54 protein-coding genes (1 of these 54 running past the window's edge) are annotated in these 57,671 nt (G+C 41.0%); 24 read left to right on the top strand and 30 right to left on the bottom strand.

What is annotated here, in order from left to right; genetic code table 11:
- The 3 genes in view from AACM45_RS15505 to hemB are tightly spaced (at most 56 nt apart) and all read right to left on the bottom strand, a layout consistent with a single transcriptional unit that may run on beyond the window.
- Window positions 1-80 carry the 5' portion of a hemolysin family protein gene (locus AACM45_RS15505; RefSeq protein ID WP_339143862.1) on the bottom strand. The gene continues 1,042 nt to the left of window position 1, outside the view, so only the first 80 of its 1,122 coding nucleotides appear in the window; the start codon lies at window positions 78-80; the stop codon falls past the left edge of the window.
- 56 nt (window positions 81-136) lie between these two features.
- Window positions 137-1,393 carry a serine hydrolase domain-containing protein gene (locus tag AACM45_RS15500; protein WP_339143860.1) on the bottom strand — a complete coding sequence of 419 codons (1,257 nt, stop codon included), beginning with the start codon at window positions 1,391-1,393 and terminating at the stop codon, window positions 137-139.
- An 11-nt stretch (window positions 1,394-1,404) separates the two neighbouring features.
- Window positions 1,405-2,394, bottom strand: coding sequence for a porphobilinogen synthase (gene hemB / locus AACM45_RS15495; RefSeq protein ID WP_339143859.1), 990 nt, complete (start codon window positions 2,392-2,394; stop codon window positions 1,405-1,407).
- 3 nt (window positions 2,395-2,397) lie between these two features.
- Between hemB and AACM45_RS15490 the strand changes: the two genes are divergently transcribed.
- Window positions 2,398-5,145, top strand: a complete 2,748-nt coding sequence (locus AACM45_RS15490; protein ID WP_339143858.1) for a DEAD/DEAH box helicase family protein — start codon at window positions 2,398-2,400, stop codon at window positions 5,143-5,145.
- A gap of 13 nt (window positions 5,146-5,158) precedes the next feature.
- On the opposite strand, the gene AACM45_RS15485 is transcribed toward AACM45_RS15490, so the two are convergent.
- From AACM45_RS15485 to hemA, 8 genes are read right to left on the bottom strand one after another with little or no spacing between them, the layout of a single operon-like run.
- Window positions 5,159-5,947 carry a PhzF family phenazine biosynthesis protein gene (locus tag AACM45_RS15485; protein ID WP_339143857.1) on the bottom strand — a complete coding sequence of 263 codons (789 nt, stop codon included), beginning with the start codon at window positions 5,945-5,947 and terminating at the stop codon, window positions 5,159-5,161.
- Window positions 5,948-5,963: 16 nt separating this feature from the next.
- The gene (gene hemF / locus AACM45_RS15480; RefSeq protein WP_339143856.1) at window positions 5,964-6,866 is read right to left on the bottom strand and encodes an oxygen-dependent coproporphyrinogen oxidase; all 903 of its coding nucleotides are present in this window, start codon (window positions 6,864-6,866) and stop codon (window positions 5,964-5,966) included.
- 27 nt (window positions 6,867-6,893) lie between these two features.
- Window positions 6,894-7,379, bottom strand: coding sequence for a DUF6973 domain-containing protein (locus AACM45_RS15475; protein ID WP_339143854.1), 486 nt, complete (start codon window positions 7,377-7,379; stop codon window positions 6,894-6,896).
- An 11-nt stretch (window positions 7,380-7,390) separates the two neighbouring features.
- Window positions 7,391-7,927: a GNAT family N-acetyltransferase gene (locus AACM45_RS15470; protein WP_339143853.1), complete on the bottom strand. Its 537-nt coding sequence runs from the start codon at window positions 7,925-7,927 to the stop codon at window positions 7,391-7,393.
- A gap of 5 nt (window positions 7,928-7,932) precedes the next feature.
- Complete coding sequence (gene hemE, locus AACM45_RS15465; RefSeq protein WP_339143852.1) at window positions 7,933-8,958, bottom strand: uroporphyrinogen decarboxylase; 1,026 nt, start codon at window positions 8,956-8,958, stop codon at window positions 7,933-7,935.
- On the bottom strand, window positions 8,951-9,625 hold the full coding sequence (locus AACM45_RS15460; protein ID WP_339143851.1) for a uroporphyrinogen-III synthase: 675 nt from the start codon (window positions 9,623-9,625) through the stop codon (window positions 8,951-8,953). The genes hemE and AACM45_RS15460 overlap by 8 nt, the downstream gene beginning before the upstream one ends.
- Window positions 9,600-10,523, bottom strand: a complete 924-nt coding sequence (hemC, locus tag AACM45_RS15455; RefSeq protein ID WP_339143849.1) for a hydroxymethylbilane synthase — start codon at window positions 10,521-10,523, stop codon at window positions 9,600-9,602. The genes AACM45_RS15460 and hemC overlap by 26 nt, the downstream gene beginning before the upstream one ends.
- Entirely contained in the window at window positions 10,520-11,776 is a 1,257-nt protein-coding gene (gene hemA, locus AACM45_RS15450; RefSeq protein WP_339143848.1) for a glutamyl-tRNA reductase, read from the bottom strand. The genes hemC and hemA overlap by 4 nt, the downstream gene beginning before the upstream one ends.
- A gap of 205 nt (window positions 11,777-11,981) precedes the next feature.
- Between hemA and AACM45_RS15445 the strand changes: the two genes are divergently transcribed.
- From AACM45_RS15445 to AACM45_RS15430, 4 genes are all read left to right on the top strand, one after another.
- A complete protein-coding gene (locus tag AACM45_RS15445; RefSeq protein WP_339143847.1) occupies window positions 11,982-12,863 on the top strand; it encodes an AraC family transcriptional regulator in 882 nt (293 codons plus the stop codon).
- An 11-nt stretch (window positions 12,864-12,874) separates the two neighbouring features.
- On the top strand, window positions 12,875-13,648 hold the full coding sequence (locus AACM45_RS15440) for a ThuA domain-containing protein (RefSeq protein WP_339143846.1): 774 nt from the start codon (window positions 12,875-12,877) through the stop codon (window positions 13,646-13,648).
- A 12-nt stretch (window positions 13,649-13,660) separates the two neighbouring features.
- Window positions 13,661-15,046 (top strand): MGH1-like glycoside hydrolase domain-containing protein, encoded by a 1,386-nt coding sequence (locus AACM45_RS15435; protein ID WP_339143844.1) that lies wholly within the window; start codon window positions 13,661-13,663, stop codon window positions 15,044-15,046.
- Between the two features lie 96 nt (window positions 15,047-15,142).
- Window positions 15,143-16,000 carry a ThuA domain-containing protein gene (locus AACM45_RS15430; protein WP_339143842.1) on the top strand — a complete coding sequence of 286 codons (858 nt, stop codon included), beginning with the start codon at window positions 15,143-15,145 and terminating at the stop codon, window positions 15,998-16,000.
- 6 nt (window positions 16,001-16,006) lie between these two features.
- Here the strand turns inward: AACM45_RS15430 and AACM45_RS15425 are convergent, their stop codons facing one another.
- Window positions 16,007-16,843: an N-acetylmuramoyl-L-alanine amidase-like domain-containing protein gene (locus AACM45_RS15425; RefSeq protein ID WP_339143841.1), complete on the bottom strand. Its 837-nt coding sequence runs from the start codon at window positions 16,841-16,843 to the stop codon at window positions 16,007-16,009.
- Between the two features lie 111 nt (window positions 16,844-16,954).
- On the opposite strand from AACM45_RS15425, the gene hemH reads away from it, so the two are divergent.
- Together hemH and AACM45_RS15415 are read left to right on the top strand one after the other, a co-directional pair.
- The gene (hemH, locus tag AACM45_RS15420) at window positions 16,955-17,989 is read left to right on the top strand and encodes a ferrochelatase (RefSeq protein ID WP_339143840.1); all 1,035 of its coding nucleotides are present in this window, start codon (window positions 16,955-16,957) and stop codon (window positions 17,987-17,989) included.
- 128 nt (window positions 17,990-18,117) lie between these two features.
- Entirely contained in the window at window positions 18,118-19,491 is a 1,374-nt protein-coding gene (locus AACM45_RS15415) for an MATE family efflux transporter (RefSeq protein ID WP_339143839.1), read from the top strand.
- Here AACM45_RS15415 and AACM45_RS15410 read toward each other — a convergent pair.
- The 5 genes from AACM45_RS15410 to AACM45_RS15390 form a co-directional block, all read right to left on the bottom strand.
- Window positions 19,488-20,918, bottom strand: a complete 1,431-nt coding sequence (locus tag AACM45_RS15410; RefSeq protein ID WP_339143837.1) for a serine hydrolase domain-containing protein — start codon at window positions 20,916-20,918, stop codon at window positions 19,488-19,490. The two genes, AACM45_RS15415 and AACM45_RS15410, sit on opposite strands and share 4 nt — an antisense overlap.
- Before the next feature lie 26 nt (window positions 20,919-20,944).
- Window positions 20,945-21,367 carry a nuclear transport factor 2 family protein gene (locus AACM45_RS15405; RefSeq protein ID WP_339143835.1) on the bottom strand — a complete coding sequence of 141 codons (423 nt, stop codon included), beginning with the start codon at window positions 21,365-21,367 and terminating at the stop codon, window positions 20,945-20,947.
- A gap of 243 nt (window positions 21,368-21,610) precedes the next feature.
- Window positions 21,611-22,783, bottom strand: a complete 1,173-nt coding sequence (locus tag AACM45_RS15400; protein WP_339143834.1) for a PQQ-dependent sugar dehydrogenase — start codon at window positions 22,781-22,783, stop codon at window positions 21,611-21,613.
- A 73-nt stretch (window positions 22,784-22,856) separates the two neighbouring features.
- Window positions 22,857-23,879, bottom strand: a complete 1,023-nt coding sequence (locus AACM45_RS15395) for a helix-turn-helix domain-containing protein (RefSeq protein ID WP_339143832.1) — start codon at window positions 23,877-23,879, stop codon at window positions 22,857-22,859.
- 44 nt (window positions 23,880-23,923) lie between these two features.
- A complete protein-coding gene (locus AACM45_RS15390; protein ID WP_339143830.1) occupies window positions 23,924-27,067 on the bottom strand; it encodes a S41 family peptidase in 3,144 nt (1,047 codons plus the stop codon).
- A 164-nt stretch (window positions 27,068-27,231) separates the two neighbouring features.
- On the opposite strand from AACM45_RS15390, the gene AACM45_RS15385 reads away from it, so the two are divergent.
- Window positions 27,232-28,260, top strand: coding sequence for a lactonase family protein (locus tag AACM45_RS15385; RefSeq protein WP_339143829.1), 1,029 nt, complete (start codon window positions 27,232-27,234; stop codon window positions 28,258-28,260).
- A 168-nt stretch (window positions 28,261-28,428) separates the two neighbouring features.
- On the opposite strand, the gene AACM45_RS15380 is transcribed toward AACM45_RS15385, so the two are convergent.
- From AACM45_RS15380 to AACM45_RS15360, 5 genes are all read right to left on the bottom strand, one after another.
- Entirely contained in the window at window positions 28,429-28,815 is a 387-nt protein-coding gene (locus AACM45_RS15380; RefSeq protein ID WP_339143828.1) for a DUF2306 domain-containing protein, read from the bottom strand.
- 9 nt (window positions 28,816-28,824) lie between these two features.
- Window positions 28,825-29,913 (bottom strand): DNA helicase PriA, encoded by a 1,089-nt coding sequence (locus AACM45_RS15375; RefSeq protein WP_339143826.1) that lies wholly within the window; start codon window positions 29,911-29,913, stop codon window positions 28,825-28,827.
- An 84-nt stretch (window positions 29,914-29,997) separates the two neighbouring features.
- Window positions 29,998-31,131 (bottom strand): SPFH domain-containing protein, encoded by a 1,134-nt coding sequence (locus AACM45_RS15370; protein ID WP_339143824.1) that lies wholly within the window; start codon window positions 31,129-31,131, stop codon window positions 29,998-30,000.
- A gap of 146 nt (window positions 31,132-31,277) precedes the next feature.
- Window positions 31,278-31,853: a DUF427 domain-containing protein gene (locus AACM45_RS15365; protein ID WP_339143823.1), complete on the bottom strand. Its 576-nt coding sequence runs from the start codon at window positions 31,851-31,853 to the stop codon at window positions 31,278-31,280.
- 21 nt (window positions 31,854-31,874) lie between these two features.
- A complete protein-coding gene (locus tag AACM45_RS15360; protein WP_339143821.1) occupies window positions 31,875-32,252 on the bottom strand; it encodes a DoxX family protein in 378 nt (125 codons plus the stop codon).
- 38 nt (window positions 32,253-32,290) lie between these two features.
- On the opposite strand from AACM45_RS15360, the gene AACM45_RS15355 reads away from it, so the two are divergent.
- From AACM45_RS15355 to AACM45_RS15340, 4 genes are read left to right on the top strand one after another with little or no spacing between them, the layout of a single operon-like run.
- The gene (locus AACM45_RS15355; RefSeq protein ID WP_339143820.1) at window positions 32,291-32,662 is read left to right on the top strand and encodes a DoxX family protein; all 372 of its coding nucleotides are present in this window, start codon (window positions 32,291-32,293) and stop codon (window positions 32,660-32,662) included.
- A 36-nt stretch (window positions 32,663-32,698) separates the two neighbouring features.
- Window positions 32,699-32,872: a hypothetical protein gene (locus AACM45_RS15350; RefSeq protein ID WP_339143819.1), complete on the top strand. Its 174-nt coding sequence runs from the start codon at window positions 32,699-32,701 to the stop codon at window positions 32,870-32,872.
- Complete coding sequence (locus AACM45_RS15345) at window positions 32,865-33,233, top strand: DUF2237 family protein (RefSeq protein WP_339143818.1); 369 nt, start codon at window positions 32,865-32,867, stop codon at window positions 33,231-33,233. Before AACM45_RS15350 ends, AACM45_RS15345 begins: the two co-directional genes overlap by 8 nt.
- Window positions 33,226-33,879, top strand: a complete 654-nt coding sequence (locus tag AACM45_RS15340) for an HAD family hydrolase (RefSeq protein ID WP_339143817.1) — start codon at window positions 33,226-33,228, stop codon at window positions 33,877-33,879. The genes AACM45_RS15345 and AACM45_RS15340 overlap by 8 nt, the downstream gene beginning before the upstream one ends.
- Here the strand turns inward: AACM45_RS15340 and AACM45_RS15335 are convergent.
- The 3 genes from AACM45_RS15335 to AACM45_RS15325 are packed head-to-tail and all read right to left on the bottom strand — an operon-like array spanning window position 33,865 to window position 36,375.
- Window positions 33,865-35,103 carry an NAD(P)/FAD-dependent oxidoreductase gene (locus AACM45_RS15335; protein ID WP_339143816.1) on the bottom strand — a complete coding sequence of 413 codons (1,239 nt, stop codon included), beginning with the start codon at window positions 35,101-35,103 and terminating at the stop codon, window positions 33,865-33,867. The genes AACM45_RS15340 and AACM45_RS15335 overlap by 15 nt on opposite strands.
- 50 nt (window positions 35,104-35,153) lie before the next feature.
- A complete protein-coding gene (locus tag AACM45_RS15330; RefSeq protein WP_339143815.1) occupies window positions 35,154-35,615 on the bottom strand; it encodes a RidA family protein in 462 nt (153 codons plus the stop codon).
- Window positions 35,616-35,670: 55 nt separating this feature from the next.
- Window positions 35,671-36,375, bottom strand: a complete 705-nt coding sequence (locus AACM45_RS15325; RefSeq protein WP_339143814.1) for a carboxypeptidase-like regulatory domain-containing protein — start codon at window positions 36,373-36,375, stop codon at window positions 35,671-35,673.
- Window positions 36,376-36,534: 159 nt separating this feature from the next.
- Between AACM45_RS15325 and AACM45_RS15320 the strand changes: the two genes are divergently transcribed.
- Window positions 36,535-37,098: a TlpA family protein disulfide reductase gene (locus AACM45_RS15320; protein WP_339143813.1), complete on the top strand. Its 564-nt coding sequence runs from the start codon at window positions 36,535-36,537 to the stop codon at window positions 37,096-37,098.
- Between the two features lie 7 nt (window positions 37,099-37,105).
- Here the strand turns inward: AACM45_RS15320 and AACM45_RS15315 are convergent, their stop codons facing one another.
- Window positions 37,106-38,287 carry a DmpA family aminopeptidase gene (locus AACM45_RS15315; protein ID WP_339143812.1) on the bottom strand — a complete coding sequence of 394 codons (1,182 nt, stop codon included), beginning with the start codon at window positions 38,285-38,287 and terminating at the stop codon, window positions 37,106-37,108.
- A gap of 16 nt (window positions 38,288-38,303) precedes the next feature.
- Window positions 38,304-39,257 (bottom strand): tetratricopeptide repeat protein, encoded by a 954-nt coding sequence (locus AACM45_RS15310; RefSeq protein WP_339143810.1) that lies wholly within the window; start codon window positions 39,255-39,257, stop codon window positions 38,304-38,306.
- Window positions 39,258-39,456: 199 nt separating this feature from the next.
- On the opposite strand from AACM45_RS15310, the gene AACM45_RS15305 reads away from it, so the two are divergent.
- The 11 genes from AACM45_RS15305 to AACM45_RS15255 all read left to right on the top strand — a co-directional run bounded on the left by AACM45_RS15305 (window position 39,457) and on the right by AACM45_RS15255 (window position 55,839).
- A complete protein-coding gene (locus AACM45_RS15305; protein WP_339143809.1) occupies window positions 39,457-42,588 on the top strand; it encodes a WD40/YVTN/BNR-like repeat-containing protein in 3,132 nt (1,043 codons plus the stop codon).
- Between the two features lie 115 nt (window positions 42,589-42,703).
- Window positions 42,704-44,479 carry a MutS-related protein gene (locus tag AACM45_RS15300; RefSeq protein ID WP_339143808.1) on the top strand — a complete coding sequence of 592 codons (1,776 nt, stop codon included), beginning with the start codon at window positions 42,704-42,706 and terminating at the stop codon, window positions 44,477-44,479.
- A gap of 20 nt (window positions 44,480-44,499) precedes the next feature.
- Complete coding sequence (locus AACM45_RS15295) at window positions 44,500-47,622, top strand: VPS10 domain-containing protein (protein WP_339143806.1); 3,123 nt, start codon at window positions 44,500-44,502, stop codon at window positions 47,620-47,622.
- A 53-nt stretch (window positions 47,623-47,675) separates the two neighbouring features.
- Window positions 47,676-48,224 carry a CopD family protein gene (locus AACM45_RS15290; protein ID WP_339143804.1) on the top strand — a complete coding sequence of 183 codons (549 nt, stop codon included), beginning with the start codon at window positions 47,676-47,678 and terminating at the stop codon, window positions 48,222-48,224.
- A 170-nt stretch (window positions 48,225-48,394) separates the two neighbouring features.
- Entirely contained in the window at window positions 48,395-49,801 is a 1,407-nt protein-coding gene (locus AACM45_RS15285) for a sensor histidine kinase (protein WP_339144193.1), read from the top strand.
- A gap of 133 nt (window positions 49,802-49,934) precedes the next feature.
- A complete protein-coding gene (locus tag AACM45_RS15280) occupies window positions 49,935-50,717 on the top strand; it encodes an enoyl-CoA hydratase/isomerase family protein (RefSeq protein WP_339143802.1) in 783 nt (260 codons plus the stop codon).
- A gap of 23 nt (window positions 50,718-50,740) precedes the next feature.
- A complete protein-coding gene (locus tag AACM45_RS15275; protein WP_339143800.1) occupies window positions 50,741-52,291 on the top strand; it encodes a hypothetical protein in 1,551 nt (516 codons plus the stop codon).
- 9 nt (window positions 52,292-52,300) lie between these two features.
- Window positions 52,301-52,738, top strand: a complete 438-nt coding sequence (locus AACM45_RS15270; protein WP_339143798.1) for an META domain-containing protein — start codon at window positions 52,301-52,303, stop codon at window positions 52,736-52,738.
- Between the two features lie 275 nt (window positions 52,739-53,013).
- Window positions 53,014-54,087: a PA0069 family radical SAM protein gene (locus AACM45_RS15265; RefSeq protein ID WP_339143796.1), complete on the top strand. Its 1,074-nt coding sequence runs from the start codon at window positions 53,014-53,016 to the stop codon at window positions 54,085-54,087.
- A 102-nt stretch (window positions 54,088-54,189) separates the two neighbouring features.
- Entirely contained in the window at window positions 54,190-54,543 is a 354-nt protein-coding gene (locus tag AACM45_RS15260; protein WP_339143794.1) for a YciI family protein, read from the top strand.
- Between the two features lie 54 nt (window positions 54,544-54,597).
- Window positions 54,598-55,839, top strand: coding sequence for an RNA polymerase sigma factor (locus AACM45_RS15255; RefSeq protein WP_339143792.1), 1,242 nt, complete (start codon window positions 54,598-54,600; stop codon window positions 55,837-55,839).
- 70 nt (window positions 55,840-55,909) lie between these two features.
- Here AACM45_RS15255 and AACM45_RS15250 read toward each other — a convergent pair whose 3' ends face one another.
- The 3 genes from AACM45_RS15250 to AACM45_RS15240 all read right to left on the bottom strand — a co-directional run bounded on the left by AACM45_RS15250 (window position 55,910) and on the right by AACM45_RS15240 (window position 57,625).
- Complete coding sequence (locus tag AACM45_RS15250) at window positions 55,910-56,113, bottom strand: hypothetical protein (RefSeq protein WP_339143790.1); 204 nt, start codon at window positions 56,111-56,113, stop codon at window positions 55,910-55,912.
- Between the two features lie 85 nt (window positions 56,114-56,198).
- A complete protein-coding gene (locus AACM45_RS15245; protein ID WP_339143788.1) occupies window positions 56,199-56,780 on the bottom strand; it encodes a hypothetical protein in 582 nt (193 codons plus the stop codon).
- A 212-nt stretch (window positions 56,781-56,992) separates the two neighbouring features.
- Complete coding sequence (locus tag AACM45_RS15240) at window positions 56,993-57,625, bottom strand: dioxygenase family protein (protein WP_339143787.1); 633 nt, start codon at window positions 57,623-57,625, stop codon at window positions 56,993-56,995.
- Window positions 57,626-57,671: the final 46 nt, after the last annotated feature.

Below are 57,671 nucleotides of genomic sequence, written 5' to 3'. Positions count from 1 at the left end.
CTGAGCAATACCGCTTCGAGTATGGAACACAAAAAAGAGAAAAAAATTGAAATGATCGCGTAAAATATAAGGAGGCCCATAATTGGTTGCTAGGTGGTACTAAGGTAAGCAATAGCAGCAAAACTAGTAAAAGATTTTATTTCAAAGCGGTGTAAAAGATATCTTGAAGTTCTTGTCGTATACGCAGGTCGTATAGGTTACGATGACTTCTATCTGGGTATACCCTATTGGACAGAAATATGAATACCAATTGGTTTTCTGGGTCGGCCCAGACAAAAGTGCCCGTAAAACCGGCATGTCCAAAGCTTTTGGTACTCGCTTGTGGTGAAGGGTATGCTTTAGGCATCGTTAGGGTATCATTACCCAATAACGGTTTATCAAAGCCAAGCCCCCTACGATTGTCATTTTCTGGATATTGTATTTTGGTAAATTCTCGAACCGTAGCTTCTGACAAGAGGCGTTTCCCATCTAAAACACCAAAATTTTGGTACAATAATAGCATTTTGACCAAATCGTCAGCATTACCGAAAAGCCCAGCATTACCCGAAACACCCCCTAGTAAGGCGGCATTTTCATCATGTACAAAGCCCTTCACCAATGCTTTACGCCAAAACGTATCTTTCTCCGTAGGAACTATGGAATTGGGATAATTCTTTTTTGCTGGATTGAACTTTAGCGTCGTACACCCCAAGGGCTTGTAAAAATTGGTTTCAAGATACTGCTCATACGGCTGTCCCGTCAACTGTTCAATAAGTTTTGGAAAAATGAGAAAGGTCAGTCCCGAATAGTTGTACACCTTATCTTGTGATACGTTGGACCTATTGATAATCCGGTACATTTTGCGTTCGAACCTGGTATTGACATATTGGCCATTAAAAGCCTGTCTTGAAAATGTAGTGGTCTTCTCAGATTGTATAAATCGATTTTTTGGAACACCCTTTTTTGTAGCCTTGTTCAAGAAAACAATATAGGGCACCAACCCGGCTTGGTGCGCCAAAATTTCCCGTAGGGTAAGGTTTTTTTTGTCCTTTCGTCTCTTCCACGGCTTCCAATACCTACTAAAAGGGACATCCAGATTCAATTTCCCCTCATCCACCAATTTCATTAAGGGCGGTAACGGACCCAGAATTTTGGTGACCGAAGCCAGATCATAACTATCGGTAAGACCTACCGCTTGAATGCTATCATAAGTGTGAAATCCGTAAGTTTTATGAAAGACCACCTCATTTTTATGGGCTACAAGAATTTGGCCGCCGGGGAACGCTTGCTGTTGAATGGCATAGGTCATAAGCGAATCAACCTTGGTCGCAACCAATGCACCTAAAGGGTTTTCTTGTGCCTTGACAGCCAATAAAAAACCAAATAGTATAAAATATAAAGACTTGATTTTCAAATCATTGAAATTTATCCCATGAGTTTGACCGCATCTTTAGCAAAGTAACTCGCAATAATAGTGGCACCTGCTCGCTTGATTGCAATCAATTGTTCCATCATTACAGAATCATGGTCCAACCATCCTTTTTCAGCCGCTGCTTTTACCATGGCATACTCTCCGGAAACCTGATAAACGGCAACAGGCACGTCTACTTCGTTGCGTATTTCGCGAACAATATCCAAATAACATAAACCAGGTTTTACCATAACGATATCCGCACCTTCGTCAACGTCCATTTGGGTCTCTCGAATGGCCTCAAATCGGTTGGCCGAATCCATTTGATAGGTTTTTTTGTCTTTCGGCACATTTTTGATATCCACAGGAGCGGAATCCAAGGCATCCCTAAAAGGCCCATAAAAAGCACTGGCATATTTGGCGCTATAACTCATAATACCGGTATTGCTATAACCCTCATCTTCCAATGCCTCACGAATGGTTACGATACGCCCGTCCATCATATCACTTGGGGCGACAAAATCAGCACCCGCCTGGGCGTGTGAAACACTCATTTCGGCCAAGACCTCAGAGGTCTCATCATTTAAAATCTGACCATCTGCTACAATACCATCATGCCCGTATGATGAAAAAGGATCTAGGGCAACATCGGTCATGACCAACATATCAGGGCAGGCATTTTTTACGGTCTTGATGGCACGTTGCATTAATCCTTGGTCATTCAGGGCTTCGGTACCTTTGTTGTCTTTTAGATTATCGTCAACTTTCACAAAAAGCAGCACGGCACAAAGGCCTAAATCCCATAATTCTTTCACTTCTTGTTCAAGATGATCCAAGCTCAACCTGAAATAATTTGGCATTGATGCAATTTCTTCTTTAACTCCCTTTCCCCCAACTACGAATAAGGGGACTAAAAAATCGCTTGGGGTAACTATCGTTTCGCGCACCAAGTGCCTGATGGCCTCATTCTGCCTTAATCTTCTGTTACGGATCAATGGGTACATATCATGGTATATTACACTACAAATATAAAGTATGGCCCTGCAAATGCCCCTAATTTGATTATTATTCTTTTAATTTGGAATAGCACTAATAAACCAACGGACTTCTCTTTGAACAACTTGACGAAACAACTGAAATTTAGATTTGACTGGCGCGATTACCAGCAAAATTTTCTAACCGGCTTCAAAGAGCATATAACCGACAACCATTTACATGTTGTGGCCCCGCCAGGCTCGGGAAAGACCATCTTAGGTCTCGAAATGATGATACGTATTGGTAGACCAAGCTTAGTGCTGGCACCGACTCTTACCATTCGCAACCAATGGAAAAGTAGGATGAAATCCTTCTTTGATAATGAAGGAAAGTATCACAACTTTTCTATGGACATCAAGAATCCGAAAGAGCTTACATTTTCAACATACCAATCGTTATTTTCGCTGCATAAGTCTTTTGGTATCAACGACAATGAAGCCTTGCTTGATTTTATTGTAAAAAATAATGTTGAAACTTTGGTGCTGGATGAGGCACATCATCTAAAAAACGGCTGGTGGAAATCGCTCTTTGCCTTAAAGGCTATACCGAATTTGACGATTATTGCCCTTACGGCTACGCCCCCATATGATAGTTCTGCAAATGAGCTGGAACGGTATTTTAGTTTATGTGGCCCTATAGATGATGAAATAGCGGTACCTGACCTTATCAAAAATGGAGATTTGTGTCCGCATCAAGACTATGTATATTTTTCTAAGCCTGAACAGGCCGAAATAAAATATATTGTCGCTTATCGGGAGCAAATTATCGCTTTTACCCATAGGCTACTCAGCAATCAAGGTTTTATTGATTTTCTAAAAAACTTACCGATCTACAAAAATGCCAATGACTCATTGGAATTGGTTTATGAAAACACCTCCTTCTTCTCATCGATTTTAATTTTTCTAAAGGCCGCCGGGCAAACCATTGAAAAGGAAAAATTGAAAATACTCGGGTTTAAAGATGGGGAAGCTAACTTTCCAAGTTTTACCTATGAATGGGCCGAAACCTTGCTGCAATACCTCTTAATCGATGAAAGGGAGTATTTTTCGAAAAGTGAGGAATTACTCCTTCCTATCGAGAAAGAACTTCGACGGATAGGGGTATGGGAAAAGCGTAAAATCGATTTTATAGGTGACCGAAGTTTATATAGAAACTTGGCAAGTAGCCCCAGTAAGTTTGAGGGTATACAGGCAATTTTGACGGCCACTTTTGAACATTTAAATAGTAGGACAAAGGCAGTAGTACTTACTGATTTTATTCGAAAAGAATACCTTTCTTTCTCTGGCAAAGACACCAAAAAATTAAGAAAAATAGGCGTTGTGTCCATTTTTCAATATGTTTTGGCACATACTGATCTAGGGCAATATACCGCAGTATTGACGGGAACTTTGATCATATTGCACAAAACGGTTATTGAAGATCTCAAAAGGATATTGGACGTGGAGTCACTCGGAACGGCCAGCGTTGTCTCAAGCAAGTCACATTTTCACATTACAGTGGGTAGTACTGTAAAAAACAAGATGGTGGCTGCCATTACAAAACTGTTTGAACAAGGAAAAATAAAAATACTAATCGGTACAAAATCATTATTGGGTGAGGGATGGGATGCACCGAGTATCAATTCACTGATTCTTGCGTCTTACGTTGGCTCGTTTGTTTCATCAAACCAAATGCGGGGAAGAGCCATAAGAATCGACCCTAATGATTCCAATAAAATTGGGAACATATGGCATTTGGTCTGTATCGATCCCACCGTAAAAGATGGAGGGAAAGATCTAACTGTTCTTAAGCAACGTTTTCTGGCTTTTACCGGGGTGTCCCTCAAAGGAATACCGGTAATCGAGAATGGTCTGTGCCGTCTGAATTTGCCTGAGGAATGGGATGATGAAGCAGATTTGAATACCATCAATACTGAAATGATTCATTTGGCCACCAAAGATACCTCGGTCAAAACGCGTTGGGAGACTGCAATTCAAAATGGCAACGTTCTGGTTCAAGAACTTCGAATGCCCTATAATCGGGACAAGAATTTTACGGAAACAAATCGATTGAATGCCCTTAACGTTGCCAAATACCTCTTTTTTCAAGTGGCGGTTGGCTTATCACTTTTTCTGCCTGAGGTTATTCTAAAAAACCTGGATATCTTATTGGGTAAAGGTTGGCTGACATTTGTTTACATTTTGCTGGCTGGAATTTTGCTAGGATTTGCCCCGGCTACGTTCAAGGCGTTAAAGGTATATTTCCGCTTTGGAAATCAGTTTAAGCGCACCAAAAGGATAGCCCATGCACTGTATCAATATCTAAAAGAGGCAAAACTACTGACGAGCACCACCAACGAAATGGCCGTTTTGGCCTATCAAGAAAAAAATGGTCGATTTTCAATTCATTTAAATGGCGCAAATCAGCATGATGGCAATCTATTCGTAAAGCTATTGGAAGAAATCATAGCCCCTATAGAAAACCCGAGGTACCTGCTTAGGGTACGCAGTGGACTCAAGCAATTTTTAGGATATAAAACCTATTATGCCGTTCCCCTTGTATTGGGAAGGAAAAAGGAAAGCGCCCAGGCCTTCTTAAAATCATGGAAATCCCATATCGGCGGTACCAAGTTGGTGTATACCCGTACCCTTGAAGGAAGAAGATTGCTATTAAAAGCCCGTTTTTCTCATGTTCGCTATCAATTCGAAGAACGGCCCGAAAAGGCGACCAGCTGGAAGTAGGAAGTAAATCAAGTTATATGTTTATCTCCCCAATCAAATAAGGCACTGCATAACCTGAAATTTTAACACGTTCCCCCAAATATTCACATTGTAAGTCGCCGCCACGTTTCGAAAGTTGTTTGGCCGATAAAACTGTTTTACCCAAGATTTTTGACCAATATGGGGTCATAGTGGTGTGCGCAGAACCCGTTACCGGGTCTTCAGGTATACCACATTGCGGTGCAAAAAACCGCGAAACAAAATCTACCGTAGTTCCAGGGGCGGACACTATGACCCCACGACAATCCAATTGATCCAACAAATGAAAATTCGGATTGATTTTTTCGATTTCTTCTTGAGAATTATAGATTAAAAGGTAATCCGTCTTGCCTTTAATGGTCTTTTGAGGTGTTAAACCTATAGCTCCAATAATTTCTGTATTGTTTTGTAATACAATAAGTTCATCTGATGGAAAATCCATGGTCATCAATCCCTCTGAATCTTTTTCAACAGTCAACGCTCCACTTCTAGGCGAATAAAACCGAATGGTTTTTTCAGTATGATTGCGATGGTTAAAGAGCACATAGGCGGAGGCCAACGTGGCATGACCACAAAGGTCAACCTCAGTTTCAGGCGTAAACCAACGTAACTCGAAAGTGTCGTTTTTTTGAACGATAAATGCGGTTTCGGCTAGATTGTTCTCTTGGGCAATCCGTTGCATTAGGTCGGTGGCCAGCCAATCATTTAGAATACAAACTGCAGCGGGATTGCCACCAAAGACCTTCGTTATAAACGCATCAATTTGGTATAAGGGGAGTTTCATAGTATAAAGCTAAAAATTATACCCATGCGACAGGGTGTTTTAAAACTTGAATGAGCTTTTCTTCTTCGCTCCCTTTTTCTGGATGATGGTCATAACGCCATTGTACATGGGGGGGCAAGCTCATCAAGATGCTTTCGATACGTCCGTTGGTTTTTAGACCGAACAACGTGCCCTTGTCATGTACTAGATTGAATTCTACATAGCGGCCACGCCTTATTTCTTGCCAATCGCGATGTTCTTGCTGATAAGGAATATCCTTGCGTTTAGTAACTATGGGTACATAGCCTCTTAGAAAACTATCGCCGATATCGGTAACAAAGTTGAACCAAGCTTCCATATCCATTTCACTATTTGTTTTGCAGTAGTCAAAAAATAGTCCACCGATACCACGGGCCTCATTACGGTGGGCATTCCAGAAATACGAATCACACTTTTCCTTGTAGGTTTTATAAAAATCATGATGATGTTTGTTACAGGCTTCTTGACAAACCCTATGAAAATGACTGGCGTCTTCTTCAAACAAATAATAGGGTGTAAGGTCTTGACCGCCACCAAACCATTGGTCCACAATAGTTCCGTCTTTATCATACATTTCAAAGTACCGCCAATTGGCATGTACCGTGGGTGCAAATGGGTTTTTTGGATGAAGTACCAAACTTAATCCGCAGGCAAAAAAATCAGCATCAGCAACACCAAAGTAATTTTGCATGCTTTTGGGCAGTTCTCCATGTACGGCAGAAATATTGACGCCCCCTTTTTCGAAAACTGCACCGTTTTCAATGACCCTAGTTCTACCACCGCCACCCTCTGGCCGTTTCCAAATATCTTCTTGAAATGTTGCAATACCATCCACTTCTTCAAGTTTTTTCGTAATTGTGTCTTGAAGGTTTTGAATGTAGCTGTAAAATTTATCTTTCATAGACGAGGTGTTATCCATTTGAGCTCTTTAGACAAGGTGTACTAGGTTGTTTGGGTTTTGTGCCAAAGCTTCTTTTGAACTGATCAACACCGAATCTTTGGTCATTTCAAGTAAGAGGGTGGTGATTTTTTCAACAGGTTGCTTCGAATTTTCTTTAAATACGGTTCTTCCAATTCTGTTGTTGTGTAAATCCATGAGTTTGGCCAATTCCCTATTTTTAAAGGCATTTTCATGCCAATCTGTAATCGCTTTGGTCCACAATAGAACCCTCTTTTCGTTTTTAGACCATTTGGTACATAGCTTAGCAATTAAGTAGTTCCAGTAGGCATGTCGAAAAGCATTTGCCGCTGTATTTTGATAATGTGCCTTCCCAAAATATTGGGTTGACACCTTTAAACACGCTTTTGTCGCAACAATAGTCGGATAGGGCAATAGTGGATATCTCAAACACAAGCGCAAAAGGCTCCAGAATGTTGGAAAATCGATGCGTTTTAATGTTCGAAGGATATTCATTTGCAATGATATTAGGAAGCATAACGTTCATAAAGTTCCATATCGACCCAATCACCATTAGATACTCGATGTTCTCTTTCGAGGGTCTTTTTAAATACAAAACTATTTTTCTCTGCAACTTTGATACTTGCGATATTGTCTTTGTGGACAATAATTTGCAAGGTGTCTAGCCCCGCGTCCGTAAATGCCCAATCACTCAATTTGGAAATTATCTTTGTGGTCAGACCCTGCCTTTCATAACGGTAGCTTACGCAATATGCAAATTCTGCTTGTTGTGGCATTTTTTGTAGTTCTTTTAGGTAGACCAGGGCAATAATAGTGCGATTGGTATTTTCTTTTACGATAAAAAGATATTCCTCATTGTTTTGAAATTCCTTTACTTTTTGGTCTACAAACAATTCGGCTAAAGTAGGCGTGAGATTAGCCTTTAGCGTATTTGGAAAATAGTCTTTTAGTCGCTCTGAATTTGAAACTACAAAATCGCATAAGCGCCAAGCATCCTTATGATGTATGGGGGCAACACTATAGTTGTCGAATTCGATTTCCACTTAAACTATTCGGTATATTCTTTAACTGCTTCTATAAACGCACCCGCATTTTCCAATGGAATATTTGGAAGAATGCCATGGCCTAAATTAACAATGTACTGGTCTTTGCCAAATTCTCGTATCATCTGGTGTACCATCCTTTTAATTTCTGATGGTGGTGATAAGAGGCGTGAGGGGTCAAAATTACCTTGTAGGGTAATGTTACCACCGGTTAAGTATCTGGCGTTTCTTGCTGAGCAAGTCCAATCCACACCAAGGGCAGCTGCCCCGGATTTTGCCATTTCGCCAAGCGCGAACCAACAGCCCTTGCCAAATACTATGACCGGGGCTTCATCTTTAAGGGCATCTACAATTTGTTGTATGTATTGAAACGAGAACTCTTGATAATCAGTAGGCGATAACATTCCGCCCCAAGAATCAAAGACCTGCACGGCATTCACACCGGTTTTGACTTTTTCTTTTAGGTAAGCAATCGTCGTATCCGTTATTTTCTGCAATAGTTGATGTGCCGCTTTAGGCTGGGTAAAGCAGAACCCTTTTGCCATGTCAAAACTTTTACTGCCTTGACCTTGAACACAATAACATAGAATAGTCCAAGGAGAACCGGCAAAACCGATTAAAGGGATTTCGTCGTTCAATTTCTCTTTGGTCATGGTAATGGCATCCATTACATAACCTAAGCTATCGTGAATATCGGGTACAATAACGCGGTTTAAATCTTCCGGTTTTCGAATAGGGTTTGGTAAGTAAGGCCCAAAATCAGGTTTCATTTCTACGGTAATATTCATTGCTTGTGGAATCACCAAAATATCACTGAAAAGAATGGCCGCGTCCATACCGTACCTTCGAATGGGCTGTACCGTGATTTCCGAGGCCAATTCTGGAGTTTGGCAACGGGTAAAAAAATCGTACTTGGCCTTTATTTCCATAAACTCGGGTAGATAGCGACCCGCTTGCCGCATCATCCAAACTGGTGGGCGATCTACAGTTTCTCCTTTTAAGGCCCTCAAAAATAAATCGTTTTTAATCATTGATTGAATAGTTTTTAATGGTTGTGGCCAATAGCTCTTCTACAGTTGGAATATTTGAAATAATAATCTTATCGGTATGTTTTTTTGCTTCTTTAGCAGTGGTAGTACCAATACAGAATGCAATACCGTGGTTCAGACTATTCTTTTCCATATAACTGCAGACTCCGCTTGGACTAAAGAATAGCACTCCCTCAAAAGAGCGATCAAATTTTTTGGTATTAAAGGTAGTTCTATACACTTGTATTTCTTTATACCGAATGTTATTTTCCATAAGCGTTTTCGGAAGTTCTTCCCTTCTAAGATTGCCTGAGAAGAACAAAAAAGAATTCTTTTTGTACTTCTTTAGAATAATTTTTGCAAGATCTGAGGCACTTTGTGCAGTTTCAATTATGCGAAAGCCATTACTTTCTAAAACGTGTCTTGTCTTAGTTCCCACACACAATGCCCTTTTTTCCGCTGTATTTGAGAACTGATTTTTTTTGAGGACGGATTTGACGGCATTTTGACTGGTAAATACGTAAAAGTCATGTACTGATTCTGATAACCATTCGAAATGCAGGTATTCTATTGCTATGGCATCATAGTCAAAGACCGTTATTCTAGAACCGCGCAGCAACTCTTTTTGCGAAGCCGTTAGTTTTTTAGTGGACAGAATCGTTGAGCTCATTTTTTATCTCTTCCATCAATTGTTTTCCACCACTTTCTAAAATTTCATAGGCGCAGCTTTTGCCAAAACCTGATGCCTTATTCATCTGACGCTCTTTTTCTATTTCGATGAACGTGCTTCCGTTAAGGGCGTGTAGGCATCCTTTAAAATAAACCGTTTGGTCTTTTATTTCTGCATACGCACCGATAGGTGCGGTACAACCACCTTCTAAAGTGCGTAAAAATTCACGTTCCAGTTGTGTGGTCAACTCACTTTCTGCATGGTTCAGTTGCGAAGAGGCCTCTACGGCGAATGGGTTGTTTTCGAGGGCAACGACCAGCATGGCACCCTGGGCAGGAGCCGGAATCATCCAATCTAAAGTAATGGCATCCTTTGGCAATAATTTGATGCGTTCCAATCCGGCCTTTGCAAAAATAGCACCGTTCCATTCGTTTTCTATGAGCTTGATCAAGCGGGAATTCACATTACCCCGTAAATCAACAACCTTGTGTTTGGGGTACTTTGCCAGCCATTGTGCCTTTCTTCTCAAGCTTCCTGTAGCGATAGTGCCTTGTTGTCCCAAAAAATCGATTCCTTTATGAACCAAGACATCATGAGTCGCCGCACGTTCTAAAACAGCTGTTTTCACAATACCTTTCGGTAATGCCGTGGGCACATCTTTCATGGAATGAACGGCAATATCGATATCGCCTTTTATGAGTGCAACATCTAAGGTTTTTGTGAATATACCGGTAATTCCCAGTTCGTAGAGGGGCTTATCCAATACCAAATCGCCTGTGGACTTTACAGGCACCAAAGTGGTATTATGGCCCAAGGCTTCCAACTTATTCTGAACGGTGGTAGCCTGCCACAACGCCAATTCGCTGTCCCTAGTACCAATGCGAATCAGGTTTTTCATTTAGTATTCAGTTCTAGTTGAAAAACTTTTTGGATCAATGCGAGGCTATCTTCGGTATCTGCTTCAGATTTTCGTAAATGATTGGCGAACTGTTTGGTAATCTTTTGAATGATACGCTCCGATACGATTTCTGCTTGCTCTTGATTGAAATCAACTAGCTTTTTTGAATGAAAGTCGAGTTCTTCTTCTTTCATAACCATTAATTTCTCTTTAAGGGCATTTATCACCGGGGCGAACTTTCGCGTTTCCAGCCACTTGACAAAGTCATTCTTTACTTCGTCAATGATGGTATACGCTTTGGGAATATATGCTTTTCGACGTTTTAGGTTTTCATCGGTAATCTGAGAGAGCGCGTCTAAATGTACCAAAGTAACGTTTTCTAAATCGGTGACATCATCAGCCACATTCTTCGGTACCGACAAATCTAGGATCAAAAGTGGTTTTTTGGTATGTAAAAGCGCTTTAGAGACGGTAGGCAATTGTGCACCGGTAGCGACCACCAAAATATCAGACTTTCGAATCTCTGTCTGCAAATCGCCATAATCTTTGACGACCAGCTGAAATTTACCTGCAATTGCCTCGGCTTTTTCCTTGGTTCTATTGATTAAGGTAATGTGCGCGTTATCGGTGTGTTTGATTAAATTCTTACACGTATTTCTACCTATTTTTCCCGTTCCGAAGAGCAAGATGTTTTTATCGGAAACCTCATCCACATTATTCAGGATATACCGCACTGAAGCAAAAGCTACTGAGGTTGCCCCTGAAGAAAGTTCTGTCTCGTTCTTGATGCGTTTACTCGCTTGAATGACCGAATTGCATAAGCGCTCTAAGAACGGATTGGTCATCTGATGTTTCTTCGAGCGTGAAAAACTCTGCTTTATCTGGCTTATGATCTCAAAATCACCTAAGATCTGACTGTCAAGTCCGGTCCCCACTTTGAAAAGATGGTTTATGGCATCATGGTTTTTATAAACATAGGCGACCTCTTGAAATTCTTCTATAGATCCTTGGGTATGGTCACAAAGCAATTTTATCAACTGGTACGGATGTTGTGCAAAACCATAGATCTCGGTACGATTACAGGTCGATATGGTCAGTAGACCCTCTATGCCCTGCTGTTTTGCACCCATGATGATGGCGTCGATCTTCGGAATATCCAAACTAAATTTTCCCCTGACCTCGGCTTCGGCCTTTTTGTAGCTCAAACCTACCGCGTAGAAAGAGGGATGTTTTGAAATATGGTAATTCTTCATGAATCGTAAACCTGATTGCAAAACTAAGTGTGTAAAAAACCAAAAAATAACGCTAGCGGAACAATTAATGCCAGCAGCGGATTTAATCATTGCCTTTTTTGTCAAAATCTGCTAAAAACATTAGTTTTAGTACTATTAAAAAGAATTTGGTTATTGTTTAGAGCGATTCTAAATAGCAATCCAAACTGATGATTAAACGAATTTGATGAAAGAAAATGTCGCTATCGGTTCATATGATGAAATTCTCGTTGATGAAGGGTTCTATGTGCTTAAGATCCAAAATGATACCGAAGACCACAAGACCATAGTGCGGGCTATTGACAGCTCGTATATCCAATTCCATTTTGCCTTGAAGGGCAGTATCAAGTTTTTGTTCAATGAAGGGGGCTATGCCCTTGAGGTATCTGAAGAGAACTCCCTTTTATTGTACAATACCCAAAAAGATTTACCCATGAATGTCGTATTGCAGCCCAGTTCTTGGATGCTTTCGGTGGTCATGACCATTCGAAAGTTTCATTCGTTGTTTTCAAGTGAGGCGGAATACATTCCTTTTTTGAGTGATGTATCAGGGGAGAAAAAATACTATTCGCAGGAGGTGCTTTCCCCCGCCATGGCCGTCGTTTTGAGCCAGCTCATGAACTATAACCTGCATCCGTCTATAAAAAGACTTTACATCAAGGGAAAGGTCTACGAACTGATATCACTCTATTTCAATAAAACGGAGGATGCCAATTTGGAACAATGTCCGTTTTTGGCCGATGAGGATAATGTGCGTCGTATTCGTCAAGCCAAGGAAATCATAATCGCCAGAATGGCCGAACCCCCGACCTTGGCAGAACTTTCAGAAGAAATCGGATTAAGCCTTAAAAAATTAAAAGAAGGTTTCAAACAAATCTATGGCGATTCCGTATTTGGGTTTTTATTTGATTACAAAATGGAATACGCCCGAAAAATGTTGGAAACTGGCAGGTACAATGTCAATGAAGTAGGGCTTAAGGTCGGTTATAGTACGGCAAGCCATTTTATCGCCTCGTTCAAAAAGAAGTATGGAACCACCCCTAAAAAATATTTAACTTCAACTACCTAAAATTTAATATCATGAAAACCGGTAAAGCGATGAGCCTGCTTTTATTCTTAGCAGTTACCTTCACCTTCGGGCAAAGTTATATCGAACCCCCTGAAGAATTCGTAACCCCAATCCCTGAATTGGTATTGATCTACAGCAAAACTTCAGGGTATCGTCACCAATCGATTGAAAAAGGGGCAGAAACCCTTAAAATGATCGGTAGGGAAAATGGTTTTATCGTTTTGAGGACGGAAAGCCCAGAAGACATTAATCCACAGAACTTGAAGAACTATAAATTGGTGATTTTTTTAAGCACCACTATGGATGTCTTGAACAATACCCAACAGCGCGCTTTTGAAAACTATATCAAAAGTGGTGGAAGTTTTATGGGAATCCATGCTGCTGCCGATACGGAATATGAATGGCCTTGGTACGGAAAATTAGTTGGGGGTTATTTTGACAGTCATCCAAACGATCCAAATGTAAGAAAGGCGACCATTGATGTTGTCGATAATACCCATGCATCCACATCACACCTATCCAAGACTTGGGTGCGTAACGATGAATGGTACAATTATAAGAACCTGAATCCTGATGTTAAGGTACTTTTGAAGTTGGATGAATCAAGCTATGAAGGGGGAACCAATGGTGACAACCATCCTATTGCATGGTATCATGAGTTTGACGGTGGACGTGCTTTCTATACCGGTGGCGGACATACCGATGCATCTTTTGACGAACCTGAATTTAAAGAACACTTATTAGGCGCTATCGAGTGGTGTTTGAAAAGAACGGATACCCAATAATTGAAAATATACATGGAAAGACGTAAATTCTATCAAACCGTTGGCCTAGGGACCCTTGGGGCAACGGCATTGATTTCCTGTGCCGAAAAGACAGAGGAGCCTATGGTTCGGAATAACAACTGTAGTTTTCAGGTAACACCAGAACTTTCGGCAAAGATGTATGCCAAGGCACTGGAAATTACCAAAAACAAGGTAAGGGGAGGCGAGAGTGAGCCTTTTTTCAAAAAACCTTTTGTCGATGCGGCATTCTCAGATAACATTTTTCTTTGGGACACCTGTTTTATCGTATGTTTTGCCAAATACCACCTCGATGAGTTACCGGTTTATCAGGCCCTTGATAATTTTTATGAACGTATGGAAGAAGACGGTTACATCTGTCGAGAGTATCGCAAAGATGGCCGCCCGTTATGGTCAAAAGAACACCCTGTTTCCATTAATCCGCCGCTATTGGCCTTAGCGGAAACCGAGATTTACACAGTGAAAAAAGATAAAGAACGGTTGAAGTATGCGTATCCTATCCTAAAAAAGAACTTCGAATTCCATGTCAATCGTTATCAAGGTGAAGACAAGTTATTTTGGGGCGATACCTTAGGTATGGGTATGGACAATATTCCCAGGTTTCCAAGAAATTGGACTACGGATGAAGGCAATGGTATGACCCATCATGAACTTGGCGATAAACTAGGGAAAATGAGCGGCTCTACTGGTGAACAACGATTAAACCAGTTCATCGCTGAATATGTGGAGACCTTACAGGGCGTTTGGAACGAGGAGGGTCGATTGGTTGATTTTACCGCTCAAATGGCCATGTATGCCCTACAATTAAAATTTATTGCCAACGAAATCGGTGTTACTGGCGATATCGCTGATTATGACACTTTTCATGCTGAGGTAAAACAAGCTTTGAACGACTTATGTTGGAACGATACTGATGCCTTCTACTATGATTTGGGTTATGGTAAGCAAATCAAACGCAAACATATTGGCATGTATTGGACGTTATTGGGCGAACTGGTACCCGAAGAAAAACAAGATACGTTTTTAGCGCATTTGACCAATACGGATGAATTTTATCGTAAAATCCCATTACCGGCACTTTCTGCTGATGACCCTGATTATAGGGGTTGGGGCGACTATTGGCTAGGGGGTGTTTGGGCACCGACTTCGTATATGGTCTTAAAGGGGTTGACGGCAAATGGCAAACATGGGTTGGCAAAGGATTTAGCGGAAAAAACATATGGTGCCATAGCAGAAGTCTTTGAGGCCACAGGTACGTTTTGGGAAAATTACGCACCAGATTTAATTTCGTACGGCATGCCGGCCAAAAAGGATTTCTGTGGTTGGACGGGATTGGTGCCCATAGCCATTTATAACGAATACATAAAGGGAACTAAGTAACCCGATTCTTTACTAAGCGTGTTTTTTGGGGTCAACTGCCACACCGGCTAATCTAAACAATAGGTAAACTACGTATAAAGTAGTAAACCCCTTATCATGAGAACTTTATATTTTTTTGTATTCGTTGGCACTATGCTATTATTTTCTTCTACGGCATGTTCGGATAACGAAGAAATCGTACCGGAGGAAGTTACTCCCGACGAATCCAGTGATGATGCCGACCCAGACCAGGACGGCACGGACGAGGACATTCGCGTTTTATTATTTACCAAAACCGCTGGCTTTGATCACAATACCAGAAATGAAGTTGAGGCCATGGTAACCCAAATTGCTTCTGACTTAGGGTTCGAAGTTACTATTGATGATTCGGGGGATGAATTTGCTTCCACCCAAAACCTAAATCAATTTTCAGTTATTTTTTTCGCCAATACCTCAGGTAACACCTTGACAGCTTCGCAACGTAATAATGTCGAGGATTACGCTGCCCAAGGCGGTCATTTTATTTCGAATCATGCTGCAAGCGATGGATATGGTCACAGCACTGCAAGCACCGTGTCTGGTAATGGTAAGGGTGAATGGGACTGGTATGCGGAGAACGTAACAGGTTGTAGCGTTCGAAACGGTCCAAACCACACTGCTCAAAATTTTTCTGCAACAGTAACTGTGCAAAGCCAAAATTCAAAGCTGACAAATGGGATAGTTTTTCCTTGGAACGATAATGAAGAATGGTATTACTGGGAAGGTGGTTATTTGAACGCTTCCTTTACTGAGTTCTTGCAGGTATCTGATACAGGTACAAACACCTATGACGACCCGAGGATGACGGCGCATTATTGGGAAAGACCCGACGGTGGAAAAAGCTTTTATACCAGTATGGGGCATGCAAGGAACAAGTACTCTGATTCAGATTTTGTACAATTAATGCAAAACGCATTTGAACTTATGCTGAAATAATTGCTGCTAAAGGGGCCTCGCTACGATAATGCCAATATTGTTTTTGACTTTTTTCAAATAATCAACTAAAGGTTCTTCAGTAATTTTGACCGTTCCAGAAATTGAGGCGTGCAATAAGTGTATTCGCCCATTTGGTTGTTTGATGGCAATTCCGGTATGGGTAACATCCAACCCTTTTATTGAGGTAGCCAACGCGATGATATCACCCGATTGTAGGTTTTCTTCCTGCTTTGGAATGTCTGCTTGCGGTAAATAGCATAAGGCTTTCTTTGCTAATTCGGCTTCAGTCTCTAAAATACGCTGATAGTTATCGTCATCTTTTAAAAACGGATATAGTTCACGATGGGTACCCATAAAATCAATCGGTTTTTCAACTGAAATACCACCAAGTTCGTTGGTGATATCCTTTAGCAATCCTTTTTGTTCATTGTTGCGAATCCAATCGGTAAAATAGTGTAAACGAGAGGGGTACCCATCCAATTCTTCATTTCTATACCGAATGGTCTCTATCTTTTCGGCAAAATCAAGAAAATCGTTTTTTCCATCTTTTAAGAGCAAATTAAAGGCAAGTACGTTCTCGACAAAAGTGGTACAGTCCAATCCTCTTAGGTTGACGACCAAGGATTCCTTTTCACCAATTTCTAAGGTTTTTTCAATGTATGGAGTTCCTAAAAATGAAGTTCCGACAAGAATAAGCGGATTCTCAGATTTTGAGTCTTCCGCATTTTTAAAAGCCTCCATTTTTTGAGTGAAAATCGTCTTATCCGCAGGGTCAAAAGTAATTTGCGAAAGCCCGTTGTAAAAAATAAAAATAAACAAGGCCAGCGTTAGAATAAATTTCATGATGGTGAAGCTTTCAATCAAAGTTATTTATTTCTCCATAACAAAAGTTGTTCCAATTAATAAAAGTTAAATCAGGTTCATATTGTATTTTTGCAACTTAAAAAATAAGCTGTGCAAAAAGGAGTATTATTGGTAAACTTAGGCTCTCCCGATAGTCCAACCGCAAAAGATGTCAAACCGTATTTAGATGAGTTTTTAATGGATGGTCGTGTCATCGACGTTCCACCTTTATTACGAAACCTTTTGGTGCGGGGTATTATTTTACAGACACGGCCAAAAAAATCAGCAAAGGCGTACTCCAAGATATGGTGGGACGAAGGTTCGCCTTTGATTGTAATTTCAGAACGTTTTACTGAAAAATTGAGGGAGCATACCAAACTTCCCGTTGCTTTAGGTATGCGCTACGGCAGTGGAAGCATTAAGGAAGGTTTACAAGAACTGGCTGATAAAAATGTCGATGAGGTGCTGTTGGTACCCATGTATCCGCATTATGCGATGTCTTCTTATGAGACCGTGGTGGTCAAAGCTATGGAAGAACAGCAAAAACACTTTCCCAACATGCAGGTGACGACCATGCCAGCATTTTACAGCAGTGCTGATTATATCAAGGTGCTTGGTGATAGTATCGCCGAAGGGTTAAAGAATTTTGAATACGACCATGTGTTGTTTTCGTACCATGGAATTCCGGAACGGCATATTCGAAAATCAGATCCTACCAAGTTCCACTGTAAAATTGATGGTAGTTGTTGTAAAATAAATTCCGTGGCCCACCATACCTGTTATCGCCATCAATGTTATGACACCACTGAACTGATAAAATCGTATTTGGGGTTGCCCGAAGAGAAAGTGAGCACCTCATTTCAATCCCGTTTGGCCGGTGACCCATGGTTGAAACCCTATACCGATTATGAGTTCGAGCGTTTTCCAAAAGAGGGTAAGACCCATTTGGCCGTCATCACCCCTGCTTTTGTATCGGATTGCTTAGAGACTTTGGAAGAAATCGCAATGGAAGGGGAAGAAGAATTCAAAGAAGCTGGTGGTGAGCAATTCAAACATATTCCTTGTTTGAATGATCGTGATGATTGGGTGGCTTTAATGGCGAAATGGATCAAAGACTGGGAAGAAAAAGCCGTCTTGCCTGTTTAACCATTCCGTTTTTTCAGAATTCCCTTCGGGTTCAGCAATCATCTTGAGCGCCCGCCTGACGGACAGGCAATCGAAGGGACTGCATTTAATGGCGGTCGTCTTGACCAACTTAGTTTTATAGCATAATTATGGCCAAAGTTTCATCTGATGAACTGGGTGCGGAACCCATAGGTAAGTTGCTTGTCAAGCAAGCGGTGCCGGCATCCATAGGCATTTTGGTAATGTCCTTGAATATTTTGGTCGATACCATTTTTGTGGGCAATTGGATAGGGTCCATCGCTATTGCTGCTATCAATGTGGTGCTTCCCGTTTCCTTTTTTATAGCGGCCCTGGGCATGGCCATAGGCATAGGTGGCTCTAGTATTATTTCGCGTGCCCTAGGTGCCGACAATAAGCAAAAAGCGCTAAAGACGTTTGGCAATCAGATTTCCCTGACATTATTGGTAACCATTTCGATGGTTGCCTTGGGAATGTATTTTGTCGATGATTTGATTCCCGCCTTTGGTGGTAAAGGAGCGATTTTCGAGCCTGCCAAAGTATATTATGTCATCGTTTTGTATGGCGTACCCTTTTTGGCCCTGTGTATGATGGGCAACACGGTGATTCGTGCCGAGGGCAAACCTAAATTTGCCATGATAGCCATGATTATCCCTTCAGTGGGAAATCTTGTATTGGACTACATCTTCATATTTGTTTTTGATTGGGGAATGCATGGAGCTGCCTGGGCAACCACAGCAGGATATTTGTTGTGTTTTGGGTATATCCTCTATTTTTTCCTATCCAAGAATTCTGAACTGAAAATCAACTTTCGCTGTTTTGTTTTTGATTCCAATATCTTAAAAGAAATAGGTTCTTTGGGCTTTGTCACTTTGGCGCGACAAGCGGTTACCAGCGTGACCTATTTGTTGTTGAACAACATCCTTTTCAATTTGGGTGGGGAGCCCTTGGTTGCGGTCTACGCCATTATTGGGCGCATGCTAATGTTCGCATTGTTTCCCGTTTTTGGGGTTACCCAAGGCTTTTTACCCATTGCAGGATTTAATTACGGTGCCGCCAAGTATGCCCGGGTCAAGGAATCGATCTACACCGCAATCAAATATGCCGCTTTGGTGGCAACTTTGGTATTCGTTGTTTTGATGGTTTTTCCTGCCGAAATCGCCGACTTATTTTTAAGTGACCGAACAGACCTTCCGGCAAAAGATATGGAAACCAATGCCTACGTATTGAAACATGCACCTTTGGCAATGCGTTTGGTCTTTTTGGCCACTCCGATTATTGCTTTGCAGCTCATAGGGGCAGCCTATTTTCAAGCCGTTGGCAAGGCAGTTCCTGCATTGTTGTTGACCTTGACCCGTCAAGGCTTCTTCTTTATACCCCTTATTTTGATTTTGCCCGGTTTTTTTAGTGAAATGGGCGTTTGGTGGTCGTTCCCCATAGCCGATGTCTTGGCGACTTTGGTTACTGGGTGGTATTTACGAAAAGAGATACGAAGCTTGAATTAAGAATCGATTTTAGCGAACATAAGATTTTTGACACCGAAATTTGAAATTGAAAAACCGGTCACTTTTCCCTTTTCCTTTAAAAAAGTAAGTTGAAAATTGAAGTAGTTGCTACCTGTAAAAGTTGCTTCACCTTGTTGCGCCAATTTCATATGGCCCAATCGATGGTGTTTGAGAACAAGTGCATCATTCTCATAAAGAACCTCATAGGTGGTTTTAAGTTCTTCACTGGCATAGCTGCCCATAAATTCCTTTATATTGTTCTTGAATGCGGTAGTCGATTTTGATTTTGGCAGCAGGTCTTGATTTTCTTTTTTAGACCGCTCTTCATTTAAATATGTATCTGCAATTTCAAACCCTTTTTTGAGGATGTCATAATGTTCGTCATTGCTTAAGGTGATTATCGTAAGGCCATCATCAGGAAACCTTGCCAAAAACGCTCGAAAACCGGCATCATGTCCGCCATGACTCATAAGTCTGTGGCCTTTATGGTTCCATATCAGTTGTCCTTTAGCATGGTAAAGGGTATCCTTTTGGGTTTGTCTATAAACTACGGCCTCGCCATTTTCAAAAGTAGAAACCCTATTGAACCTGCGGATTAACTTTTTATCCCCGACCACAGGATTGTCATAATTGTTGGCCCATTTTGCCAAATCTTCAACGGTGGTGAATAGACTCGTGGGGCCTACATTGGAATAGTTCAGCTCTTTTTTGCTGTAACCGCCATTTTTGAATTCATACGAGTAGGCCCTGTTTTTCACCACCTTTTGATGGTCATCATGAAATTGGGTATGATCCATTTGAAGGGGTTCAAAAATTTGTTGTTTGGTAAATTCGGCAAAAGATTGTCCGCTGATTTTTTCAACAAGTTTGGCCAAAAGGGTATATGACGTATTGCAGTAACCAAAGGCGGTACCTGGTTCAAAATTCAATTCTTTTTGATTATATGCCAAATCTAGAATCTGTTCTGTGGTGATAACATCTTCAAGTGACCATCCGGCTAAGGTTAATAAGGCCCACTGATCCCGCAAGCCACTTGTATGTGATAACAAATGTTTGATTTTAATGATTTTTCCATAATCGGGCAATTCAGGAAAGTAAGCACGAACATTATCGTCAAACGAGATTTGTCCATCTTTTTCGAGAAGATAAATGGCAAAGGCAGTGAATTGTTTAGAGACTGATGCCGCATGAAAAATGGTTTGCGATGTTATGGGTACATCGTATTCCAACGTGGCCTGGCCATATCCTTTTTTGAAAACAATAGTGCCGTTCTTGACTACTGCCACTGCAACACCAGGGGTATTTTCATTGTAGGATGCAAATAAACCATCAATGGCCTTTGCCACATTGTTGTTGTTTTGTGCAAAACCATGAATAGACACCCATAGCAAGAAGAACTGTAAAAAGGGATTCGCAAGATTTTTCATAGAAAAAACGTAAATGAATTGGGTGTTTACTCTGGCATTAAAGTAGCCGCTTTGCTGATTATTTTCCATTGGCCTTCAAGCCGTTTCAACAAAAAAATATCAATAAAGCGCATGTTGCGTTCGGGAATGTCAATCTCAGCAGTGGCAGTTGCAATATCATTTGAAATAGCTATGGCCAAGATCTTACCATAGCGTCCGTTGAATTTGCCCCGTTCACGCTTTTCAAAAAATTGACTGTATTCCTTTGGGCTAAGCACATAAAGTTCTTGATCTTCCTTGTACAAAAATAAAGGAGCATCTTCATAAAAAGCAGAAGCAATAAGTTTCGGATAGCTATACGATGAACCTTGCATATAGCGATTCAAAGTTTCGCGAACTTGGGCTTCATCGGTTTGCGCAAATAAAATGGCTGTGAACAAAAGTGAAAGGGTGAAAACTAAGTTTTTCATTAGGATGTTTTTAAATGTGCGTTTAAAATGTTTAATGATGTCAACTATATTTTCTTAAGTACGATGTCAGGTCGAGCGCAGTCGAGACCCTATACTGTTCTCGATTTTAAGAGCCTCTTGACTGCCTGCCTTGTCAGCGCACAGGCACTCAGAGGTGACAGCTATTGAATTTATTGGCCTTTATCTTTATTAAATGACAAATCTTAAGTCGAACCCACGTTAATTAGGGTTGTTTTTTGGAACTTATTCGGGTATACTTGAAGATTTGTGCATTGGTTTTATTCGTATGATTTTTCCATCTTCTTCATCAGTCAACATATAGAGTTTTCCATCAGGACTTTGCCTCACTTTTCGAGAGCGTACCCGATCATCAATGAACAATTCTTCGGCACTTTTAATCGTTGTTCCCTCAATTCGAAATCGCCATAAACTTCCCCTAGAAAGCCCAGGAACAAAAAGGTTGTTTTTCCATTGTGGGAATTCATCCCCGGTATAAAAACAAAGACCGGTCGGTGCTACGGTGTGTAACCAAAACCAGATGGGATCGGTTAACGTTTTTTCATCCAGTTTAGGGGGCGTATAATCTTTACTTCGTAATTTACCCGTAGTACTGCTTGGCCATCCGTAGTTCGCGCCAGCCTCGAGCTTATTGATTTCGTCGCCCTGAATGGTGCCGTGCTCCGTGAACCAAAGTACATTGGTATCAGGTTGCAGGGCAATTCCCTGTGAGTTTCGAAGTCCAATGGCATAAAGGCCCGGCACGGCATTTTCCCCAAAATCAGGATTGTCATGAGGGATACTACCATCATCGTTGAACCGAAAGATTTTGCCCCTAGTATCTTGAACATCTTGTGCAATGGGAACGGTAGGTTCATCACGTTCCCAAAAAAGGCGTTCCCCAACAGTGAGGTATAATTTTTCATCAGCTCCGAAAACCATTCCTCCCCCATAGTGGTAATCGTCTTTCGTATAAGGTTCGGCTAAAAGAATAGTTTGAATAGCAGTCAGTGAATCACCTTCAAGTTTTGCCCGAATGAATTTTGTTGTGCGTCCTACGCCTGGCTTTTTTGAGGCATAGGAAACATAAATCAATTGGTTTTTGTCAAAGTCAGGATGTGTAATCACTTCATACATACCTGAATTGTCACCAAAATGAACTACACCGATACTATCGGTAAGGTCTGTTGGAAAGCCTTTGATGACTTTTTTTGTTTTTGCCCCCAAATTAACCAGTACCAGACTTCCATTTTTTTCAGAGACCAACGCCTCCTGTTCTGATAAAAAGGCAATGCTCCATGGCTTGTTCAAACCTGAAAAGACGATTTCCTTTTGTGGCAGGGGAAACCCAGTGTCGGGAATTTCTTTCTGAACACATCCTAAACAAGACAGGCAAAGAATCAAAAAGGTACAGCGCATGACGGGTTGTTTACCTCAAATCTCGACGGATTCTGGGCAAAATCCTTTAAAAAACATGATTCTTAAAACGATTTTAGGTGGTAATCGAACCAAATTCTTTTCTAAAAGAAGAAGGGGTGTGTTTTGTCATGGTCTTAAAAGAGAGATTAAATGAGGTCACATTGCCAAAACCACTATCATAAGCTATAGTGACAATTTTTTCGTGGGCATATTCCTTTGAAATCAAGAGGGTCTTTGCTTTTTCGATACGAAATGAATTCACAAAGTCAGAAAAGTTAGTACCATCATGTTCGTTGATGGCCCGTGAAATATTTCGAGAAGAAGTACCCACTAGGTTTGAGACCTTTTCAAGTGTCAATTTAGGATCTAAATAAACCTCTTCGTTCTCAAAAAGTAATTTTATCTTTTGCATAAGACTTTTCGAAGTGGAAGCATCCAACTTAGAGTCTTGATACTTTTCCAATGTAAAACTGTGCCGTTTAAGCAATAGAAAAGAGAACGCGTATACCAGTAAAGAGAAGAAAATTGCCCCACCGATATAAAACGGAATCAGCCCAAGAAAGTTACCTATATAAAATGCACAGATCAATCCGACACCTACAATCAGGTTTCGGTACCATGCTGTTATTTGCCTTGTTGTTTGGGCTTTTTCCTTACCTAGTAAATACGCAGACAAACCCGTATAAAATGCTAAATGAACAAATACGAGCAGGTATATGATTTTTGAGATAAGATCAAACTGATTCGGGATGATACTACAACAAAGTGCAAAAAGCAAAAATGGGATGAGATGAAAATAGTCTCGGTTTACAGCCTGTTTTCTTTTTTTCAAAAGCGCTTTCCCATATAACAAAAGCATAGGGCCGACCAAGAGTATTCCAGAAATTCCAAGATTACGTTGCCAGGCTTCAAGCTGTACATATTCATTCAATACAGATTTGCCAATTCTTATGGTCAACCCCAGAATAATGAGGGCAAGAAATTTATGGGCCATACTATTCCCCTTTTTTAAAGAAAACAGGTATAGCATCAAGAAGAGGGCCTGAACCAAGCCTATGAAACTTAAGACTAGAATGATAGTATCCGTATCCATCATGCTTCTCTGAAGGTTGTTTTTAGCTCACACTGTCCAATTTAATGCTATTGCCCGTTGAGTTGTTTCTGTATCTCTTCAAATGCCATATCCAATTGCGGATGGTTGCCTTCCAATCGATCCTTAAAATTCTTTCCGACAAAAATATCTGGTTTGACCCCTTCTTTTTCCAAATTTTTACCATCTAAGGTATAGCAACCCCATGAGGGCAAACGATAGAACGAACCATCGACTAGACCTTTACCCGATGTAAAAACGATCCAGCGATACGTTTCGGTACCGATAAGCTTTCCAAGCCCCAGTTCTTTAAATCCGGCTGATGTCATTTCCGCGTCACTTAGCGATTGTTCGTTGATCAAGACCACTATGGGTTTTGCCGCAGGGGCAAAATTGGGCTGTGGCGCTAATTTGCCTTCGCGATATTTCCAGTTTAAATAGGGTTTTTGTGATAAAAATTGCAGCACTTCATCATGCACATTGCCCCCGGTATTATAGCGTAAATCTAAAATTAATGCTTCCCTATGGCTGGCTTCTGACACCATTTCACGCTTAAAACGTTCCAATTCATTGCCCCCCATATTTTTCATATGGATGTACGCTACCTTTTTCCCACTTTTTTGATCCACGTAGTTTTGATTGGCATCCATCCATTCGTCATAAAGTAATCCTCTTATTTGATAGGTTCGAATTGGATGTATTTTAACTGTATGCAAAGCTCCGTTTCGCTCAAAAGTCAATTGCATTTCTTTATCTAAAGAGGGACGTATGAAATAAGATTCCCGATTGGTGTCTTCGTCGATTTTTTCATTATTTATGGCAATGAGTTTATCACCAACCCGGATGTTTTTACCAGAAACATCTGCGGGCCCATCTTTTATGATATGTGATACGGTATAGGGTGCGGAATTCGAAAATTGAATTCCTACCCCCTGGGTAACCGTTTTGTAAAAGGTATTCTCTTCTTCTCCCCTCGAACGAAAACCAAAGTGTGAGGTATTCAATTCACCGAGCATGTCATTGAACAATAAGCGCAACTGCGAGCGTTTGGTGATATACGGCAAAAAGGCCTCATATTTTTTCTTTAAGGCGGTCCAATCTTCCCCATGGAAGTCTTTATCATAAAAATTCTCTTCAAAACCAGCCCACGCCTCATAAAACATTTGATGAAATTCGTTAGAGAGGTTTCTTCTGAAGGTGTAGTTGATATCGATTTTTTCGGCTTTATTGTTGGCGACGTCCAAGGTATGGATGTTTCCTTTTGCCAAAATATAATGCGAATCCCCAGCTGATGAAATTTGATATCCGTTGATTTCTTCATCCAACAGAACTTCAGTTTTATTTTTTTCAAACGGTTTTAGTGTGGTCTTCCACAATTTAAACTTCCCCTCATCATGATTGCTCATGTATATGACATAAGTCGTTTCATCTTTAGACACTGTATGAGGACTATATTGCAATCCAAATGCGGGACTGATGCGAACCAAGCGTTCCATGAGTCCTTCTTCATTGATTTTTACGGACGGTTTTTTCTTTTCTTCTTCTTTTTTGGAATCCTTTTTATCGTCATCAGCTTTTGGTTCGTCTTTAAAAAGCTTTTCATATTCATCTAAAGTGTATGGGTTCTCATATTTATCAAGGGCCATTTGATAAATATGGGCATCTCTCAGCCCATAAGGATAACTGGGCTTAGTGAGATTTGAGCCAAAGTACAGGTATTTACTATCAGAAGACCAGATGGGATTAGTTTCTGTGACACCGGTTTTAGTGAGATTGGTTACTTTTTTGTCGGCAATGCGAACGGTAAAAACATCTTGTTCAAAATTTCGATAAGCATTGTACAGCACATGGCTTCCATCCGGTGAAAAATAGGGTTGGGGAGCATATAAAGCCCAAAACTCATCTTTTACCAGTACCTCACTTTTAAATGTTTTAAGATCAAGCAACCGCAGTTCATCGCGACCACTGATGTAAACTGCTTTTTCTTGTTCAGCATCAAAGACTATATTGACATTGTTTCGAAGGTCTTTGGTGTGTCTTTTTTCTTTTTGCGAACCATCTGCGGCAATGGTAAATAGATTGGTATAACCACCATCGGTTCTGGAGAACAATATGGTTTTGTTATCCTTTAACCAAAGCACTTCTTGAACACGTTCTGTAGTATTCGTGGGGATATGTTTAACAAACTTGCCCTTGACATCAGAAACAAAGAGTTCTCCCCTTGATACAAAAGCCAATTTTTTAGTATCAGCGGATATCGAAAAATTCGTGATATTGCCATTGGTTTTAAAATCTTGTTCTTTATCCAATAAGCTTTTATTGGCCAGTTGAACAGCGATCTTTTCCGTTTTCTTACTGGCGACATCATATAAGAACAATTGATAATCTTTGGTAAAGACCACCTTATTTCCGCTTGCGCTAACCTGCGGCCTGCCAATGGAAGTATCAAAAGAGGTCAATTGATTTTTTTGGTCTGATAGATGGTATAGATTGTATTCCCCATTGGCTTCATCAGAAACAAAGTAGCGTTCGCCATTTCTGTCGATGGTTGCCCACATATCCTTTCCGATGTAAGAGGTGTATTCTTTATAGGCTTTGGTATCAGGTTGATACGACTTGATATTGGGGTTATAAGCACCTTTATATCGCTTGCGGTTGGTAAAGAACTTACTCTCCCAAGACTCATTAAAAAAGATCTCATTGGTCTTCGGATGCACTACAATATTGTGTGCATTGTTAAAATAATGCTGAAACAAACGTTGTGGAGTGCCCCCATTAATGGAAACCTTATAACCTGCAAATCGATTCTCACGCCCAGAGGTAAAGTAAATCTCAGATGAGTCCCAAGACCAGCTATCGACCTCATCGGCACTATCATGAAATGTTAGTTGTTTTATGGTGCCACCCTGCATTTTCATTAGATAAACATTGGCATTGCCATCTGCCGTTCCCGTAAAAGCCAACCATTGTCCATCAGGTGAAATTCGAGCTAGGGTCTCATCACCGGCCATACCGGTCAAACGCGTGGCCACCCCACCATTAGAAGGTATTCTCCATAAATCACCATCATGACTAAAAACAATGGTCGAACCATCGGGAGTCAATGTGGGGTCTAAAAGAAAATGGGGTTCTTGGGCGGTCAGTGTAACTATTGCAAAAACCCAAAGAAGGGTAGCTAGTCTTTTGTAGTACATTTGATTTGTTTTTTGATCTCGCTGAAGTTACAAAATTTAGCAGCGAGGTATTTGACCATACTTCCTTATTTTTACAAGCCTATGTGCTGATTATGAAAAACCAGTTATTGCTTTTACTTATTTGTATTGTCCTTTTCATAGGCTGTACTGAAAAAAAAGAATCAATGAAACCGCAAACACTTTTCGTAGGTACGTATACCGACGGGGATAGTGAAGGAATTTACAAGTTGACCTTTGACCCCAACAGCGGAAAATTAAATGACCAAAAACTGGTAGCGGAGCTTCCCAATCCCTCTTTTTTGGCTATTTCCAAGGATAAAAAAAACCTCTATGCGGTGCAAGAGACCGCAGATTTTGATAGTCTGGGAGGTGGTGTCACGGCATTCCGATTAAAGGAAGGGTCCCTTGAATTGCAAAACAGTTTAGGTACCCAAGGGGCACACCCTTGTCATGTGGCATTGTCGAATGATGGTCAACTGGCGGTTTCCAATTATACAGGAGGGAATTTGGCAGTGTTTGATTTGAATGAAGACGGAAGCTTAAAACAAAATCCTCAGGTAATCGATCACAAAGTGTTGGATACCGCTAAAACGGCCCATGTACATAAGGCGCATTTCAATTCGGACGGATTGTTTGTCGCTGATTTGGGATTGGATGCTGTTAAACGGTATTCAAGAAATGGGGAGAAATGGGTCAATGCCCATCAAGCTTCATTGGATATGTTGGCTGGGGCAGGTCCGCGTCACTTTACTTTTAACAAAGACCAAGAATTTCTTTATATCATTAATGAGCTGAATTCGAGCATAACCGTGTTACAGCGAGACGATGAAGGCAGTTATAATGAATTGGAAACTCAAAGTACCTTGGGCGAAGACTTTGATGACGAGAGCTTCTGTGCAGATATCCATTTATCGGCAGACGGTAAATTCTTGTACGGTTCAAACCGGGGCGAAAATACCATAGTGATCTTTGCGGTCGATGCTAAAACGGGTAAACTTTCGGTAGCGGGTCGAACTGCTGTCGAAGGCGATTGGCCCCGAAATTTTACCATGAGTCCAGATGGAGGGTATTTGCTTGTGGCGAACCAAAGAAGCAATAACATTTCCGTATTTAAAAGGGATTCCAAAACTGGATTGTTGATGTTTACAAGCGAATTTAAAATGGGAGCTCCGGTCTGTTTGGTGTTTAGATAGGGTTTTATTTCTATTCTTCGCATGTAGTTTGTTTTGTCATTCTGATGAGGAGTATGCGACGAAGAAGAATCCCACGTACTGTAGCCATTCGAGTGAGAAATACATGTTGTATGAACAAAGTGTGCGGGGATACTTCGTACCTCAGTATGACATAAATAGATGCAATTTCTACCCAAAAAACAACTCATGCAGGTATCTTCCTGGAGCCAAGGTGAACCCACCTGCGATCATAATGGCCCCAATATAAAGCAATACCATTTTTCGTTGATGTGATTTCACATTTCCTTTTCTGATTGCCGCATAAGCCGTAGGTACGGTCCAAAGTGTGAGAAAACTGAAAAGATGTATCCAACCAAAATGGTTGAAGAACTGTGGACCAACCAAGGCGGGCATAAATAGGGAAATACATGCCGTAATGAGCATTAATACCATATAAATCTTACCCAATAATCTGTGAATTGGCGTTCCTTTAGTGACCAGCAACAAGTAGGCCCCTAAAAAGATACAGGGAACCACGGTAACCAAATGGGAGAACATTAAAATATCATAATACATAGTACTTGTTTACTTGGCAAAAAAGACTATCAGGGCAATGATGAGTACTATAAAAACAACGGTAAAGAAAATCTTCCAGAAACTATAAGGCCTTGATCCCGAAATAGTGCCGTTCTCCCCATTGATAAAAAAATTGTACTGCTTGCCGTTAAAGCGATAGGCACTCACATAAATAGGGAGCAAAATATGTTTAAACGTTTCTTCTGATAATTGCATGTCCATACTGGTTACCCTTTGGGTATCACCACCGATATCTTGTCGGCACCAGCGCTCGGCAATACGCTTTGCTTCACCTTTGGCCGATAGATGCCCTTGTTTTAAGGGAATCGTATACTTTTCGGTAACAAATCCCCTTAAAAAACTACTATGGAAAGGTTGCAGCAACTTGAGGTTCCAACGTGCGATTTTTGAGGGTACCCTTCCTTTTCGTTGTTGTGAGGCTTTGACCAAGGTGTCATCAACAAAGCCAGATATTTGACCAGAGGCCGCATACCAACGAGTTTTTCGAACACGCTTGGTAATCATTTTGCCCTGTGAATCACGCACCCGTTTGGTCTCATAATAGTATTCTCCACGCTGCCCAGTGTAACGCGCTTGCAATTGCGCATCAAAAGTCCAATAAGGCAGGTAAAGCCCTTTGGTGAATTGGGGGTCTAAAGCTGCTTTTTTGAGGTTGTTTGGTGCGAACCAAAGTTTGCCCACCCAGCGTTTGAAAATTTGAAACGACTTCTTTTGATCCAATTGAAAGGGCAATACCGCACCTGGTAAGATCCAATCTTCTTTATAAGCGTCTTCGAGAACCAAAGGCATACTGCAATACACGCAATGCAGTGATTTATAGTTTTCTTCTATATGCTGGTTTGCACCGCAGTTTTTACAGTGCAACATCGAAATTTCCTCACTGTGTTTTTGGGCGCCCATTTGGTTGAGGTACGGATACAGCTCCAGCTCTTTAAATCCATTCTCATCAACGGTTATTTCTTCTTTGTGCCCACAATACTCGCAGCTTATGTTTTTGGTGCCGGGTTGGTACTTTAGCTCTGCCCCGCAATTGATACAAGGTTTTTTGAGCTCGGTATTTTGAATTTTTTGTTCCATATTGCGAGGCGCTGGGCGACGAAGTATTCGGCCAAACTATTTAGAAAAGTTCAGCAGATGACTTCGCTTTGCTCGTAATCTCTTTTAAGAATTCGGCAATGGCGGCGGGGTATTGCCTCCTAAGAACGATTTTAATTCCTCCACTTCTTTCAAGGCCGTCCAAGTCGCCATACCCTGTTTCCAAATCAGGCTATCGCGATTAATGGTTCGTCCTGCGAACAGCGCTTTTAATTGATCGAAAGAAACAGGACCTTGTTGCGTGCCATTGGCAGCATAAAAATAGTTCACTTGAACTGGCATTGGTGGGGGCATCGCACCACCTGCTTGCGGCATTGCTTGCTGACCTCCCATCTGTGGACTCATCATACCGCCCATTTGCTGCGCCAGTACAAAGCCCATTCCCATGCCCATACCGGCACCGGCGGTTCCCCCTTCATTTTTGGCGGCTGCCTCGATGGCTTTGGCAGTTTTAAACTTGGTCAGCTTATCAAGGTCTAGTTTATCGATTCGGCTGTATTCGAAGATTTCCTTTTTAAGGTCTTCGGGCATGGAGACGTTCTCAATGTAGAATTTCTCCAATGAAATCCCTACCGATAGAAATTCTGGTTCCATGACCTCTTGACAGGTTTTGGAAAGTTCTGAGGTGTTGGCGGCATATAACTCTATGGGCAGATTGGCCTCACCAACGGTGTCGGTAAATCGGGTAGCAATCAAGCTTTTTAAGTGTTCATTGATTTCGAAATTGGTGAAATTGTTATCCGTTCCGACAATATCGATAATAAATTTACCAGCATCTGCAATTTTAAAGGCGTAGGTGCCGAAAGCACGGATTTCAACCAGGCCAAAACGGTCATCGCTAAGGGTAATCGGGTTTTTGGTGCCCCATTTTTCATCGGTGAACAAATGGGTATTCACAAAGTAGACCTCCGCTTTAAATGGCGAATTGAATCCGTATTTCCATCCTTTTAAAGTAGTCAGGATCGGTAGGTTTTGTGTTGTCAAGTCATAAGTGCCTGGCGTAAACACATCGGCTAATTGGCCTTCGTTCACGAAAACCGCAGTTTGTCCTTCGCGAACAATCAATTTTGCCCCATTCTTTATTTCATTTTGATAGCGCTCAAATCGATGTGCTATCGTGTCATCGGTATAGTCGAGCCATTCGACAATGTCAATAAACTCATGACTGAGTTTTTCTTTGATTCTACTGAAAATATCCATGAATAGTGTTTTATAGGTTGATAATTTAAAGCTAATAAAAATGCCGTTAGCCAGCATTAAATACGTAGAAAACTAGAAAGTTTTGTTACAAGGTAGTTGCAATTTTTTAAATTTTATCGCCAATTGAACAAATGTAAATGGGTTCATTACCAATGTTCGGTACCTGGCTCACCTTTAAAGGGTCCGGTTAAATTCTTAGTGATCCAACCTGCATAAAATTGCCCGGGCTGGGGAATTACTTTTTCACCGTCCACAAAACAATCTAAGTATTGCGGATAAAAAGCAAAGTAATCTTTTAAATCTTCATAGGGTTCAAAGGGCTTTGCATAAGACCAGGCCACGGGTCTTAAAGGGTCTTCTATGAGTGCCCAGTATTGGGCTTGACCTTTCCATTCACAAAGTGATCGTTTGTTGGCAATAGCCACTAGTGCCGAATGGCTGACGTCTTGTGGAGGAATGTAATAGGTTGGTGGACTGGCGGTCTCAAGTATGGCAAAACCGTTTTTTGAGGTGGCAATAGGTATTCCTTGATGATATACTTGAAGGGTTTGTGCTATCCGATCTAAGGCGGGAGGTCGCGGAAAATCCCATACCGATAGTTGTCCTTTTTTTGGTGATTCTGCGAAAGGGGGGCGTTTTGAACCATTATACGCCCACTTCTCCCGAGCTTTCAAAAGCCAGTCTGGTATATTTTTTTTAGACGAACTGTTTGCTGATTTCATATGTTCTACTAAGAGGTCGGCCTAGAGCATTCCTAAATAGTTCAAGATAAGCACTAAAGAGAGTACTAAAAAGCTAAACGCAGGAAAAGATTTTTTTAATGGATCATGTACCCTTAAATGCATGCCAATAGCACCTGCCATTAAAACTGCCATCAACACCGCTGCATAAATCGTAAGTGACCGAAACCATATGGAAATCAAGAGGACCGAAGCACTGAGAACCTTTAGGCCACCAATTACGTACATCACGGTTTCAGAAAGATTATAGGTTTTGAACTCTTCGCGCATGCTAGAAGCCTTTCCTCCGCGCCACACAGTGGGCTTGTTGAATCTAATAAACCATACATTAATAATACTAATGAAAATAAAAATTTTGATGCCTACAACTAAAAATTCCATTTTGTTTAATTAATTTTATGAAAAGCTAAACAAAATAGATGGTATATCCAAATTTTTCTGAATTCTCTACAAGTCTGACGCTGCTCCTATTGTTTTCTGCCATTTCTTTTTTCGGTTTTGGGATCAGTTGCCTGATTACACCTTATATGGTTCATGAATTCGAACGATACGGACTGCCCAAATACCGGGTTTTGAATGGTTACCTTCAGATTGCTGGAGCCCTTGCCCTTTTGGCCGGTTTTTACGAAAAATCATTTGCCATATTGGCCAGTGCTGGTCTAGCCATATTGATGTTGTTGGGTTTTGGTATCAGGATAAAAATACGCGATGGAATAATGAAGGCTTTACCGGCATTGTGCTATTTGGTCTTAAATACTATAATACTAATTAGCCTTTTAAAGACTCGATAGACATAAACTACTTTAAATTTATAAACTCAGATCAAAATGAAAGAAAAACAAAAAGCGATAAATGGAAAGGCAAAATCAGAAAAACCGTTGTTGGCAGATATGCATTTAGATGGTGTTCGCTTTGACCGTCGTATTTTAGCAGCGAAAAGAAATGAGGATACTTACAACATGGATCCCGTTGAACTAAAACAAAAAAAACCAGGTGAATAAGAATGTACTGGGCACTGAATTACAACTTTGTTGCAATGCCCCCAAAACAGGGTTTTACCGTGACGGTTTTTGCCGAACCGGGCCTGAAGATGTGGGTACCCATGTGGTCTGCGCTATTATGACCGAAGAATTTCTTGGCTATACCAAGGCACAGGGGAATGATTTGAGTACGCCTGTTCCAATCTATCAATTTCCCGGGCTTCAACCAGGCGATAAATGGTGCCTTTGTGCCTCTCGTTGGAAACAAGCTTACAAAGCCGGTAAGGCCCCCGAAGTGATTTTGGAGGCAACCCACGAAAAGGCCCTACAGCTAATTGAATTCGAATGGTTGTTGGAACATAAATATGCACCATATGATTAAGGCAGTACTTTTTGATATGGATGGGGTCATTATTGACTCAGAACCTTTACATCAAAAGGCCTATCATGGTATGTTCAAAGCGGTAGGCATTGAAGTTTCCGCAAATTTATATGAAAGCTTCACAGGTCAAGCCACCTTGCACATTTGTAGACAACTGGTCAATCATTTTAAATTACAACAAACCCCAGAAGAATTGGTCAACATTAAGCGGCGTATTTTTAAGGACCTGTTTTTTAATGACCCCGAGTTGGATTTAATTCATGGGGTTCGTGAACTGATTCAAGACTACCATAAAAACGGACTCACCTTAGTGTTGGCAAGCTCGGCCTCCATGCCGAATATCAATAACGTTTTTACGAAGTTTGATTTGAACCAATACTTTAAAACAAAATTAAGCGGGGCGGATTTAAAAGCATCAAAACCGCATCCTGAAATTTTTATCAAAGCGGCAGAGGCTTCCGGTTTTCGCAAAGAAGAATGTATGGTCATTGAGGATTCTACCAATGGAATCAAAGCTGCCCATTCCGCGGGAATTTATTGCGTAGGCTTTAAAAGTCCACATTCCAAAAATCAAGACTATACCTTGGCCAACAAAGTAATCACCTCTTTTAAAGAAATATATTTTGCTAAATTAGATAAGCTCTAAATCGGCAGCCAAAGTATGGGCCGCAGCTTCGCCAGAGGCCATGGCGGCATTCAAAGAACCACTCAATATGTAGTCACCGGCTCTAAAAATGCCATCGGAAACTTTGGCTCGGTCGCTTGACAGCTGCATCTGAAGTTGTGTTGTATCGGGTAGTGCCCGTTGAATGGTATACTTTTTCAAAAAGGATTTGGCTGCAATGCCACAATGCAATTGTAATTCTTCACAGACCTTTTTCACCAGATCATCTTCATTCAATTCGTGTGCTTTTACAACCGTCACGGACAGTACGGGGTCTCCTCCGGCTTTTTGTTCGAAAGGATAATACAGGTTGTTGATCAGTGCGTTTTCATCAGCTACCAAACCAATGATTCCCGCTTCAAAGGTGTGCGTGTCAACGGTAAAATAGAGATTGTCACAGCTTTTCCAATTTACGGAACCCATATCGATAGTGCCCGTTTTTGGATGCAGCGGAACGGTAACCAGTGTGGCATCACTAGGCAATACCTCGCCATCTGCCAAAGTAATGAGGCCAGCTTCTACCCTAACAACCTTCGTGTCGTATCGGAATTCACTTTTTTTCAACTGGTCAACCAGCTGTGTTGAAATAGCACCTATACCCTTTTGTGGAACGGCCGCATAGCCTTCGCCAAACATCTTAAAGACAAATTCAAAAAGTCGGGATGAGGTTTTCAATTCTTCCTCTAAAAAAATACCGGTAAAAAAGGGTCTAAAAAAGTTGGTCATGATTCGGTCTGAAAATCCAAAACCTTTTAGGTAGGCTAAAGTGCTTTGTTCTTTGGAGGAAAAGATCTCGGCTATGGATTTCTTTTTGAGGTGTCGCGTCAACTTAAAGATTTTGAGTTTATCGCCGACAGAACCGACGGTTGCGAACAGGGTGGGCCATAAGGCTGAAATATCGCGTAAAGGATCACCGATTCGTTGTTTGTTGCCATTTTTAAAAATCAGGGCACCGGGTTTGAACTGTTTTAGATGTAACGTATCGTAATCTAAATGTTTTTGTGCTTGTGGGTATGCGGTCAACAAAACCTGAAAACCATGGTCGTAGAGCACGCCATCAATGGTATCCGTCTTTACGCGTCCACCAGGGGAATCCGTAGCCTCTAAAAGTACAGGTGAGTATCCTTTCGCCTCTAAGGTTTTGGCAGCGATCAATCCGCTGATTCCTGCGCCAACAATATGGACTTTTGCTGATTTGTTTTTCATGGAATTCATCAATTAAAAACAAAAATAAGCGGTTTTAGTATAAAGAAGTCTTAATTTTTGATAACGGCTATTGCCTCAATTTCGACACCCCAACTAGGCGCCCCAAGAGTCTCGACACCTACTAAAGTGCTTGCGGGCATATCGGTATCACCCAACAATTCTTTGCGCACGGCCCGAAAGGTATCTAAATATTCAGGTTGGTAATTGACTACAAAAGTGCTGTATTTGACCACATTTTTAAAAGTAGCGCCGGTATTTTCCAAGGTTTTTAAAAGATTACTAATGGCATCACGAAATTGCGCTTCAAAGTCTTCTCCCTCACCAACTTGCCCCGAGATGTAAATGGTCTGTACACCATTATTCTCGACAATGACAGCTTCTGAATATCCCTGTCTTGGGTCAACGTGGGTTTTTGAAAACGTTCTCGATTCAGTGCTATTTTCCGGTATCGGTTGGGAATCGGTCTTACAGCTCAAACAAATCAGGAGTATAATAACAAGATACGGTTTCATGGGTTCTCATTTTAACCTCAAGATACCGGTTTTTCAGTTGTACGGAGCTTGTTTTTCAATACTTTTTTCTGAACAGATTTCTAGTTTTTTCAAAAATATTCGGCTTTTCTATGATCATGACTTCACCCATGATATGAAGTTCTTCTTCTAATGATACATTGAGATCGTTGGAATTTAAATTAATAGTACGGCAAGTACTTTCAAAACCAATATGGCTGAAAACCAAATTTTTATGTTTTTCTACAACGGCTAATGGAATAGTCAACTCGTACTGCCCAAGGGAATCGGTTTGGGTACTGATTTCAGTGCCATCCAGCACAACACGTGCGCCCACCAATAATTGTGTTTTGTTACTGACGACCCCTCTTATCACCATTGTATTTTTAGATACGGGTTGTACGGCGATACGTCCTAATATAAAGTCGTCTTTCATTTCATGAACGGGCAGTGGTTTTGTGGTTTGGGAAGTTGCAGCTGTGGGAATTGTTAAAGCCAGTAAAGAGGTGAAACCCAAAATTGCTGCATTACGCTGAAAATTACTTCTAGTTATTGACGGTAATGGGGTATCTAATTGTTCGGGTTTAAAACGGCCGCAAATATTTTGATTGGTGTCGAGTTTGCGTGCTAATTCTGTTTTTGAGGTATTGGTAAAATCCAACACTTCTTTGGAACAGCTTTGGCAGAAGGCCCCTTTTTGGGTTGGTGTCATTTGGTTCCAATTTTCAGAACAGGGTTTGGGGATACTGATTTTTAAGCTCATAATGATTTTTCTATGCCCCTAAACTAACCTTGGCACACTTGTTATAAAAACAATAATGAGTGAACGATCCATTATAATGCGTAAGTAGACCTTAAGTGGGCAGTATGAGGTAAGGAATCCCTAAAAAAGCGAACCAAATGATTCCGTACTTTGTAAGTCATGAAAAAGCGAAAATTCAAAATCAGCGATATTTTATTCGGACTTTTCATCCTATTGCTATTGGTGCCGCAGACCCGAAAACCAATTCAGGTGGCACTGAATAGTTTAAAAGTAATAGTTTGGACCCCTTCGGCCTTAGCTGAGGAATATCAAACCCAGATTGCCCCTTTTGACTATCAGTTGGCTACAGTTGACGGTGCGGAAACCTCGATTTCTATTGGCAAGGGTAAAGTGACCTTTATTAGTTATTGGGCAACTTGGTGCCCCCCTTGTATTGCCGAATTGCCCAGTATTCAAAAATTATATAACGATTACGGAAATCAGGTTGATTTTGTATTGATTACAGATGAAAGTGTAGAAAAAGTGAAAGCCTTTTTAGCAAAAAAGCAATATGAGTTGCCCGTTTTTATATCACGAATGCCCGCTCCGACCATGCTTTCAGAACCTAGCATTCCTACGAACTACCTAGTTGATCAGAATGGGAAAATAGTAATCAAAGAAAAGGGTGCCTCAGATTGGAACAGCAAAAAGGTTAGGGAGGTTCTGGATGGACTTCTAAAATAAACAATTGCTATTTTTTGATTTTCTTGGCTTCTTTTAAAAGCTTCAGTACCCTTTCTTTTGGCAAGGCTTCAATAGATCGACCTTTGAAACCAGTAGTGGTTTCAGCAACAAAAAGGGAGTTCAAAATAGCTTCTTCGGTCGCTTCGATGGCCGCTAAAAATAGTGGGGTCATTGCTTCATTTCGTAAGGTTGTTGTGGTGTGGGTCATTGCCTCACTTTGATAAGGGATGCGGCAATTCTCGGCAGTTGAAACCGCAATCACGTAATCACCACTACCATTGCTGGCAATGCCGCCCGTTTTTGCAAGCCCAAGCATTGCCCGTTTGGCCAAACGTTCTAAATTTCTACTATCTAGCGGGGCGTTGGTCATAATGACCATCATACATGAGCCATCGGCTTCATACTTAAAGCTATCGGAATAGCGTCCTAATTTTTTGCCGACGGCAACCCCATCGACTTCGAGCACCCCACCAAAATTGCTTTGTACCAGAACGCCGAAGGTATAGCCCCCGGCCTTTGCAGGGAGTACCCGAGAAGCCGTACCGATACCTCCTTTATAGCCAAAGCAAATGGTTCCAGTTCCGGCACCTACATTACCTTCCAATACCACTCCAGAGTTCGAACTGGCAATGGCATCCAAGACCGCTTTTTCATCAATATGGCGACCCCTGATATCATTTAGATAACCATCGTTGGTTTCCCCGACCACTGCATTTACGGAACGCACATTTTCATTTTCTGGTAATGCCAAGGTATAATCCACCAATGCATTCACGGCCGTTCCTACACTTAAGGTATTGGTCAATACGATGGGCGTTTCCAAATTTCCCAGTTCTTTGACCTGTGAGTAGCCGGCTAATTTTCCGAAGCCATTACCGATATAAATGGCCGCAGGCACCTTCTGTTGAAAAAGGTTTCCGGTATGCGGTAAAATGACGGTGACGCCCGTTCTAATAGCTGAGCCTTTACTTATTGTAGTATGACCTACTTGTACCCCTGGCACATCGGTAATGGCATTTAATGTTCCAGGTTTTAAAACCCCGATTTCAATACCATGGTCACGAACCCGATTTTGGGCTTGCCCAAGGGAGGATTGTCCTATAAAAAGTACTATTAAGATTGATATGGTCGCCTTCATGTAATGTTTCCGTGTTGTTCTAGATTTAAAGCTAGTTAAAATGATCTGCATTCATTCTTGATTTCGATTACTGAGGTTGCTCAGGGGGCCATCTCGATAATTCCGCTTCTGCGGCTAAATAACCAAAACCGGCCCAATTGCCCTCTTCTAAAAGGGTTTCGTAAAGTGTCTTGGCCTTTTCTAAATCCCCATTATAATGATACCAATTTGCTACCCCATAGCGCACTGCTTCACTGGCACCTGCAGCGCCATTTCCTATGGGATTGTTTTCATCCAAAAGCCCTTTATAAAATAGTAATAGTTGATGGTACCCCTCATTTTCCAAAATGTTCATTTCGGTTATAATGGGTCGTAGTACTTCTTGCGCTTCTTCTTTTTTTTCCATTCTGCGCAATATCATGTACAACCAATGCGCCGTCGCTACTCGCATATCGTCATTGGCAGAAATAGCATAGCAACGTTGAAAATTTTTCAATGCCTCTGGCCAGTTTGCCTTTAAATAATAGGCAAGGCCTAAATGGTAAAAAATATTGGTATGTAAACTTGAAACGGGCTGGTTGAATCTATTAGGAATACCATCAGGTTCGATACGGTCTTTGGTTCCATCAATCAATAGGGCAGCTTTTTCAAAATCTGAAATGGCCTTGTCAAGTTGCCGTGTGCTGATGTAACGATGTCCTCGATGTCGATAAAAACGCGGATCTTCAGGAAACTTTTCGATTCCTTCGCTGAAAATGGAGAGGGCTCTTTGATAATCGCCTAAATAGGCGGTACGTCTGCCATACCAAATAATGGTTTCAGGGTTATTGCCATCGTGTTGGTATTCATGTAGCGCTTCAAGATAGTTATTGACTATCAAAGAGTCTTTGAAGGTTATTTGCGCACTAATTAGCGATTTGTTAAGCAAAGATTTTCCTTGTAGGGTGTCAATTTTCACAACCGTTTCTTGTGGAACTTTTACTGCCTTTTTACAACTAGAAAAGAAAAGAGCGAGTAAAACAATGACAATGTAGTTTTTCATGATGTCGGGTGTTGGCATAAATGGAACAAGGTATTTTCACAATAAATTATTCCTATCCACACTAAAATAAGGAATCCTTTTTTTCTTACTTTTAGAGGGACTAATTCAAATGGTGTTTTGCCCGCAATTACAGTCATCTTATAGCTAAGTATTGATATATGTGATTGTCAACCAACCACCAACCAAAAAGAAGACTACAATGAAAACTTTGCTCCCAAAGGTCGGTATGCTCTTGCTGACGTTTTGCCTTTTTACAATTTCAACAAATTCACAACGAAGAAAATCCAATGCGACACCTAAAGTTCCTGCGGAGCTGTATTCAAGTATAGAATACCGTTCTATTGGGCCACATCGCGGCGGACGTTCGGCTGCCGTTACAGGTGTGCCTGGTGAACCCAATCTTTTTTATTTTGGGGCTACTGGTGGCGGGGTCTGGAAAACGCTTGATGGTGGCCGTACTTGGGCGAATATTTCTGATGGGTATTTCGGGGGTAGTATTGGTGCCGTTGAGGTTTCTAAAAGCGACCCTAACGTTATCTACGTCGGTGGTGGTGAAAAGACGCTTCGGGGAAATGTTTCCAGTGGGTACGGTATTTGGAAGACAGAGGATGCGGGTAAGACCTGGACCTCGGCAGGACTCAAAAATAGCCGTCATGTACCACGTATTCGCATTCATCCAACAGACCACAATACCATATACGCTGCCGTATTGGGAAACATCTATAAACCGACCCAAGATCGTGGGGTTTATAAGAGCACTGATGGTGGAAAAACGTGGAGCAAGAAATTATATGTAAATGACCAGTCTGGTGCGGTAGATTTGACATTTGACCCCAACAACCCCAGAATTTTATATGCCTCAACATGGCGCGCACAACGCACCCCATATTCGTTAAGTAGTGGAGGCAAGGGTTCCGCACTTTGGAAAAGTTCGGATAGTGGCGAAACTTGGACTGAAATTTCTAAAAATGAAGGTTTTCCAAAAGATACTTTGGGTATTATCGGGGTAACCGTTTCACCAAAGAATAGCGAACGTGTTTGGGCCATTGTAGAAAATAAAGAAAAAGGAGGATTGTATCGTTCTGAAGACGGCGGAAAAACATGGGCCCAAGTCAACAGTGAACGTAAGCTACGTCAACGTGCTTGGTACTACACCCGCGTGTATGCCGATACCGAAGATGAAGATGTGGTCTATGTACTTAATGTACGTTACCATAAATCTACCGATGGTGGTAAAACCTTTAATACCTTTAACGCCCCTCATGGTGACCACCATGACCTTTGGATAGCCCCAGAGAACAGTAAGCGCATGATTATTGGCGATGATGGGGGAGCCCAAGTTTCTTATGACGGGGGTGAAACATGGAGTACCTATTACAACCAGCCTACCGCACAATACTATCGCGTGACTACGGATAATGCCTTTCCATACCGCATTTACGTTGCACAACAAGATAATTCAACACTTCGCGTGAACCACCGTTCTGATGGCAGTTATATTACGGAAGATGATTGGGAGCCTACCGCAGGGGGAGAATCGGCACATATTGCCATTGACCCGACCAATAATGAAATAGTATACGGGGGAAGTTACGGAGGCTTTTTAACCCGGGTGAACCATGATGCCGGAACGGTACGGGGAATCAACGTGTGGCCCGATAACCCTATGGGTTATGGCGCCGAGGGAATGAAATATCGTTTTCAATGGAATTTCCCTATTATTTTTAGCAAGCACGACCCAAAGAAATTGTACACTTTCAGTAACCATGTGCATATGTCGACCAATGAAGGACAAAGTTGGCAATTATTGAGTGGTGATTTAACCAGGAATGATCCCGATAAATTGGTCAGTAGTGGCGGCCCAATTACCCAAGATAATACGGGGGTAGAATATTACTGTACGATTTTCGCTGCAAATGAGAGTCCGCTCAAAGAAGGCCTCATGTGGGTCGGTAGTGATGATGGCTTAATCCATATTACCAAAGATGGAGGCCAAAATTGGGAAAATGTGACACCGACCAATATGCCCGAATGGAATATGATCAACAGCATTGAACCTTCGGCTTTTGATGAGGGAACTTGCTATGTAGCGGCCACCCGATATAAATTAGGGGATTTTTCGCCCTACCTCTATAAAACCACTGATTATGGTAAAAGTTGGAAAAAAATAACGAACGGTATAGAAAGTGAGCATTTTACACGTGTCGTTCGCGAAGACCCAAAACAAAAGGGCTTGTTGTATGCAGGTACGGAAACAGGGATGTATATCTCTTTTAATGACGGTACCAGTTGGGAGAAGTTTCAGTTAAACCTTCCCATAGTTCCGATAACCGATTTGGCAGTTAAAGACAATAATTTAATTGTAGCGACGCAAGGCCGTAGCCTTTGGATTATTGATGATCTTTCCGTATTGCACCAGACCAAAACTTCTGATGCCGGTGCAGCAATGAAATTGTTTGCGCCTAAAGACAGCTATCGAACCAAAGGCAGGGCAGCAAGCAAACCAAGTTTAACAGCTGGTCAAAACCATCCCAATGGTGTGGTAACCCATTTCTATATAAAAGATATGTCTGAGAAAGACAGTATTAGTCTTACTTATACCTCAATGAAAGGAGATACTTTAGCCAATTTTAGCACTTTGGCAAAAGAGAAAGACAAAAAGTTGAAAGTTGAAAAAGGGGGGAACACCCATGTTTGGAATACCCGTGGCAAAGGAGCTGAAAAATTAAAGGGCATGATTTTCTGGTGGGCGAATTTTAATGGTGCAAAAGCGGTACCGGGTAGTTACAAAGTACATTTGAACGTTAACGGCGATACACAAACACAAACATTTAAAATAGTTGCTGATCCACGTGCAGAAGTTTCGGTTGCCGATATGCAAAAGCAATATGACTTTATTACAAGCATCAACACTACGGTAGACAAGGCACATAAATCCATCAAAAAAATTCGGGGAATCAATAAAAAGTTAGCGGCATTTGCGAAACAATACAAAGGCAATGATGCGACGAAAGATTTGGTCGAAAAGGCTAAAAAGATGAAGGAAGGATTTGAGGAAATTGAAAAAGCACTTTATCAAACAAAAAATAGAAGTAATCAAGATCCACTTAATTTCCCTATTCGCTTAACGAACAAACTTGCCCACTTAAATAGCCTTGTGAGCTTAGATGATTTTCCACCAACGGCCCAAGATATTGCGGTCAAAAATGAAATGACAACAAAAATCAATGCGCAGTTACAGGCATTTGATGCTATGGTTGATAAAGAAATGAAAGCGTTCAATGCGCAGTTCAATGCCCTGAATTTAGAGTATTTGAGTGTAGAGGAATAGGAGTTCAAAAACTTTTCATCTTGTATGGAGCAGGGATGTGGCCGTTTTAAATGTAATCCAACGCCGCAACCCTGCTCTTTTTTTAACCTAGATTTGTACCGTATCAAGCTAAAAAATGACGATTGATCCCAAAGCGTTTTACAATTCCCAAATCCTTAAGTTTCAACAAGAACTCGAGGGTCTAAAAGTCAAACTGAATACTTCCAGCACCTTAAGATTACTTCTCATAGCCCTATTGGCGGCCACGGTATATTTTTTATGGGAAAACACGCAGCAATTATTGGTCGTAAGCTTGGTTATAATCGTACTGTTTGTGTTTTTGGTAGTACGGCACAATGGCTTGAAATATCAGAAAGATATCTTGAAGGCCCTGATTTTACAAAATGATGTTGAACTAAGGGTTTTACAGCGTAATTTTCATGGCCTCCCAGATGGGAATAGCTACAAAGACCCCGCGCATCCTTTTAGTCAAGATATTGACTTGTTCGGCAAAGGATCATTTTATCAATATATGAATCGCACCTCCCTTAAAAGCGGTGCCGATACCCTTGCAAGACTGTTATTGTCAAATGATATTAAGACCATCGGTGAAAAGCAGGCTGCCATCAACGAATTGTCTGAAATGCCTGAATGGCGCCAAAAGTTCGGTGCCGTGGCTTCTTTGGTAAAAACTGAAGTTAGTGCTGAAAGCGTCGTTCAATGGTTAAAAGGATATAAGTCTTTTTTGCCTAAAAAGGTAAGGCTACTTAGCGTATTGTTTTCCTCTATATCCATTTTAAGTTGGGTGTTTTATTTTTTGGATTTGTTGTCAGGGTACGTGGTTTTTATGGTATTTCTTGTGGGATTGGGAATCACCGGGCGCTACCTCAAAAATGTGGGACGATTAGCCGCACATACCACTCAAGCCCAAAGCACGTTTCGCCAATATGCCAAACTTATTTCGTTGTTGGAAACGCAAGATTTCACCTCAGTGCTATTGCGTAACCAAAGGGGTGCTACTATTGGGGATTCAATGAAGGGTTCAAAAATTTTAAAACAGTTCTCTAAATTATTAGACGCCTTAGATCAGCGAAATAATATTGTCATTGGCATCGTTGCCAATGGATTCTTATTGCGAGACCTGTTTGTGTGTAAAGCGATTGAGCAATGGATTGAGACCTACCGAGATTCGGTTCCGAGATGGTTTGATGCCATAGCGTTCTTTGATGCCTATAACAGTCTGGGTAATTATGCCTTTAACCATCCTGATCATACCTACCCAAAAATCACGACTTCTGAAAATACCTTGATTTGTAAGTCAGCAAGGCATCCTTTATTGAATCCAAAAAATGCCGTAGCCAATGATTTTACCATAGGCACTAGTGAGTTTTTTGTGATTACAGGGGCAAATATGGCCGGTAAAAGCACTTTTTTACGTACCATCGGCTTGCAACTGTTGATGGCAAATGTGGGTTTGCCCATTTGTGCGGATACTGCTAGTTATACCCCCATCAAGTTAATCACTAGCATGCGAACTACCGATAGCCTCACTGATGACGAAAGCTACTTTTTCAGTGAACTGAAACGGTTGAAGCTTATTATTGAGACCATAGAAAAAGAACCTCATTTTATCATTTTAGATGAAATATTGAAAGGGACCAATAGTACTGATAAGGCCACGGGTTCCAAAAAGTTCATCGAGAAATTGGTGGGCTTGAATACTTCAGGATTAATCGCAACACACGACTTAAGTCTTTGTGAAGTAGCGAACAGCCTTAATGCCGTAAAGAACTATTATTTTGATGCTCAAATTGTAAATAACGAACTCTTTTTTGATTATACCTTTAAAGAAGGTGTTTGCCAAAATATGAACGCAAGTTTTCTGCTTCACAAAATGGGTATTGTAGAGTGACATTCAAAAAACCATCAACCATGAAAAAACTAGTATTTATTTGTTATGTGCTGGCAATAACCACCGCTTTTGCACAAACCGCCGAAGAATATTTCAAACCTTTAAAATTTAGAAACATTGGTCCGTTTAGAGGCGGACGTTCGGTTTCGGCTTCAGGCGTAGTTGGTGACCCGATGACGTATTATATGGGAACCACAGGTGGTGGGCTATGGAAAACGAAGGATGCCGGGCAACGTTGGAATAACATCTCAGATGGTTTTTTTGAAATGGGGTCTGTTGGAGCCGTTGCCGTGTCGACCTATAACACGAATATTGTTTATGTAGGTATGGGAGAGCATGCACCACGTGGTGTAATGACATCCTATGGTGATGGTGTTTATAAATCTACCGATGCAGGAAAGACCTGGAAGCATATGGGCTTAAAAGAAACCCATCATATTTCGCGCATTATCATTCATCCAACCAATCCTGATATTGTTTATGTGGCGGCACAAGGGCAATTGTATGGGCCAAACAAAGAACGCGGAATTTATAAATCTACCGACGGAGGAAAGACTTGGAAAAACACACTTTTTGTAAATGAATTGACAGGGGCTTCCGAACTTTCGATGGACGCAAACTATCCAGAAATCATGTATGCGGCCATGTGGGAGCACCAGCGTAAACCCCATATGGTGGTCAGCGGAGGAGCAGGCAGCGGACTCTATAAATCTACGGATGCTGGGGAAACCTGGAAAGAGATGACCGAAGGGCTACCGAAAGAGAAAGGAAAAATGGCGATTTCCGTGAGTCCAGCAAATTCGAATAAGGTCTATGCCTTAATCGAAAGTGATTCCAATGCGGATAAAGGGGGACTTTTTGTTTCGAACAATGCCGGAAAATCATGGACCATGGCAAGCGGTGATAACCGCCTGGTGCAACGTGCTTGGTATTATATTGAAGTATTTACAGATCCACAAGATGAAGACATCGTTTATGTGTTGAGTGCACCCGCCCTCCGTTCATTGGATGGCGGAAAAAATTGGGAACGCATTTCAGGAACGCATGGCGATTACCATGACCTGTGGATCAATCCGAAGAATTCCTTAAACATGGTTATTGCCAATGATGGTGGCGCAGCGGTCACTTTTGACTTCGGAAAAACATGGTCGTCACAGACAAATATGCCTACAGGGCAGTTTTATCGCATAAATACAGATAACCTTTTTCCATATAATATTTATGCCGGTCAACAAGACTATTCTTCTGCTATGGTAGCCAATATGTCTGTGGGTAGGGGAGGCATTACCATGGCTGACTTTAGCCCTTCTGCGGGTGGAGAAAGTGCTTTTTTGGCCTTTGACCCAGACAATCCGAGATATGTCATGGGAGGAAGTTATTTAGGTACCATTGATGTTCTAGATATGGAATCTAAGGCCTCAACACAGGTTATGGCGGCACCTATTCAATATTTAGGACGGGAAGCCCGTAACATGAAGTATCTCTATAACTGGAACGCACCTACATTACGTTCACAACATGAAGAGAATACATTTTACCATGGAGCACAATTGTTATTAAGAACCCGTGATATGGGGGTTACTTGGGAAGAAATGTCCCCCGATTTAACCCGTGATATTGATGCCAAACAAGGTAATGGCGGTGGACCCTATACTAACGAAGCCGTTGGTGCTGAAAATTATGGAACATTAGCTTATGTCTTGGAATCACCACATGAAGCAGGTGTTTTTTATACGGGGAGTGACGATGGTTACGTACACATCACTAAAGATAATGGTGAGAGCTGGCAAAACATTACCCCGAAAAACTTAGGGGAATCTTTGGTAAACGCTATTGAGGTTTCCCCACATGATAAAGCTACTGTTTATATAGCCACTACAAAGTACAAATTCAACGATCATACCCCAGCGATTTATAAGAGCACGGATTATGGTAAAACTTGGGCGAGTATTAACTCTGGAATTCCCAATGGTGCCTTTACCCGTGTGGTCAGGGAAGATCCCACGCGAAAAGATTTGCTCTATGCCGGTACTGAAAAAGGGCTTTACCTCTCTTGGAATGGCGGACAAACTTGGAAACCTTTTCAACTCAACCTGCCAAAAACTCCGATTACGGATATTAAAATCCATCAAGGCGATTTGATTGTCGCTACTTCGGGTCGCGCATTTTGGATATTGGATGATTTAACGCTATTAGCGCAATACGAGCCTACGCAGAAAGGGTTGCGGTTGTATAAACCCAATGCCGCTATGAATGGTTTATGGTATAGCCCTATGAGCGGAAATACCGATAACTTTGATGGTATGAGTACCTTGTCTGGGGTAAACCCGGCAAGTGGTATGGTATTGTACTATGAATTACCAAAATTGAGTGATTCCACTGTAATCACTATGGATATTTTGGATGCGTTTGGAAAAACGGTACGGAGCTTTTCTTCTGAGAAGGATAAAAACTACAAACCTCACAATGGAGGGGGACCAAGAAGAGCCCCAACCCTATCGAAAAAAGAGGGTTTAAATCGTTTTGTCTGGGATTTAAAAACCCCGATTTTACCCGGAATACCTGGTGCCTATATTGAATCTCGTTTTAGTGGGCATGTAGTACCCCCTGGAACATATACGGTAAGTCTTAGGGTAGGCAATGAAACAAAAACAATCGAAGGCCAAATCGTTGCTATGCCAACGTACAAAACTACTTCAGAACAGTACACAGAATACCACACTTTTATGACCGACATGGAGCAGCGTTTGACCGAAATGCACAATACCGTAAATTCATTGTACAAGGCACAAGGGCAGTTAAAAGAAGTCTTGAAAGATGTTAGGGATGCTACGCTTAAAGAAGAGGGGAGTAAATTATTGGAACAATTGGATGCTTGGGATAAAGATATGATCCAACGTAAATCAAAGGCATATGACGACGTTGAGAATTTTCCCAATAAATTCACTGCAGAATATTTATTTTTAATTGATGCTACCAATAGTACCATTCCGCGAGTTAACCAAGCTTCTAAAGACAGAAAAAAAGAACTTGATGCGCAATGGTCAGCTTTGAAGGCAAGATCAACTACTTTAAGGAAAACGGCAATTCCAGAATTCAATAAAAAACTCTGGGATGCTGGTATCGGAGCAATTAGGCTTTAAAGTTATTGGTTTTTCGTTGTTGGTTGCCTGAATTGGTAAATTTGCCATTAGCTATGGAATACTATAACTATATAAAATCACTTCATCTCATTTTTGTGGTTACTTGGTTTGCGGGCCTGTTTTACATTCCCAGACTATTCATTTATCATATCGAGGCCAATGACAAGCCATCCCCAGAGAAGGAAATTCTTACTACGCAGCTAAAACTGATGACCAAGCGGTTATGGTTTATTATAAGCTGGCCATCTGCTGTACTGTGTACCTTTTTTGCAGTTTGGCTGCTGGTATTAATGCCAGGATGGCTAGAACAATCTTGGATGCACATAAAACTCGGTTTTGTTTTGCTTTTGATTTTATATCACTTAAAATGCCATCAAATTTTCAAACAATTTCAGCGCGATGAGGTCAAATACACGTCAAATTTTATGCGAATTTGGAATGAGGCTACCACAATCATTTTGTTTGCCGTGGTGTTTTTAGTGGTCTTGAAAAGTGCCTTTAATTGGATTTATGGAGTAGTAGGAATCATTGTTTTGGGTATACTTTTAATGCTGGGTATTAAACTTTACAAAAGGATTCGGGATAAAAATCCGAATGCTTGATATTAAAAATTCTTGGTATTAATAGAAGCTGATTTTGATTAACCCGTTTTTGCGTTTGAACTTGATTCTTGCGTTTGAACTTGCTTTGGTTCGATTATTGCTAACTTTATGTTCAAACTCGAAAGCAGTTGTTTAAAAAAATCTCTCTTCGCTCCCGTATTTTTTTATCCATGATCATGCTGGTGTTGATTGCATCGGTATTGATTGCAGGGGTAACCCTTTTTCAATATCAAGAGCAGTCACAAGACTACCATGAAAATAGATTGGAACGTAAAGAAGAACAGATTTTGCAAAGTATTGACTATGTGTTGCGAGAGACCACCTACGAGCCGATAACGGAGAATTTAGAGTTCATTTTTAAAGATGAGATTTATAAGATTGCCGATGTCCAAAATGTAAATTTTAATATTTATGACCTTGACGGGACACTTATAAAAAGTTCAAAACCCGCTTTTGAGGCCGATTCCGTTTCAAATTGTTTGGATGCCGAAGTACTGAACAATCTTCTAGAGAGTCCTGAAAAACGATATGTAGAAGAAAAGAGTACAGCCGGCGATAACTACCAGGCGACGTATAAGTACATCACCGATTTGAAGTTCAAGCCGATTGGTATTATGAACCTCCCATATTTTGAAGACAATTCATTCAATGATATGGAGTTGCGCGAGTTTTTCATGCGCTTGGGCGGGGTCTACTTTCTGATGTTGATTTCGGCGATTGTGCTGGCCTATTTTATTTCAAAGTATATCACACGTTCGTTGCAAACCATCTCAGATAAAATGACCCAAACCAATTTGACCCGTCGTAATGAGAAAATCGTTATTGATAATCCCACCGAAGAAATTGGAAAACTGATAGCATCGTATAATGAGATGATCGATGAATTAGAGGCTAGTGCGGCAAAATTGGCGCGAAGTGAACGGGAACAGGCGTGGCGTGAAATGGCAAAACAGGTCGCACATGAAATTAAGAACCCGCTCACCCCGATGCGGTTATCGGTTCAAAGTTTTGAAAGAAAGTTTCGCCCTGATGACCCAAAGGCAGAATCGAAAATCAAGGAGTTTTCAAAAACCCTGGTGCAACAAATAGACACCATGAGTAACATCGCTTCGGCATTTTCAAATTTCGCCGATATGCCGGCCCAGCAAAAAGAGACCCTTAATGTAGTGGAAGTATCAAAGCTTGCCCTCGATATTTTTAACGAACCCTATATTCACTTCATCGCAGATGAAGAAGAAATCATCGCAAAACTAGATCGAACACAATTAATACGCATTGTAACCAATTTGGTGATGAACGCTATTCAAGCCATGGGTACTCAAGAGCACCCAAGAATTTTGGTAACGGTTGCCACACAAGATGAAAATGTAAAAATATGCGTTGCCGACAACGGAATTGGTATTGCAGATGAATTTAAGGATAAAATTTTTGAACCAAAGTTTACGACTAAAACCAGTGGTATGGGACTTGGTCTAGGGATGGTAAAAAACATCGTCGAAAATTATCAAGGCAGTATCGACTTTACCTCACAAATAGGAAAAGGTACCGTTTTCACCGTAAGATTCCCTAAAGAGTAATTGTATTCGGTAGTTTATGGTTTATAGTTGACGGTTTGTTAATTTTACGAACAACGAACAACGAACAACGAACAACGAACAACGAACAACGAACAACGAACAACGAACAACGAACAACGAACAACGAACAACGATGACCTACAACAACATCTATATTGAAGAAGAAGACCATTTGGCCACGATTACCATAGACCGCCCTAAAAAACTCAATGCGCTGAACAAAGCTACCATAGAAGAGCTGCATCAGGCTTTTAAAGAACTTGACGAAGACAAGGCGATTAAAGTCATCATAATAACAGGAAGTGGTGAAAAGGCATTTGTGGCCGGGGCCGATATTTCTGAATTTGCCCATTTTTCGGTAATGGAAGGTGGAAAATTGGCCGCTAAAGGCCAAGAGTTGCTCTTTGACTTCGTTGCTAACCTATCGACACCGGTTATTGCCGCGGTAAATGGTTTTGCCCTAGGAGGGGGACTGGAGTTGGCCATGGCCTGTCATTTTCGGGTGGCAAGTACCAATGCAAAAATGGGTCTGCCAGAAGTTTCGTTAGGCGTGATCCCTGGTTATGGCGGTACCCAACGCCTACCACAACTTGTAGGTAAGGGCAGGGCCATGGAAATGATCATGACGGCGGGTATGATCACTGCTGAAAAAGCATTGCAATATGGGCTGGTCAATTACGTGGTCGAATTAGGGGATTTAATTCCACTTTGCGAAAAATTGGCGGGCAAGATATCGAATAACTCCACTGTGGCCATTTCGCACGCAATAAATGCGGTAAATGCGGGTTATAGCTATGATGCCGATGGCTATGCCGCCGAGATTGAAGCCTTTGGAGCCTGTTTTGGAACAAACGATTTTAAAGAAGGCACTTCAGCGTTCTTAGAGAAAAGAAAGGCAGATTTTCCCGGTTCATAGTCAGATGCCCCAAACCTGAAAAAATGAAACGATTACTACTCTTAATCGCCCTTATGGGTGTACTTTTTGGCGCTTTTTCGCAAAAAATGCCGGTTTCCTATGATTTTGGTGAAAAGCTGAACGACCGCTATCGGTATTCAAACCTGGTTACCATCGATAATGACGGTGACGGGGGTTATGTTCTGGTGCGATCTTATTTTCAAGGACTCATTTTAAAACCAAAAGGGTATTTGATAGAGCATTACAACAAAGACCTTGAATTGGTTTCCCAGTACAATTATAAGCTCAAAGGCCTTCAATTTGTCGATGGTTTTATCAAGAATGGGCAGTTGAAACTGCTATTTTTTAATTATGATTTTGAAAGGGGTTTCTACGAATATCAAGCACATACCAGTAATTTGGTGAACTTCAGTTTTGAGAAAGAGCAGTTGTTAAAGTTTGTGACCCCTGCAGTAGAAGGGGCTTTTGGCAAAAACTACTATAACAGGGATTTTAAGAAAGGATTTTCAACCACCCTACTGTTCAATGCTGAAAAAACGGGTTTTATCATCAGTACCCACCATAAAAAAAATAAAGAGAACAAACATACCATACACTTGTTCGATGCTGATTTGAACAAACGATGGGAACATGATTTCTCAGCTGAAGTAGCGGAAAAAAACTATGCCTTTGAAAATTTGGCCATTTCCGGTAACGGTAATGAAGCCTTTATTGTGGGAAAGGCCTATTTCAAAAAGAAACGGTTCAAGGCTGAGGAGCGGAAGTTTCAGTACGAACTGATAAAAGTGAATGGTGGGGTTGCCAAGACCCAATCATTTGATAATCCGGGGAAGTTCTCTGAAGGGCTTTATCCTATTTTGAGCAAAGGAAAGCTGTATTGTGTTGGTTTCTATGCCGATAGAAAAGATAATCGATACAATGGACTTTCATTCTTTGAATTGGATGCAACCTCTTTAACGGTTTTGAATAAAAAATACAATCCCTTTACCGACCAGTTTATGGATGATAAATTCGGTCGCGGTGAAAATGAGTTTGTGAATAACCTAGTTTTCAAAGGCGTTACGGTAACGGACGAGAACGACATTCTGTTCAATGCCGAAGAGTATTTTGTGACGCACAGTATGCATAATACCGGTGCGGGCCAGCGTATCAAAGTCGATCGTTTTCACCACAATGATATCGTAAGTGTCAAATTGAATACCAACGGTGATATGTTATGGGCGCGAAACATCAATAAAGCTGAGGTTACACAGGGAGACGGTGCTTATGCGTCTTACAGTTCTTACTCGAAAGATGGCGACACCTATTTCTTTTTAAGTACTGCGGCAGAGAATCCGCAACTTATCAATAACGAACGTCTCGTATTCAAGCAGGGCCTTACGGGCAATCGAAACGTATTCTTGATCTCTTTGGATGAAAATGGAAAGATGGATTACGAAAAAGTAATCGATGCGAAAGAAGCACGCCTCCCTTTGATGGTCTCCAAACCATTGATCAATACAAAAACGGATGAACTGCTTTTTTATGCTAAACGGGGCAACAAGAAACAACTGGTAAAAGTAGCATTCAACTAAGAACATATCATGAAAAAATCATCAAGCCTTTTAATTACGATTACTGCCTTTTTACTTTTGCTGTCTTGCAGCGATTCTGATGACGATACCCAAAATGCGATTGCGGGTAGTTGGCGTGTCGCATCCATCAAAGTTTCCAATGCCACACTAGTACAATTGGCGCCACCCAATGAAGATATCACCATTGATTTTCAAACGGATAACACATTTGTGGGCAGTACATCCGTAAATCAGTTCAGTGGTGATTACGAGCTTGAGAACACTACATTGACCTTATTGTCGTTTACCACTACGGAAGTGGCCGATACCCAATTCGGAACTGCCTTTTATGGTGCCATTACTGAGGCCCAAGTACCCAATACCACGGTTGCGCAGCTTCGGTTCCAATTTGATAGTGGGGACCTTATCTTGACTTTCGGTGATGGTGGGGAAATGGTTTTGGAATAAGAAATCATTTAGGCGGTCGCTCAGGGTAACGCCTACTCAGTATTTCAACATGTATTGAGATAGACAGACCGTTAAGTCCAAAATTCTTCGGTTGAATGTAAAGCATTAATTTACAAATAGATAAGATGACTCGATATACTTTGGCTTATCCCCTTGTATCTCGGACTTCGACGTCTTAAAAAGTCTTGATTCTTAAAGTTAAAATAGGATTCCCAGTATCGTTTCAGCATTTTAAATAGGAAATAATCCATAAATTTGGATATAATCCTAAAGAAATGAATCCAGAAAAATTTCTAAAAGGTCGCGGGGCCCAAAAAAATGTCCATAATAGATTTGATCGTCATGTGTATGAAATACGTGATGATTTTTTGGAGTTTTGTCGAATCGAAGGCGAAACATGCGACAACAATAAGACCCAGTACATTCCTATTTTCCCTAAAACCATTGTGAATAAGGTGACCAGCCCAGATGTAGGGATGTCGTATTCCATGAATCCGTACCAAGGTTGTGAGCACGGTTGCGTCTATTGTTATGCCAGAAATGCACACGAATTCTGGGGATATAGCGCCGGACTCGATTTTGAGCGTAAGATCTTGATTAAAAAACAGGCCCCTATACTTTTAGAGCAAAAATTAAAAAGCAAGCGATGGCATGCAGCGACCATCGTACTTTCTGGAAACACGGACTGCTACCAACCCGCAGAAAAAAAATATGAAATTACAAGAAGATGTCTCGAGATCTTTTTAAAGTACCGCCATCCGGTCGGTATTATCACCAAAAATGCCCTTGTACTGCGTGATTTGGATATTGTCAAAGAACTGGCAAAACAGCAATTGATAGGGGTAAACGTTTCCATTACCTCATTGTCGGAAAAGACGCGAAGACTACTGGAACCAAGAACGACCACCATTAAAAAACGCTTCGAAACGGTCAAGGTATTAGCGGCTAACGACGTACCCGTAAATGTCATGTTGGCACCGATGATACCGGGTATCAACAGTCATGAGCTGCTGCCCTTGGCAAAAAGGGCTTCGGAAGAGGGAGCGTTGTCCTTTGGTTTTACGGTAGTTCGTTTGAATGGGGCTATCGGACAGATTTTCAAAGATTGGATAGAACAAGCCATGCCAGATCGTGCTGAAAAGGTGCTTCATCAAATACAAGAATGCCATGGGGGATCTTTAAATGATAGTCGTTTTGGAATTCGAAGTCGGGGCGAAGGTAAAATTGCGACCCAAATTCACGATATGGCCAAATTGGCCAAACAGAAGTACTTTACCGGCAAAAATTTTCCAAAATTGCGAACCGATCTACATGCCGCGCACAAAGATGGCCAAATGCGATTATTTTGAATAAATTTAGAAGTAGTTGTCCAATACGAAGCAATGGCTTCGTCATTCTATTGAAAGCAAAATATAAACAGCTTGTCCCTGACGAGCATAAAACCGAAATCGATGAGTAATTTTTTGTATTTATTTAGAGGGGGTGATGACGCCTATGGAAAATTGTCACAAGAAGAAAAACAAGCCCACATGCAAGTATGGGGAACATGGATGGGAAAGTTAAAGGAAAAAGGCCAGCTTTTGGACGGGCTCCCCTTGGCAGAGGGTGGAAAGGTAGTTCACAATAGGGGGGAACTAGTTACCAACGGGCCTTTTGCAGAAGGAGCTGAATTGGTCGGGGGATATTTAATAGTTTCTGCCAAAGACCTGGATGAGGCCGTTGAAATCTCCAAGGGATGCCCCATCTTTGATTATGAGGGAAGTAATGTTGAAGTAAGGGAAATCATTACCATGGACAGCCATTAAGAAGTAGGACTTGAAACCATAAAGCCTGATGAAAATTGGGCTTTTTCAATTTTTATGCAAAACCAAGACTTTTCAAATACCATTGATCATTTATTCAGAAATGAATACGGGAAAATCGTATCCATTTTGACCAATAAATACGGTATTTCCTATCTAGAAAGAATAGAGGATATCGTTCAAGATACCTTTCTAAAAGCGATGAAGGTCTGGGCATTCAAGAACATTCCCGATAACCCCACCGCTTGGTTGTTCAGGGTAGCCAACAATGGGTTTATCGATCACTTGAGACGTAGTAAAAAAATGGACTATGTCGATGATACTTCGTATTTTGAGGGGAGCAGTGCTGAAAATGCAATGAAACTTGCAGAAGAAATAAACGATAGTCAACTTAAAATGATATTCGCCTGTTGCCACCCTTCCCTTTCGCAAGAATATCAGTTGATTTTGAGTTTGAAGTTGATAGGTGGTTTCAGCAACAAAGAATTGGCTGAAGCCTTATTGAAAAAAGAAGAGACCGTTGCCAAGTCATTTACCCGTGCCAAGAAGCATTTTAAGGAAAAGGTGCGGTTTTTGAAAGTTCCGGTACAGATGGGGCTTCAATCACGTTTGTTTGTGGTACTGCAGGTAATTTATTTGTTGTTCAGTGAAGGGTATGCGACCACAACGGGATCCCAGATCTTAAAAAGGGATATTTGTTATGAGGCATTGCGTTTGGCCCTGTTACTGCAGAAGAACCCCTATTGCCAACACCCTAATTTAGAGGCTTTGATTGCGTTGATGTGCTTTCATGCAGCTCGTTTTGATACAAGATTGGATGAACAAGGGGAATTGGTCACACTTGAATTTCAAGACCGTTCAAAATACAATCAAGAACTTTTTAAAATCGGGGTACGTCATCTTGAAAGCGCTGGAACCAATGATACGGTATTAGCTACCTACCATTTAGAGGCGGCCGTCTCATATTATCATTGCGAGGCAAAATCTTTTGCGGAAACGAATTGGAAAGAAATTTTATACCTCTATGATTTACGATTGAAAACACAATATTCCCCAATGGCCGCCCTAAACCGTATAGTTCCCCTATCAAAAGTAAAAGGTGCCAAACCTGCTTTACGGGAGTTGGATAAACTTGAAAAAGAACACGGTTTTGAAAATGTAAGCCTCTTCTATGCCATTAAAGCCGAGCTATTGTCCGAATTGGGTAAAAACGGGAAAACGGTTTTACGAAAAGCCATTGATTTAACCAACAACGAGCTGGTAAGACGGCATTTAAAGAAGAAGCTTAACGTATCTTAATGCCAACTTGACATTATAGCGTATTAAGAAACTCAGTGGAAATCGCATTACTGCTTTAGTATTTGATAGGTCAATTCCACCATTCCATCCTTAAATGCCATAACATAGCAATTATGGAACTTAAGAATTCCGTAATATATTCATTCGTTAGCACCACGCCATTTTCATAGTTGTTCATTGATTTCATCCACGAGACCGTTCCGTCCTTTTTGGCAATAAATCCATCAAGGCTAGAAACCATATGTAGGGTTATTTTTGGTGTTTCGGTTTTCACTTTTAGTATATGTGCCTTAAAGGTTTTAATAAAAAGTCGTTTTAATGCTTTTTATTTTGTGCTAATTCTCTTTTGGTTCTTAAGATTAATCCCAGTTGATCTCTTTGAATTTGTCTTCATCCCCCGTATTAGGAGGTGGTACAAGGTGGGCATGTTCAGAATCATATATTTTACCCGATGTTTTTTCTATTTTGTAATATGATTCTTGAGATTCTGAGACTATACTAAGGTCATAATAGTTTTCATATTCACGAATTATCATATTATCCTCAAAATTCGCGATGTCGATTTCACCGACTTCACCACTTTCATTGATAGCCTCTAAAACAAATTGGATATTCATCTTCGTTTCTTTTGTTTCCTTATAGAATGGAATCTTCTTTTCGTCATAATCTTCAGGATTGGAAACTCGATTCGTTGAAACAGTCCCTTCTAAAAGACCTACTCCAATATCAAAATAAAAAACAGTTTTTTTGGGGAGGTATTTTATTGGATTGGAAAAGGACACCCAAACTTCTTTACCATCTGTCAATACTTTGATTTGGGTAAAATTCGCTATACTTATCCCTTCATCAGTCGACAAGCCTGCTTCCTTAATCTTTTTTAAAGCCAATTGTATGATAGCATCTTTTCCTAAAAGTACAATTTCTTCTACCTCTATATCCATTTTAGTCTCTTGGGAATAACAGCAAGTGGTATAATTTAATATTAAATTAAAAAGGAAGAGTATTTTGAATATTTTCATTAGGAATCTTCTTATGAGCGTTAACGTTTTCGGCTATCAGCCTGTGGCCAACCCTAGACGTTTTTTAGTTGATTGGAGCTACGAAAAAATGATCAAGCTACAGCCGGGCCATAGTCATTGTAGTGTAACATCTTTTATTTGTAATCAGGAATATTCAAGCCCAAAATCAACTTTCTGTTCGCTGTCCAAATTCCATTTTTCTTTTCGAGCTTTACTATTCCCGAACCGCCCCTGTTTTTTTGAGACCGTCTTTTTTCGCTTGTTAGCTTTGGGTCACTTTCAAAAAAATAACTGTCCATGTAATAAGGAATAGTATTAGGTTCTTTTACGTAAATATGAATATGTTCAGGTTCTTGAACTTTTGGATAGGGTGCAGGTCTGAAAGTGTAAAAAGTGAATTTTCCGTCTTTGCCCGTTTTTAACCATCCACGATATTGTCCGTGCGTTTTTTCCCAGCCAAAAGGGTTTTTACTTGGTTGATAAATTCCTTTTCGGTCTGTATGATATAGGTATAGCAAGGTATTTTCCGCTGGTGTTTTTCCGTCTCTTTGAAATACGGTTCCCGTTATTTTTAATTTTGGCTTATTGTTTTCAAAACCAGGTAAAGTGTCAATCGCTTTTGGGGCAATATTCAAGGCTTTAAAATCTAAAACTGCTTCGCAATCTTGACAAGGTCCACCAACATTTCTTTCGGCATTAGCGTCTGATTGTCCTTTGCAAGAAATAGATAGTAAGGTCAATAACAATACGTGTAAATATGTTTTCATTCTCGAATATTATCGGTTTTAAAGTTAGTGAGAAGCCAGCAATGAA

The organism is Croceitalea sp. MTPC5 (assembly GCF_036985505.1).
GTDB lineage: Bacteria > Bacteroidota > Bacteroidia > Flavobacteriales > Flavobacteriaceae > Croceitalea.
Note: the sequence above shows the minus strand (reverse complement) of the source record. Positions and strands in the feature narration are given on the sequence as shown.

Bases quoted from the DNA above. Each gene is read 5' to 3' on its own strand.
- AACM45_RS15490 (WP_339143858.1), top strand. From the start codon at position 2,398: ATGGTATATTACACTACAAATATAAAGTATGGCCCTGCAAATGCCCCT.
- AACM45_RS15295 (WP_339143806.1), top strand. From the start codon at position 44,500: ATGAAAAAACTAGTATTTATTTGTTATGTGCTGGCAATAACCACCGCT.
- AACM45_RS15320 (WP_339143813.1), top strand. From the start codon at position 36,535: ATGAAAAAGCGAAAATTCAAAATCAGCGATATTTTATTCGGACTTTTC.
- hemF (WP_339143856.1), bottom strand. From the start codon at position 6,866: ATGAAAGATAAATTTTACAGCTACATTCAAAACCTTCAAGACACAATT.
- hemE (WP_339143852.1), bottom strand. From the start codon at position 8,958: ATGATTAAAAACGATTTATTTTTGAGGGCCTTAAAAGGAGAAACTGTA.
- AACM45_RS15440 (WP_339143846.1), top strand. From the start codon at position 12,875: ATGAAAACCGGTAAAGCGATGAGCCTGCTTTTATTCTTAGCAGTTACC.
- AACM45_RS15385 (WP_339143829.1), top strand. From the start codon at position 27,232: ATGAAACCGCAAACACTTTTCGTAGGTACGTATACCGACGGGGATAGT.
- hemC (WP_339143849.1), bottom strand. From the start codon at position 10,523: ATGAAAAACCTGATTCGCATTGGTACTAGGGACAGCGAATTGGCGTTG.
- AACM45_RS15340 (WP_339143817.1), top strand. From the start codon at position 33,226: ATGATTAAGGCAGTACTTTTTGATATGGATGGGGTCATTATTGACTCA.
- AACM45_RS15315 (WP_339143812.1), bottom strand. From the start codon at position 38,287: ATGCAGATCATTTTAACTAGCTTTAAATCTAGAACAACACGGAAACAT.
- AACM45_RS15270 (WP_339143798.1), top strand. From the start codon at position 52,301: ATGAAAAAATCATCAAGCCTTTTAATTACGATTACTGCCTTTTTACTT.
- AACM45_RS15280 (WP_339143802.1), top strand. From the start codon at position 49,935: ATGACCTACAACAACATCTATATTGAAGAAGAAGACCATTTGGCCACG.
- AACM45_RS15305 (WP_339143809.1), top strand. From the start codon at position 39,457: ATGAAAACTTTGCTCCCAAAGGTCGGTATGCTCTTGCTGACGTTTTGC.
- AACM45_RS15265 (WP_339143796.1), top strand. From the start codon at position 53,014: ATGAATCCAGAAAAATTTCTAAAAGGTCGCGGGGCCCAAAAAAATGTC.
- AACM45_RS15330 (WP_339143815.1), bottom strand. From the start codon at position 35,615: ATGAAACCGTATCTTGTTATTATACTCCTGATTTGTTTGAGCTGTAAG.
- AACM45_RS15375 (WP_339143826.1), bottom strand. From the start codon at position 29,913: ATGGAACAAAAAATTCAAAATACCGAGCTCAAAAAACCTTGTATCAAT.
- AACM45_RS15260 (WP_339143794.1), top strand. From the start codon at position 54,190: ATGAGTAATTTTTTGTATTTATTTAGAGGGGGTGATGACGCCTATGGA.
- AACM45_RS15325 (WP_339143814.1), bottom strand. From the start codon at position 36,375: ATGAGCTTAAAAATCAGTATCCCCAAACCCTGTTCTGAAAATTGGAAC.
- hemA (WP_339143848.1), bottom strand. From the start codon at position 11,776: ATGAAGAATTACCATATTTCAAAACATCCCTCTTTCTACGCGGTAGGT.
- AACM45_RS15310 (WP_339143810.1), bottom strand. From the start codon at position 39,257: ATGAAAAACTACATTGTCATTGTTTTACTCGCTCTTTTCTTTTCTAGT.
- AACM45_RS15240 (WP_339143787.1), bottom strand. From the start codon at position 57,625: ATGAAAACATATTTACACGTATTGTTATTGACCTTACTATCTATTTCT.
- AACM45_RS15415 (WP_339143839.1), top strand. From the start codon at position 18,118: ATGGCCAAAGTTTCATCTGATGAACTGGGTGCGGAACCCATAGGTAAG.
- AACM45_RS15390 (WP_339143830.1), bottom strand. From the start codon at position 27,067: ATGTACTACAAAAGACTAGCTACCCTTCTTTGGGTTTTTGCAATAGTT.
- AACM45_RS15335 (WP_339143816.1), bottom strand. From the start codon at position 35,103: ATGAAAAACAAATCAGCAAAAGTCCATATTGTTGGCGCAGGAATCAGC.
- hemB (WP_339143859.1), bottom strand. From the start codon at position 2,394: ATGTACCCATTGATCCGTAACAGAAGATTAAGGCAGAATGAGGCCATC.
- AACM45_RS15460 (WP_339143851.1), bottom strand. From the start codon at position 9,625: ATGAGCTCAACGATTCTGTCCACTAAAAAACTAACGGCTTCGCAAAAA.
- AACM45_RS15245 (WP_339143788.1), bottom strand. From the start codon at position 56,780: ATGGATATAGAGGTAGAAGAAATTGTACTTTTAGGAAAAGATGCTATC.
- AACM45_RS15400 (WP_339143834.1), bottom strand. From the start codon at position 22,783: ATGCGCTGTACCTTTTTGATTCTTTGCCTGTCTTGTTTAGGATGTGTT.
- AACM45_RS15355 (WP_339143820.1), top strand. From the start codon at position 32,291: ATGGTATATCCAAATTTTTCTGAATTCTCTACAAGTCTGACGCTGCTC.
- AACM45_RS15475 (WP_339143854.1), bottom strand. From the start codon at position 7,379: ATGAATATCCTTCGAACATTAAAACGCATCGATTTTCCAACATTCTGG.
- AACM45_RS15410 (WP_339143837.1), bottom strand. From the start codon at position 20,918: ATGAAAAATCTTGCGAATCCCTTTTTACAGTTCTTCTTGCTATGGGTG.
- AACM45_RS15365 (WP_339143823.1), bottom strand. From the start codon at position 31,853: ATGAAATCAGCAAACAGTTCGTCTAAAAAAAATATACCAGACTGGCTT.
- AACM45_RS15255 (WP_339143792.1), top strand. From the start codon at position 54,598: ATGCAAAACCAAGACTTTTCAAATACCATTGATCATTTATTCAGAAAT.
- AACM45_RS15370 (WP_339143824.1), bottom strand. From the start codon at position 31,131: ATGGATATTTTCAGTAGAATCAAAGAAAAACTCAGTCATGAGTTTATT.
- AACM45_RS15285 (WP_339144193.1), top strand. From the start codon at position 48,395: ATGATCATGCTGGTGTTGATTGCATCGGTATTGATTGCAGGGGTAACC.
- AACM45_RS15360 (WP_339143821.1), bottom strand. From the start codon at position 32,252: ATGGAATTTTTAGTTGTAGGCATCAAAATTTTTATTTTCATTAGTATT.
- AACM45_RS15405 (WP_339143835.1), bottom strand. From the start codon at position 21,367: ATGAAAAACTTAGTTTTCACCCTTTCACTTTTGTTCACAGCCATTTTA.
- AACM45_RS15395 (WP_339143832.1), bottom strand. From the start codon at position 23,879: ATGATGGATACGGATACTATCATTCTAGTCTTAAGTTTCATAGGCTTG.
- AACM45_RS15350 (WP_339143819.1), top strand. From the start codon at position 32,699: ATGAAAGAAAAACAAAAAGCGATAAATGGAAAGGCAAAATCAGAAAAA.
- AACM45_RS15485 (WP_339143857.1), bottom strand. From the start codon at position 5,947: ATGAAACTCCCCTTATACCAAATTGATGCGTTTATAACGAAGGTCTTT.
- AACM45_RS15425 (WP_339143841.1), bottom strand. From the start codon at position 16,843: ATGAAATTTATTCTAACGCTGGCCTTGTTTATTTTTATTTTTTACAAC.
- AACM45_RS15430 (WP_339143842.1), top strand. From the start codon at position 15,143: ATGAGAACTTTATATTTTTTTGTATTCGTTGGCACTATGCTATTATTT.
- AACM45_RS15275 (WP_339143800.1), top strand. From the start codon at position 50,741: ATGAAACGATTACTACTCTTAATCGCCCTTATGGGTGTACTTTTTGGC.
- AACM45_RS15300 (WP_339143808.1), top strand. From the start codon at position 42,704: ATGACGATTGATCCCAAAGCGTTTTACAATTCCCAAATCCTTAAGTTT.
- AACM45_RS15445 (WP_339143847.1), top strand. From the start codon at position 11,982: ATGAAAGAAAATGTCGCTATCGGTTCATATGATGAAATTCTCGTTGAT.
- AACM45_RS15290 (WP_339143804.1), top strand. From the start codon at position 47,676: ATGGAATACTATAACTATATAAAATCACTTCATCTCATTTTTGTGGTT.
- AACM45_RS15380 (WP_339143828.1), bottom strand. From the start codon at position 28,815: ATGTATTATGATATTTTAATGTTCTCCCATTTGGTTACCGTGGTTCCC.
- AACM45_RS15435 (WP_339143844.1), top strand. From the start codon at position 13,661: ATGGAAAGACGTAAATTCTATCAAACCGTTGGCCTAGGGACCCTTGGG.